Consider the following 40,673-nt stretch of genomic DNA (forward strand, 5'->3'; position numbering starts at 1 on the left):
CGGCGGGTGGCGGTCTACGACAAGGACCGCGACGGGCACTACAACCTGATTTCCGCGCTCCACAAGGCGCTGCGCGGATCGGACCCGCAGGCGGCGCTCTATTACATGGCGCGGATGCTGACGGCGGGCGAGGAGCCGCTCTACGTGCTGCGGCGGCTGGTGCGCTTCGCCAGCGAGGACATCGGCCTCGCCGATCCGCAGGCGCTGGTGCAGTGCCTGGCGGCGAAGGATGCGTATCAGTTCCTCGGATCGCCGGAGGGGGAGCTCGCCATCGTGCAGGCGTGCCTCTATCTCGCGACGGCGCCCAAATCGAACGCGGCCTATGCGGCACAGAAGGCGGCGTTTGCGAGCGCGCGGGAAACCGGATCGCTGCCGCCCCCGGCGCATATCCTCAATGCTCCGACCAAGCTGATGAAGGAGATCGGCTACGGCGAAGGCTATGCCTATGACCATGAGGCCGAGGACGGCTTTTCCGGCGCGGATTACTGGCCCGAGGGAATGCGGGCGCAGCAGTTCTACAAGCCGGTCGAGCGCGGGTTCGAGCGCGAGATCGTGAAGCGGCTGGAATGGTGGGACAAGAAGCGGCGCGAGCGGCGCGGGGAATGATGTCTTACTATGCCGATCTTGACTGCAAACCTCGCGCAGCTTCAATCGCTGCCTCGCTGATTGCCCGGATTGCAAGGCGGGCTTCGTCTCTGGTCGCGAAGTGGTCGTGTGCGGTCGCAAGCACGCTACCTTGCGCGGATACAAGGACCACCTGAAACGATCCGCTCTTCAACTCTCGAAGCTCATAGCGCGCAGGACTGTTTCCAAGCGCCGCAAGCTCCGCATCGACAAGTGCAAACGAGTCATCATCCGCAGCAATTGCAGCGTCGATCTGCGCATCGGTGAGACTGCGCAGCCGATCCCAATCGGTTTGTCCCTTACCGGCCTTCGCCAAAGACACGCGTGTAAGCTGCTCGTTCATTTCGCCTCGCTCGCCGCGCGCTGATAATACGTCGCGCATCGGGCCGCTCTGTATATATCACCGCAATGATCAATTTATCACCCCCAATGACGCCCAGCGCAGCATGGCGCGTTTCCGTCCCAACTTGCCGGGTCTCGGCGGGGTCGATAGCCGATGGCGCCCAAATCTGTATGGCGTCGAGAAAATCGATACCGTGCTTGGCAAGATTTGCCGCGCGCTTCACCTCGTCCCACTCGAACACCATCCTTGCAGCCTAACGTGATAGCAAAACGCTTCAAGCACTTCGCCGCTATCGACTGGTCCGGTGCGGCCGGGGAGCGGCACCGGGGGATCGCAGTGGCGATCTGCGGCGAAGGCGAAGCCGCGCCCAAGCTGGTGCGGCCGGGGCATCGCTGGTCGCGCACCGAAGTGCTCGAATGGCTGCGGGAGGACCTGCCGGCGGATACTGTGGTGGGGATGGATCTGGGCATCTCCCTCGCCTTTGTGGACAGGGGCGCATTCTTTCCGGGCTGGGCGGAAAGCCCCGCCGATGCCAAGGCCTTGTGGGCGCTGATTGATGCGATCTGCGAAGATGAGCCGCACTTGTCGGTCGGCGCGTTTGTCGATCATCCCGAGGCTTCGGCTCATTTCCGGCGGCATGGCGGGCGCGAGGGGATGCAGTTTGGAGGTGGACGCGGAAGGTTTCGCGTTACCGAACTGGCGCAGCAGGCCATGGGCTGCACGCCTTATTCGAACTTCAATCTGGTCGGCGCGGCGCAAGTGGGCAAATCGAGCCTTTCGGGGATGCGGCTGCTGCACCGATTGCAAGGGGCGCTGCCGGTCTGGCCGATCGATCCGCTGCCGGAGGCGGGCTCGGTAGTCTGCGAGATCTATACGACGATTGCGGCGATGGCGGCGGGGCGGAGTGCCAGCCGGTCGAAGATCCGCGTCGGGGCGGAGCTCGATACGGCACTCGCGCGGCTGGGCAGCGCGCCGGTGGGGCTGGCGGGAGCGGTCGACGACCATACGAGCGATGCGCTGGTAACCGCCGCATGGCTGCGCACGGTGGCGCATGATCCGGCGCTGTGGGCGCCTGCGGGGCTGACAGCAGAGATTGCTGCAACCGAAGGCTGGACCTTCGGGGCGGTGTGACGCTATGGACGCCCGAGCGCCGGCTTAGCTCAGTTGGTAGAGCACCTGATTTGTAATCAGGGGGCCACGGGTTCGAATCCTGTAGCCGGCACCACTCCCGCAGCGATCCCCGCCGCTTCAGCGAAGAGGGCAAGCCTAACCAAGCACCAGCACGTTGTTGTGGCGGACGATTGGCCGCTCGAGGCCGATCTGCAGCGCCTCAAGCCCGCCTGTGCGCGCCAGCAGTGCGTGCCATTCGGCTGCCTCCTCTGCGCCCAGCGCGGCTGCTGCGGCCTGGGCACGTGCCAGATGCCACAGCGACTGCGGCTGGCTTTCCCGGCGAAACGTGCAGCCCTCTCGCGTATACTCGATTCGGCCAAGGCGTGCGTGGACGTGCCGCTGCGCTTCGGATGAAACCAGCGTTCCGGGGGCGGGATCGGCAAGCGACCTGCACCAGGCGTTGAACTGAGCCGCATCTGCCAGCAGGCCGGGCGACCAGATCCTGAACGCGACTTCGAGAATGCCATCCAAGGTGGCTGGCAAGGCCGCTGTTCCGGATGTGTCCGCGTCGGGAAACTCGGGATCGGCAAGGCCGCAGGTGTTCATCCGCTCGGTCCAGCGGGCGACGGCGGGCGCCTTGGTCTTCATGATGAAGCCGGGGACCGGATCGCGCGCCAGATGGGCATATAGCGGTGCCATCAGGCCGAAATCGGCCATGCTGGGCGCACGGCCCAGCGCATAGGGCTCATTCTGGAAATGGACTTCGAGGGCGGCGAGGAGATCCAGATAGTCCTGCTCGATGATCGGCCTTACTTCAGGCGTTACACCGAGCCCGCCCAGAAATCCGGCAAACTTGTCCATGATCTTTGCGGTGAAGACCGCCTTTTGTGGAGCGGAAAGGCCGTTCGACGGGATGGCCCGCCCGAATTCGGCAATCAGGAATTGTTCCTGCTGCGCCCGGTACGTCCAGCGATAATGCATGGCCATTGGCAGCAGCGCATTGCAGCCGAAGGCATCAAGGAGATGCGCAAGGGCGCCGCGCAGTCCCTTGCCGGATGCCGTCAATCGGGGTGATCGCTGCTCGAGACGGTCGATGATGTCCGTGCTGTCCTGCCACAATTCACCATCGCCCGTTTCGAGCACCGGCACCACCTGCAGCCCGATGGCAGGGACTATCGCGGCGGCAAATCGCGGATCGGCGGGGGTTCGCTCCACGAAGGGAATACCATGCTTGAGCAGATAGCTGCGCACCTTGCCGGTGAACAAGGAATGCGGTGTTCCCCACAGGACGAAACTGTTCGTTGGCATGATCGTGCCCCTTTCCGATTTCCCGGATTCGGATGGAGCGAGCGCTTGGCTACAGCCAGACCGAAAAATCGGGAAACCGGCCCGTTCTTCAGAACAGTGTCGTCAACACATAGAACAAGGCACCCACTGCCGCCGAAGCGGGGATCGTGATGATCCACGCGACAACCACGCTCTGCGCGACACCCCAGCGCACGGCGGAGGCGCGGCGGGCGGTGCCCGCGCCGATGATCGCGCCGGTGACGGTGTGGGTGGTCGAGACGGGAATACCGAGCGCCGAAGCGCCGAACAGCACGACCGAGCCGGCGAGCGAGGCGCTGAAGCCCTGGTGCTGCGAGAGCTTGGTGATGCGCCCGCCCATCGTCTCGATGATCTTCCACCCGCCCGTCAGCGTGCCGAGGCCGATGGCGAGATAGCAGGAGATCGCGACCCAGTGCGGCACTTCGAATGGCCCCGTCAGGCGCCCGGTCGAATAAAGCAGGACGGTGATGATCCCCATCGTCTTCTGGGCGTCGTTCAGGCCGTGGCTGAGCGAATAGGCGGCGGACGAGAGGAGGTGCAGAAAGCGGAAACGCGTCTCCGCCTCGCGCGCGGTGGCGCGGCGGAGCAGCCAGCTGGTGACGAGCATGACGAGCATTGCCAGCAGCATGCCGATGGTGGGCGAGAGGACAATGGCGATCAGCGTCTTGTTGAGGCCGCTCCACTGGATGCCCGAAAGGCCCGCATGGGCGAGGCCCGAGCCGATAAGGCCGCCGACGAGCGCATGGCTGCTTGAGGAAGGGATGCCCTTGAGCCAGGTGAGGATGTTCCACACCGATGCCCCGATCAGCGCGCCGAAGACGACGGCAGGTGTCACGAGATCCTTGTCGATCAGGCCCTTGCCGATGGTGGTCGCCACGGCCTGCAGGCTGGGGAAGGTGATCGTCAGGAAATAGGCGCCTGCATTGAACACCGCAGCAAAGATGACCGCCTGCACCGGCGTGAGCAGGCGGGTGGCGACGACCGTGGCGATGGAGTTCGCCGCATCGTGCAGCCCGTTGAGATAATCGAACGCCAGCGCGATTGCGATCAGCCCGACGAGCAGCGGGAAGGCAAGCTCATGCATGGATCAGCCCCCGGCCCCGATCAGGAATGGTCGATGACGATGCCGTCGATCTCGTTGGCGGCGTCTTCAAAGGCATCGACGATACGCTCGAGGTGCTTGTAGACCTCGCGCTCAACCACGAAGCGCAGCGTATCGGTGGCACCGTGATCCTGCAGCGCGCGGCGCAGGCCGGCGGCGTGGATTTCGTCGGAATGCGCTTCCATGCGCACCAGTCGCTCGGTGAGCTCGTGGAGACGCGGACCATTGCGAGCGACATCGCGGAGCAAGGGCACCGCTTCGGCCATCACGCGCGCGGCATCGACGATGATCGCGGCCATATCGCGCATTTCCGGCGCGAAGGTCCTGACCTCGTAGATGCTGATGGCGTTTGCGGCGGCGTGCATCTCGTCGATGGTATCGTCCATCGCGCCGATCAGGCTGGTGATCGCGCCGCGGTCGAACGGGGTGAGAAAGGTCTTGCGCACGGTCTGCAGCACGGTGCGGGTGATCTCGTCCGCGTCATTCTCGCGCTCGACGATCTCACGGATGTGGTCGGCGCTGGAAGCGCCTTCCTCGAACAGCCGCGCCATCGCATCGGAAGCGGCAAGGACGGTGGTGGCATGGGCTTCGAACATGTCGAAGAAATTGCCCGTGCGGGGCAGGAGACGCTGAAACCAGGCGAACATCGATCCGATCCGTGTGTGATGCGCGACCGCTCCTAGCACACTCGTGCGCTGTGTCGCCGCCCTGAATTCGGATGCAGCGAAGGATCTGATCAAATCCCTGAGGTCCGGCTCGTCGACAGCATCAGCGGCTTCGGCCAGCGTGAACCAGCGCCGCTCGCGCTGGTGCTGTTCCTTCCAAGCAGGGAGTTCGCGCGTGACGGCAAGCGGGAAGACATCGACATCGACCATCAGCGAAGCGCCGTTGCCGCGCTTCTTGCGGTAACGGAAGCTGCCCAGCGGCGTGGGGCAGACCGCGCCCGCGACGCCGGCTTCCTCTTCCGCCTCGCGCGCGGCGGCAAGGTGCGGGAGCATCGAGGCGCTGAGGTTGCCCTTGGGGATGACCCAGCGCCTGGTCTCGCGCGAGGTCACCAGCATCAGCCGCACCTGCGTATCCGTCGCCACATCCTCGAAGCGGTATGGCAAGGCGGCGATCTGGCGGATGGCAGGGACTCCCGTTGAAACCGGGGGTCTCTAGACCATCGGTTGCGCGACAACGCCAGTTTCTTGACCGATTTTTGACAAGATATCGTCAGAATTCATGGGCGGTATCGCGCCTGCTTACACAATCCCCGCGCCGAGACCCACCGCTTTGCGCTGCTGCGCCTTGCGCGCGCGGTACTGGCTGAGGCGGTAGGCTTCGAGCACGTCGATCGCGCCGCCCGCTTCCATGCGCGCCATGGCGAGGATGGGCGCGACATCGGTGTTGTAGGCGCGGCGGAGGGACTGGAAGGCCATCATGGTGTCGTTGGCCTCTTGCGCGGCGTGAAGCGCGGCGCGGTCCACCAACGCGGCCTTGGCGAAGCACTGGGTGATGGTTTCCGCCGAAGAGAGCATCGATTCAATCGGATCGGTGACGTTGTGCGACTGATCGATCATGTAGCTGGGGTTGAAGCCCTCACGCGGATTGGCCTCCGCCTCGGCCAGCTCGTTGAACACGAGGAAGAGCTGGTGCGGGTTGATCGAGCCGGAATCGAGGTCGTCGTCGCCGTATTTGCTGTCGTTGAAATGGAAGCCGCCCAATTTGCCGAAGCGGTGGAGGCGGGCGACGATCTGCTCGATGTTCACGTTCGGCGCGTGGTGGCCGAGATCAACGAGGCACTTGGCCTTGGGGCCGAGTTCCTGCGCCGCGAGGATCGAGGAACCCCAGTCCGAAATGACGGTGGAGTAGAACGCGGGTTCGAACATTTTGTGTTCGAGCAGCATGCGCCAGTCGTCCGGCAGCGCGGCGTAAATCTGTGATGCGGCTTCGAGATAGCGATCGAGGCTGCGGCCAAGATCCTGCTGGCCGGGGAAATTGGTGCCATCGCCGACCCAGACGGTGATGTCCTTCGAGCCCAGCTGGCGGCCGATTTCGATGCATTCGATGTTGTGTTCGACCGCCTGTGCGCGGGTGGCGGCATCCTGCGCAGCGAGCGAGCCGTTGGCATAAGTGTGTGGCTGGCCGGGCTGGTCCTGGAATGTGTTCGAATTGACGGCATCGAAGCCGAGCCCCAGCGCGGCGGCTTCCTCGCGCAGGGCCTTGTAATCGCTCACCTTGTCCCACGGGAAGTGGGGCGAGACGCGCGGCGTGGTGCGGCCGAGCTGCTGGATGACGGCGCAGTCCTCCAGCTTTTCGTGGATATTGGTGGGTTCGCCGGGAATCGGGAACTTGGCGAAGCGCGTGCCACCGCGGCCTGCGCCCCATGAGGGGACAGCGACGGAGAACTCGGCGACTTTGGCCTTCACCGCATCGATATCGATCCCGGCACGGGCGAGCTTGCGGCCGAGCGCGGCGTAGTCGTCCTCGAGCGCTTCGAGATGAGCGGCGTTGCGGTCCGCGATGAGGTCGGACGAGATGGGCAGCTGTGTCATTCTTGTTCCTCTCCCCTTCCCGCCTAGCGGGTGAACGCCTGGACGTTGCCCGCGTCAACATTGATCATGTTGCCGGTGGACTTGGCGGAGAGATCGGAGGCGAGCCAGGCGGCGGCCTCGGCGATGTCTTCGGGGAGCACGTCGCGCTTGAGCATCGAGCGGTTGCGGTAGTGGGCTTCGAGTTCCTCGCCCGCATCGACCTTGTTGGCGGCGGCGCGCTCCTTGCGCCAGTCGCCGTCCCAGATGCGGCTGCCGCGGATGACGGCGTCCGGGTTCACGATGTTGACGCGGATGCCATCGGGCGCGCCTTCCAAGGCGAGGCAGCGCGCGAGGTGGTTCGCGGCGGCCTTGGCCGAGGCATAGGCAGAGGCCCCGGCGGCGGCGGCGACGGCGTTCTTCGAGCCGATGAACACGACCGAGGTGCCGCCCTGATCCTTCATGCGCTTCAAGAGCGGCCATGCGGCGCGGGCGGTGAGGAAATAGCCCTGCGCCAGCACATCATGGTTGCGGTGCCAGAGGCTTAGCGTGGTTTCCTCGATGGTTGCGGAGCTTGCGATCCCGGCGTTGGCGACGAGCATGTCGAGCCCGCCGAATTCGCGCGCGCAGGTGGCGAAGGCGGCGGCGACCATGGCTTCATCGGTGACGTCGCAAGTGGCGGCGCGGATGACATCCTTGCCGAACTGCTGCGCGAGGCCGGCGCGGGTTGCTTCGAGCGCTTCGCCATCACGGTCCGCGAGGAGGACGCAGGCGCCTTCCTTGAGCAGGCGGACCGCTGTGGCGGCGCCGATGCCCCCTGCCCCGCCAGTGACCAGCGCGATGCGACCGACCATGGGTTTGGGCGCGGGCATGCGCTGGAGCTTGGCTTCCTCGAGCAGCCAGTACTCGATGTCGAAGGCTTCCTGCTCGTCGAGCGCGATATAGTCGCCAATGGCTTCGGCGCCGCGCATCACGTTGATGGCGTTGCCGTAGAATTCACCGGCGAGGCGGGCAGTGATCTTGTCGGTGGCGAAGGTGATGCGGCCCACACCCGGCACCAGCACGACGACGGGGTTGGGATCGCGCATGGCGGGCGAATTGGCGCGTTTGCAGCGCTCGTAATAGGCGGCGTAGAGCGCGCGGTAATCGGCGAGTTGCTGCGCGAGATAGGCGTCATCCGTCAGGCGCGCAGGGTCGAGCGTGAGGGGCGCGATCTTGGTGCGCAGGAAGTGATCGGGGCACGAGGTGCCGAGCGCGGCGAGGCGCTGGAACTGCGCGCTGCCGGTGAATTCGAGCGCTTCGGGATCGTCCGAGTAGTGGCCGAGCTTGCGCCGGGTACCGGTCATCAGCCCGCGCAGGCGGGGCATGAGATCGGCGGCGATGGCGTGGCGATCCGGGTTCGGGGCGACGATCTGGCCACCGAATGCGGGCTTTCCGGCCATTGCGGCGTTGAGATGGCGCGCGGCATCGGCGATCAGGCTGATGGTGTGCTCGTAGGCGGCCTTGGCGCTGTCTGCCCAGCAGATGATCCCGTGGCCGGCGAGCATGACGCCCCGCACGTGCGGATTGGCGCGCACATAATCGCGCAGCATGAGGCCAAGCGTGTAGCCGGGGCGCTTCCAGGGGAGCCAGCCGATCTTGCCGCCCCAGATCGTCTGCGTCGACGCCTCGCCGCCGGAGCTCGCCGCGAGCGCAATGATCGCATCAGGGTGGACATGATCGACATGCGCGAAAGGCAGCAGCGAATGCAGCGGCGTATCGATGCTGGCGGCGCGGGCATTGAGATTGAAGGTGCAGTGGGGGAGGAAGCCGACCATCTTGTCGTCGTCGTCCGGTCCGCCATAGTGCGCTTCGAGGGCGAGCAGCTTGTCCTGATAGAGCGTTGAAAAGCCATCGAGCTTCATCGAACCGATATCGCCGCCCGAGCCTTTGACCCAGAGGACGGGAACTTCTTCGCCGGTGAGCGGATCGGTGCCTGTGAGCTTCGCAGAGGTGTTGCCGCCGCCGAAGTTGGTCACGGTGAGATCGCTGCCGAGAAGGTTGGAGCGGTAGAGCAGCAATTCCGCCGGGCTGAGCGTGGCGGCATGCGCATCGTCCCAGCGGCTGGTGGGCACAGCGAAGGGAATCGCGGAAGCTACTGGCGTATGGGCGTTCATGGCATCCTTCCGGCGGCAACAAGGGCACCGCGCTTGAAGGCCTTGCTAACATTTCTACTGGAAACGATCAATATTGATTGATAATGATCGTTTTGGATAAAGGGAGACGGGCGCTGAAGCACGGCGCGTTCATCGTGATCGATATGGGCAAGACGCTGGCCAAGGTATCCCTGTGGGACCGCGCCGGGCGGCGGCTTGACGCGCGGGCGCGGGCCAATGTGGCCGCCGGGGGCGTGCTCGACGTTCACGGGATAGCGGGCTGGCTGATCGAGGCACTGGCAGCCTTTGCGGCGCATCCGATCGAGGCCATCGTGCCGGTGGGGCACGGCGCGGGGGTGGCAGCGCTGCGGGATGGCGCGCTGGCTTTTGCGCCGCTGGATTATGAGGCCGAGATTCCGGCCGAGGTGATGGGCCGCTACCGCGCGGTCCGCGATCCTTTTGCGGCGACGGGCTCCCCTGCCCTGCCCCATGGGCTGAACCTGGGCGCGCAGCTGTGGTGGCTGCAGGAACAAGGCGCGCTGGAGGGGACGACGCTGCAGCCCTGGGCGCAATACTGGGCGTGGTTTCTGAGCGGTGTGGCGGTGAGCGAGGTGAGTTCGCTGGGGTGCCATACCGACCTGTGGGCACCAGCGTTGGGCGATTTCTCACCACTGGCAAAGCGCATCGGCTGGGCAGAGCGGTTTGCGCCCCGCGCGCATGCCGGGGATGTGGTGGGCACCTTGAAGCCGGAGATTGCGGTGGCGACCGGGCTGTCGCCCGAGGTGCGCGTGCTGGCAGGCGTCCACGATTCCAACGCGGCGCTGCATGGGGCGCGCGGGTTTGCCGAGGTGGCGGACCGCGAGGCGACGGTACTTTCGACGGGGACGTGGTTTGTCGCGATGCGGCGGGCGCAGGGGCAAGCGCCTGTGCTGCCGGAGGGCCGCGATTGTCTGGTGAACGTGGACGTTGAGGGCCGCGCGGTGCCTTCGGCGCGCTTTATGGGCGGGCGGGAGATCGAGATCGCCACTGGCGGCGCGGCGGTGGATGATCCGGCGGCGCAGGCCGCGCTGGTGGCGCAGGTGCCGGGGCTGCTGGCCGAGGGCGCGATGCTGCTGCCGACCCTCGCCCCGGGCTGCGGGCCATTTCCGGATCGCGCGGCGCGGTGGATCGGGGAGCCGGAGGACAAACGCGCGGCGCCGTGTCTCTATGCCGCGCTGATGGCCGATGCCATGCTCGATCTGATCGGCGCAAAAGACACGCTGCTGGTCGAGGGGCGGTTTGCCGGGGCAGCAGTTTTCGTGCGGGCGCTGGCGGCACTGCGGCCCGAGACGCGCGTGGTCGTGGCAGATGGACCGTGCGATGCGGCCTTTGGCGCACTGCGGCTGATTGATCCTGCACTGGCGCCTTCCGCGCAGTTGCGGCAGGTGGAGCCGCTGGCCGGCAATTGGGACGCCTATCGCGCGCGCTGGCTGCTGGAGGCCGCCCTGTGATCATTGCCAATATCGCCGATTTCCGCGAGGCCGCGCGCCGCCGTCTGCCGCATTTCCTGTTCGAATATCTGGATGGCGGCTCCTATGCCGAAGAGACGCTGCGGCGGAATGTGGCGGACCTTGCGGGGATCGCGCTGCGCCAGCGGGTGCTCGCCGATGTGGCGGATATCGATCTATCGGCGGAGCTGTTTGGCCAGAAGCTGGCGATGCCGGTGGCGCTTGCCCCCATCGGCCTTGCCGGAATGAATGCACGGCGGGGCGAGACGCAGGCGGTGCGCGCGGCGGAGAAGGCCGGGGTGCCGTTCACGCTCTCCACGGTCTCGGTCTGCCCCTTGAGCGAAGTGCGAGGAGCGGCCTCCAAGCCCTTCTGGTTCCAGCTCTACATGATCCGCGACCGGGGCCATATGCGCGACTTGCTGGCCGAGGCCCGCGCGGCGCAATGCTCGGCGCTGATCTTCACCGTGGACATGCCGGTGCCGGGGAGCCGCTACCGCGATGTGCGTTCGGGGCTGGCGGGGGCTTCGGGGCTGGTGGGCGATCTGCGCCGCACCGCGCAAGCCGCGATGCGGCCCGGCTGGGCGTGGGATGTGGGGCTCTGGGGCCGCCCGCACCACCTCGGCAATATCGCGCCGGTGCTTAAGGGGCGGACGGGGCTGGAGGATTTCTTTGCGTGGATGCGGGCGAACTTCGATTCCTCCATCCACTGGCGCGACCTCGACTTCATCCGAAGTGAATGGTCCGGCCCGCTGATCCTGAAGGGCATTCTCGATCCGGAGGACGCCAAGGCGGCGGCGGATGTGGGGGCGGACGGGATCGTCGTTTCCAACCATGGCGGGCGGCAGCTGGACGGCGTGCTCTCCACCGCGCGCGCCTTGCCGTCGATTGCCGATGCGGTGGGCGACCGGCTGACCGTGCTGGCGGATGGCGGCGTGCGTTCGGGCCTCGATGTGGTGCGCATGCTGGCATTGGGCGCGAAGGGCGTGCTGCTCGGGCGGGCATGGGCCTTTGCGCTGGCGGCGGGCGGCGAGGCCGGCGTGGCGAAGATGCTGGCGCTGATCGACGCGGAAATGCGTGTGGCCATGGCGCTGACGGGCGTGACGCGGGTGAGCCAGATCAGCCGCGACAATCTGGTGAGGGGATAGGGTTTGAGGGAGGCAGCGCAGGGGAAAACCGCATGGCGTGACACGATCCTGGCGGGGCTCGCCAACTATATCGATGCGGGCTCGATCGTGGCGGGATCGGTGGCGCTGGCGCTGTGGCAGGAACAGTATCAGCTCTCACCGGGCTTCCTCGGGCTGCTCGGCGCGTTCGGGCCGAATGCCATCGGTGCGGGCGTGGGGGCGCTGGTCGGCGGGATCCTGTGCGACCGGCTGGGGCGCAAGACGATCTACCAGTGGGATATGCTGATCTATGCGGCGGGCATGGCGCTGCTGGTGTTTGCGGTGGCGCCGTGGATGATCGTGGCGGGGTTCCTCATCGTGGGGCTGGCGGTGGGCGCGGATATCCCCGCCTCTTGGTCGCTGATCGCGGAAGGCGCACCGGACGGGCAGCGCGCGCGGCATTCGGGCGCGGCGCAAGTGCTGTGGTATCTGGGGCCGGTCGTCGTGCTCTTGATGAGCCTTGCGCTGACCAGTCTTGGCGTGCTCGGAGCGCGGATCGTGTTTGCGCATCTGCTGGTGATTGCGCTGGGCCTCACGTTTCTGCGGTCGCGCATGGCGGAATCGGTGCGGTGGTCCGAGGCGCAGGCATCCGGCGAAAAGCGGCCGCCGATTTCCTCGCTGTTTCGCGGCAAGCACCTCGGCTCGATCCTCGGCCTTGTCGGCATGTATGGCTTCTGGAACCTGTGGGCGGGCACCAACGGATTCTTCTTCCCCTATATCCTGCGCACGGTGGGCGCGGCGACGCAGGCGCAGGCGGTGGGCATTCAGGCGCTGAGCTTTGCCATCGGCATGGCCTCCATCGGCCTCGTGTTCATGCAACTGGCCGACCGGGTGAACCAGCGGACCCTGTTTGCGATTTCGGCGGTGGTGCAGGTGATCGGCATGGGGCTGCTGGCGGTGTTCCCGCTGACGATCCCGGTGGCGCTGCTCTATGTGTTCCTGCTGCAGTTTGGCGGCGGGTTCGGCGCGCAGAGCTTTTTTCAGCTGTGGAGCGCGGAAATGTTTCCGACCATGCTGCGCTCAACCGCGCAGGGGGTTTGCTTTGCCATCGTGCGGGTGAGCCTGGGCGTGTTCAGTTTCTTCGTGCCGCTGCTGACGGCGACGGGCTTTACCACGCTGGCGCTGATCCTGACCGGGTTCCTCGTCGTCTCGGGCGTGATCGGCTATGCCTGGGCACCGCGCAACGAGGGCAAAAGCCTTGAACAACTCGAGGCCGAGCGGCATGACGGCTTCTGATTGGAAATAATCAGGGGGCGAGAGTGCACGCAGCCGAACGCGAGAAGGTGATTGTCGAGGCGCTGCAGGGCACCGGCTTTGTCACCTACCGCGAGCTTGAGACGCTGCTCGATGCCTCGCCCGCGACGATCCGGCGCGATCTGGCGCGGCTGGAGGAGGCGGGGACCATCGTGCGCGTGCACGGCGGGGCGAAGCAGGCTGAAGGGACCCAGCGCCCAGCGCCAGTGCTGCAGCTGGCCGGCACGCCGTTCGACCAATCGATCAACCGCAACATGGCCGCCAAGCGCGCCATCGGCGCGGCGGCAGCGGCGCGGTGCGAGCCGGGCGAAGGCGTGATGATCGACGGCGGCACGACGACCTTGCAGATGTGCCCGCATCTGGCGGGGCTGGGGCTGCAGGTGCTGACCAATTCGCTCCACATCGTGAACGCGCTGCTGAGCCAGGCGGGGACGCGCATTCTGGTGCCTTCGGGCACGGTGTTTCGCGAACAGAACATCATTCTGGCGGCGGCAGGCGAGGAATCGATGCCGCGCTTCCACGCGCCCAAGCTGTTCATGGGCGCGGCCTCGGTAGGCCCGCAAGGCGTGATGCAGCAGGACGTGGTGCTGGTGGCCGCGGAGCGGCGCTTGATCGACCGGGCCGAGCAGGTGATCCTGCTGGTGGATTCGGCGAAGTTTGCTTCGGGCTCCGGCACCATCGTCTGCGGGCTGGACGAAGTGGACGTGCTGGTGACGGACGCGGGGATTACGCCCGAGCATGCGGCGATGGTGAAGGCGGCGGGGGTGGAGCTGGTGGTAGCCTAGTCCTGGAGTTTGTGTTTGCCGCTCTGGATTGCTTCGCTCGCAATGACGAAGTTTGGGGGAAGGCCGTTGGGGCGGGAGATGCTTCGAGTTTGGTTTCACCCCATGTTCGTCATTGCGAGGAGCGCAGCGACGAAGCAATCCAGAGCAATGCAGCGCCACTTCCAGCCGGCGGTCTACATCATGGCCTCGCAGCGCAACGGGACGACCTATGTGGGCGTCACCAGCAATCTGCCGCAGCGGGTTTTTCAGCACCGCGAGGGTCTGGTGGCGGGCTTCACCAAACGACATGGCTGCAAGACACTGGTCTGGTTTGAACTGCATGCGACGATGGAACACGCTATTGCCCGCGAAAAGCAGCTCAAGGGCGGGTCGCGGCGGAAGAAGCTGGCGCTGATCGAGGCGGGCAATCCGACGTGGCGGGATTTGTTTGCGGAGATTTGCGCTTAGGGTTGGCGTTGCGCTTATCGGCTCTGGATTGCTTCGTCGCTGCGCTCCTCGCAATGACGAAGGTGGGGTGTAGTGGCATAATCATACCTTCGTCATTGCGAGCGCAGCGAAGCAATCCAGAGCGTCACGCAAACCCTTCTGAATTACTTGGCCACGCAAGCGATGACGAGGTTGGCCAATCAATCCGGCGTCAGCACCATTTTCAGCGCGCCGGCCTCCCGCGCTTCGAACAAGCGGTAGGCCTCCGCGCCTGCGCTCAGCGGCAGGCGGTGGGTGATCGTGCGTTCGGGTTTCAGGCGGCCGGACTGGACGAGCGGGAACAGCGCGGGCAGTTCCTCGGGCACCGAGCAGGTGCCGATGCGGAAGGTGAGGCCGGCGGCGAAAGCGCGTTCCAGCGGAAAGGCGAACCGGCGCGATTGCTGGACGCCGATGACCGAGACGGTGCCGCGCGGGCGGACCAGCCGCAGCGCGAAGTCGACGGTGGCGTCGCTGCCGACGACTTCGACGACGCAATCGAGCTTGCGGCCCTTGGTGTCAGCCTTGATGCGTTCGAGCGCTTCGTCCGGGTGGAGCGTGATGGCGCCGGACTGCTCGGCCATGGCGCGGCGTTCGGCAACGGGATCGATAGCGTAGACCACGTGCGCGCCCATGACATAGGCGCTTTCGACCGCCATCAGGCCAATGGGGCCGAGGCCGATCACCGCGACCGACGCGCCGGGGCGGATATCGGCCTGCCGCGCGCCGAACCATGCGGTCGCCAGCGCATCGGTCATCATCAGCGCTTGTTCTTCGCTCACGCCTTCGGGGATGGGGACGGCGTTCATGTCGGCCGCGGGGACGCGCACGGCTTCGGCTTGCGAGCCCTGCAGGCGGGCGGATAGGCCATAGCAGGCGAGCGCGCCGTTTTCGCAGGTGTGGACGAGGCCGGCGAGGCAAGAGCGGCAGCGGCCGCAGCCTACCGCAGCGGGGAGCATCACAAGATCGCCGACCTTCACGCGCTGGACCGCGCTGCCGACTTCGACCACTTCGCCCACCGCTTCGTGGCCGACGCAGAAGCCCACATCCTCGGAGAAGCCGTGGCCGTGGTAGATATGGAGGTCCGACCCGCAGATCGAGCAGGCGGTGACTCGCACGACGGCATCTGCGAGCGACTGGGGCACGGGATCGTCCATGCTTTCATAGCGGACGTCGCGCGCGCCGTAGTAGCGGAGAGCCTTCACAGCGAGAGCCCTCCATCGACGATCAGCGTCTGCCCGGTGACGTAGCTGGCGAGCGGGCTGGCGAGGAACAACACCGCGCCGGCCATGTCCTCCGGCGTGCCGAGGCGGCCTTGCGGGATGCGGGCGATCGAGCCGGCGAGGCGTTCGGGGTGCTGGGTGGTGACTTTGGTGAGCTTGGTATCGACAAGGCCGGGGGCGATGCCGTTGACGCGGATGCCCTCGCCCGCAAAGGCATTGCCAAGCGTGCGCGTGAGGCTGACCGCGCCCGCCTTCGATGCGGCATAGGCGGGGTTGCCGATATTGGCGCCGAACGCGGCAACCGAGCTGACGGTGACGATACCGCCCTTGGCCTCCGCCAGCACGGCGCGGAACTTCATGGCGCAGTGCATCAGGCTGTCGAGATTGACCGCCATGACCTTGTCCCACCCGGGGCGCTGAAACTCGCCGCGCTTGTAGACGACGGTGCCCTGGCAGAGGACGAGAACGTCGAGCGTATCGAACGGCATGGGCGCGGCTTCGATGGCATCGGGATCGCCGACATCGACTGAGGTATAGCCGAGCCCGGTGAGGTCCGAACCTTCGGCGGGATCGTAGTCCTCCGCCCGCGCCCGCGTGCCCCAGACATGGACCGCCGCGCCGCGCAGGCGGAAGGCGTGCGCAATGCCGTTGCCGATGCCGCTCGATCCGCCGACGACGAGGACCTTTCGGCCGGTGAAATCGGTATCGCCATTCATGGGTCTTGCTCTCTCCCTCGGGGCCATTTGCCCTCTTGCCGGTCCTTTTCGGCAGGGAGCGCGGGGTGCGCAAGAGGCCGCGCTATCCGTTCATAAAAATCGCACTCTACATGAACAGAAGCCAACAGCGCATTCAGCCTCATGCCACGACGAATCAGGCACCTTCGCTGCATCGGCACCAGTGAAGGAGGATGACGATGAAGACGATGACCAACGTTCTTGCCACCGCGCTCGCACTCGGCAGCGCAGTGGTCATGAGTGGATCGGCGAGCGCGCACGACGGACGCTGGAACGGCAACGGCTGGGGCTATGACCAGCACTGGGGCGGCGGTTGGCAGGGTGGCAACGGCGGTTTCGGCGGCGCCTGTTCGGGCCAGCGCGCCTTCGGGCTGGAGCGCGAACTTCGCTTCAAGACCAGCCGCGGCCTGATCGATTTCCGCACCGCGCGGCGCATCCAGCGCGATATCGACCGGCTGCAGTGGCGCGAACAGCACGAATGCGCCGAAGGCGATTGGCGCGCGGTGGGCCGGATCAACCGCGACTATGCGCGGATCGACCGCTGGATCGACCGGGAAGCCCGGCGCAATCGCGGCGATTACTGGGATCATTGAACCCGCAACCGCCGCCCCGGCTTCACCCCCGGCCGCGATAGGAGGCCACCCCCTGATCGGGCACCCACAGCCCGGCAGGGGGCGCGTCCGACTGCCAGAACACATCGATCGGGATGCCGCCGCGCGGATACCAGTAGCCGCCGATGCGCAGCCAGCGCGGGTTCATTTCGGTGAACAGACGCTGGCCGATGCCGACGGTCACATCCTCGTGGAAGCCCGCATGGTTGCGGAACGCGCCGAGGAACAGCTTCAAGGACTTCGATTCGACGATGGTCTCGCCCGGCGCATAATCGATCACCAGATGCGCGAAATCGGGCTGGCCGGTGACCGGGCAGAGCGAGGTGAACTCGGGTGCGGCAAAGCGCACGAGGAACAGCGAGCCGGCGCGCGGATTGGGCACGTAATCGAGCACGGCCTCTTCGGGCGAGGCGGGCAGGCTGCTCGTCTGGCCGAGGTGGAGGGGGGTGGCGCCGATATCGGTCATGCGAGGTCCTTTCTTCAGGGCGCCTTTGCACCGGCGGGGGCAGCGGGGCAAGCGGGCGCGTGGGGCAGACGCCCCTTCGTCCTTGCCGCAGCGCAGCAAGAGGGTTAATCTCGATATCAAGGACCCGCACAGACGGGCCGCATGCAGGACGGAGCTGACCCATGGAATCCCTGGTCTCGACCCAGTGGCTCGCCAGCGAGCTGGGCGCGAGCGATCTGCGCATCGTTGATGCCAGCGCTTTCTTGCCCGAGCACGGACGCGATCCGGTGCTGGAATACGAGGCGTGCCATATCCCCGGCGCGGTGTTCATGAACCTTGCCGAACTGGCCGATCCGGCGCGGCCAGGGCTCAACATGCTGCCAAGCGCCGAGCGGTTTGCCAGCAAGATGCAGAGCCTCGGGCTCGGCGACGGCAGCCGCATCGTGCTTTATGACGACAGCCCGGTGAAGACCGCCGCGCGCGCGTGGTTCATGCTGACGATGTTCGGCGCGGCCAATGTGGCGCTGCTCGATGGCGGGATCGCCAAGTGGAAGGCCGAGGGGCGCAAATGCGCACAAGGCAAGGAAACGCTGCGGCACCGGCACTTCACCGTTTGGAGCGACGACCGGCAAGTGCGCAGCAAGGCCGAAGTGCTTGCGAACCTCGAGAACGGGCGCGAACTCGTCGTCGATGCGCGCGGGGCAGGTCGGTTTACCGGCGAAGTGGCAGAAGTGAAGCCAGGGCTGGCGAGCGGACATATCCCCGGCGCACGCAATGTCTACTACGCCAGCCTGTTCCAGCCCGACGGGACGTGGAAGAGCCCTGATGCGATCCGCGCCGTCTTCGAGGCGGCGGGGGTGGACTTGTCGCGCCCGCTGATCACGAGCTGCGGTTCAGGCGTAACGGCGAGCGCGCTGCTCTTCGCGCTGCACCTGATCGGCAAGACCGACGCGGCGCTCTATGATGGCAGCTGGAGCGAATGGGGCGCGGACCCGGCCACGCCGAAGGAGACGGGGGCGGCGCGGTAGATTTACATCGTCCCGCATGCAGCCCCCTCCCCCGCTCGGGGGAGGCCGGGTGGGGGTGCGCGGCGTCGCCAGGTTAGCGCTCTGTTACCCCTCCCCAACCCCTCCCCGTCCGGGGAGGGGCCAAGCGGCGATTCCCTTCCACGCAAAATACGCCTAAGACCCACCCCATGGCAGAGCATGACAACGAGACCCACGGCACCGGCACGCGGCTGGTCGGCGCAGGTCGGCGAGCCGAGTGGACCGGCAGCGCGGACCATCCCGGCGCGGTGGTCAATCCGCCGGTCTACCGGGCGAGCACGCATCTCTATCCCGATATGGCCGCGCTGCGGGCGCATCCCGCCAACGAGGACGGCAAGTTCTACTATGGCCGCCGCGGCGCGCCGACGCAGTGGGCGCTCTCCGACGCGCTGACGGCGCTGGAGCCGGGGGCGGAAGGCACGGTGCTGTACCCTTCCGGCGTAGCGGCGATCATGGGTGCGCTGCTGACGGTGCTGCGGCCGGGCGATGTGCTGCTGATGATCGACAACGCCTATGAGCCGAGCCGCGCGATGGGGCGCGGGCTGCTGAAGGACTTCGGCGTGGAGACGCGCTGGTTCGATGCGAGCGATCCGGCGGCCTTCGAAGCGGCGATCTGCGCGCGGACCAAGGCCGTGCTGCTGGAAGTGCCGGGCAGCCTCACCATCGAAGTCTGCGATGTGCCCGCACTTTCCGCCATCGCCAAGGCGCATGGGCTGACCGTTGTGCTCGACAACACCTGGGCCTCGCCGCTGGGCTTTCCGGCGCTGGAGCGCGGCGTCGATATCGCGGTGATGAGCCTGACCAAGCATGTCGGCGGACATTCGGACGCGATGATGGGCAGCGCCAGTGCCGGGCCGGAATGGTACCGCAAGCTGCGCCTGCGCGCGCAGGGGCTGGGCAATGTCGTCTCGCCCGATGATGCCGCGCTGATGCTGCGGGGGCTCAGGACCATGGGCCTGCGGCTGGCGCAGGAGACCGCTTCAGCCCTCGCGATTGCGCAGTGGCTGGAGCGGCGGCCGGAAGTGGCCAAAGTGCTTTGCCCGATGCTGCCGGGATCGCCCGGGCATGATGTGTGGAGCCGCGATTTCACCGGCGGCTGCGGCTTGTTCAGCTTCGTGCTGAAGGGCGGCACATCGGCGGCGCGCGATGCCTTGATCGATGCGCTGGCGCTGTTCGGCATCGGCTTTTCGTGGGGCGGGTTCGAGAGCCTCGCCACGCCTGTCGATCCTGCGCCGATCCGCACCGCGAGCCCCTGGCCGCTGCCGGGGCTGGATGACGGCGACCGCTTCGGCGTGCGGCTCTCGATCGGCCTGGAGGACACGGCCGACCTGATCGCCGACCTCGAACGCGCGCTCGGCGTGTGGCGCGCTTCGGCATGAGCGAGTGGACCAAGCTGCAGCGCGCCGTCACGCAGTGGGCCCGGTCGCTCGATGATCTGGGCTTCGATGTCGGCCGCACGCATATCTCGCTGTTCAACGCGGTGTGGATGATCTTTGTCGTCATCGCGGTGCTGGTGTTCGGCCGTCTTGTGAGCCGGATCGGGCGGCGCGCGGTGCGCAGCATGCGCGGGCTCGACGGGACGCAGCGGGCGCTCGGCGAGAAGCTGATGACGGTGACCGTGTGGACCGTGGCGGTCCTTGTCGGCATCGATGCTGTGGGCATCAACCTCACCACGCTGACGGTGTTTTCGGGCGCCTTCGGCCTCGCGGTCGGCTTTGGTTTGCAGAAGACTTTCGGCAACCTGATCGCGGGCGTGATCCTGCTGATGGACCGCTCGATCAAGCCGGGCGACGTGATCGCGGTGAACGACACCAAGGGCAGCACCTTCGGCGTCGTCGAGCGGATCGGCGTGCGCGCGGTATCGGTGACGACGCGCGACAACCGCGAGATCCTGATCCCGAACGAGATCCTGATGACCACGCAAGTGGAGAACTGGTCGTATTCATCGCGGCTGGTGGGGATCACGATACCGGTCGGGATTTCCTATGAAAGCGATCTGGAACTGGCCGAAAAGCTGCTGCTGGAAGCCACACTGACGGTGCCGCGCGTGCTGAAGGACCCGGAGCCCTCGATCCTGCTGAGCGCCTTCGGCCCGAGCGCGATCGAGCTTTCGATCTATATCTCGATCGACGACCCGGAAAGCGGCGTGGGCAACGTGCGGTCTGATGTGCTGAAGGCGGTGTGGCACGCGCTGAAGGGCAGCGGGGTGAGCATTCCCCTGCCCCAGCACGATGTGGCACTTAGGGATTCGGACGGGCTGCGGCGGGTGGCGGAGGCGCTGAGGAGGCGCGAAAACCCGAAATGAGACCTCTTCCTGCCCCTCCCCCGGTCGCGGGAGGCTGGGTGGGGGTGAGCGGCGCTTGAATGGCGAGCGCCGTGCCCCTCCCCCATCCCCTCCCCGCCGGGGAGGGGGGCTTTGAAGGCTGGTTCTAGCCAGCGGCGCCCCTTGCCGGGCGGTAGACGCGGTATTCGATGCCGAGACCGGGCAGCACGCGGCCTTCGCCGACGAAGAAGGTGGTGTTGACCCAGCTGTAGCGCGGGTCGCCGGTTTCCATCCGCGGGTTGGTGCAGAAGTATTGGTCGGCGAACTCGGTGCCGGTGCCGTTTTCGATCGCGCCCATGACCGCGGCATTCATTTCCAGCAGGCCGAAATACTGGACGTAGATAAAGGCGCCGTCGCTGGTTTCGACCTGGGCACGCACGTCGACCCGGAGGAAGCCGTCAGGCCCGATCAGCGCCCATTCGCCGCCGCCGCGGATCGTGCCGCTGAGGCGATCACCGACCACTTCGCCGCCGTCGATCTCGTAATACATGCGCGTGCCGATAGGGCCTGCGCCGATCGGGAGCGGCGGCTTAAGGCCGGCCCTGAACGTGAATTCGTGCACCAGTTCCATTCGGCTTCTCCCCCTGTTTTATCGTGTGCCGACAGTATCACCTGTTCGGGCAGCGAACACAGGAAAACGTCGGTGATGGCGGAGGTGTGCTGAGGGCTAAAGCTTACCTAGCCCTGCCCCTAGCTTTCCTCGCTGGCGATTGCGCATGGGAGCGACCATCTGGCGCCCATGGACAATGCGCCCCACAGGATCGGAACCGTGTATCTCGTGGGCGCAGGCCCCGGTGATCCGGAGCTTTTGACGCTGCGCGCGGCGCGGTTGCTCTCTGCGGCGGAGCTGATCGTGCATGACGGGCTGGTCGATCCTGCGATCATGGCAATGGTTCCCGCTGGTGCACGGCTGGTCTCGGTGGCGAAAAGCCGCGCGCGGCACACCATGCAGCAGGACGATATCAACGCGCTCCTGGTGCGCGAGGCGCTGGCCGGGCACGATGTGGTGCGGCTGAAGGGCGGCGATCCGTTTGTGTTCGGGCGCGGCGGCGAGGAAGCGGAGGCCTGCTATGCGGCGGGGGTTCCGGTCGAAGTCGTGCCGGGCGTGAGCGCGGCGATGGGCGCGGCGGCGGCAGCGCAGATTCCGCTCACCCACCGCGAGAACGCCTCGATCGTGAGTTTCGTGGCCGGGCAGTGCAAGGGGCTGGCGGACCAGAACTGGGCGGGGCTGGCCGGGGTCGGCCGCACGCTGGTGATCTACATGGGCGTCGCCACCAGCGATGCGATTGCCGAGAAGCTGATGGCGGACGGCCTTGCGCCCGATATGCCGGTGGCGATTATCGAGAACGCGGCGCGGCCCACGATGCGCGTGCTGCGCGGGGCGCTGGCGGGGCTCGGCGCGCTGGTCGAAGAGCACAAGGTGAAGAGCCCTGCCCTCATCGTGATCGGCGAAGTGACCGCGCGTGAGCGCACCCAGGACCTTTTGAAGATAGCGGAGACCGCTGCGTGAAGATTTTGACGGGGAATGATCTGGCATCCGGCGATGTCGTCTGGTGGGACGGCAAGGGCTGGTCGCGCGATGTGAACGATGCGGTGGACGCGGGCGATTCTGCCGATGCGATCCTCGCCGCCGAGGAAGCCGCGCAGCGCGTCAACGCGGGCTATGCGATTGCCGCGACCAAGACCGCCGAGGGCGTCCGCCCCGCGCATATCAAGGACCGCATCCGGGCGCTTGGCCCCACGGTACGGCTCGACCTTTCCCTCCGTCCCGGCGATCCCGACGCCGCCAGCCGAGTGATCTGAACATGTACCAGTATGACGAATACGATCAGGCGATGGTCGATGCGCGCGTGGAGGAATTCCGCGGCCAGGTGGCGCGGCGCATGGCGGGCGAGATCACCGAGGACCAGTTCAAGCCGCTGCGGCTGAAGAACGGGCTCTACCTGCAGCTTCACGCCTATATGCTGCGCGTCGCCATTCCCTATGGCACGCTCAATGGGCGGCAGATGCGGCTGCTGGGCGATATCGCCGACAAGTATGACCGCGGCTACGGCCACTTCACCACGCGCCAGAACATCCAGTACAACTGGATCAAGCTGGAAGATGCGCCGCAGATCCTCGCCGATCTCGCGACCGTCGAGATGCATGCGATCCAGACCAGCGGGAATTGCATCCGCAACATCAGCTCGGATCACTTTGCCGGGGCGGCAGCGGACGAGCTGGTCGATCCGCGCCCCTATGCCGAGCTGCTGCGCCAGTGGTCGAGTTTCCATCCGGAGTTCGATTACCTGCCACGCAAGTTCAAGATCGCGGTGATCGCGAGCGATACCGACCGCGCGGCGATGCGGCTGCACGATATCGGCATCCAGATCGTGAAGAACGATGCAGGTGAAATCGGCGCGCGGTTCTACGTCGGCGGCGGCATGGGCCGCACCCCGATGATCGCGCCGGTGATCCGCGATTTCGTGCCTGCGCTGCAAATGGTGAGCTACGCCGAGGCCTGCCTGCGCGTCTACAACCGCTATGGCCGCCGCGACAACAAGTACAAGGCGCGGATCAAGATCCTCGTCCACGAGATCGGCGCGGACGAATACCGCCGGCAGGTGGAGGAAGAATTCGCGCATATCCTCACCCTGGGGCTGGAGCCGCCGCAGGCCGAGTTTGAGCGGATTGCCGCGTTCTTCGCCGATCCGGGCCTCGAGAGCGGGCTGGCCGATGGCTATGACCGCTCCGATCCGGACTTCGCGGTGTGGGCGGACCAGAACACCGCGCCGCACAAGCAGGCAGGCTACAAGGCGGTCGTCATCAGCCTCAAGCCGGCGGGCGGCATTCCGGGCGATGCCAGCGCGGACCAGATCCGTCTGATGGCCGAGCTCGCCGAAGCCTACAGCCTCGACGAACTGCGCGTGACGCACACGCAGAACATCGTGCTGCCGCATGTGAAGCAGAGCGATCTCTACGCGCTGTGGCAGAAGCTCGATGCGGCGGGGCTGGCCACCGCCAACCTTGATCTCATCGGCGATATCATCGCCTGCCCGGGGCTCGACTATTGCAGCCTTGCCAATGCGCGTTCGATCCCGCTCGCGCAGAAGATTTCGGCGCGGTTCGCCTCGCCCGAGCGGCAGCGCACGCTGGGCGAGCTCAAGCTCAAGATTTCGGGCTGCATCAACGCCTGCGGGCACCACCACGCGGGCCATATCGGCATCCTCGGCGTCGACAAGAAGGGCACCGAAAACTACCAGCTGCTCTTCGGCGGCTCGGAAGCGGCGGATACCTCGCTGGCGCAGATCGTGGGCCCCGGCTTCAACGAGGACGGCATCGTCGATGCGATCGAGACCGCGACCGAAGTCTATCTGAAGGCGCGTGCCGAGGGCGAGCGCTTCATCGATACCTACCGCCGCATCGGCGCCGCGCCGTTCAAGGAGGCGATCTATGGCTGAGACACTTCTGCGCCTGCGCGTCGATACGGCATCGGGCGCGCCCGTGCTGTCGCTGACGGACTTCCTCGCTTCCGACAACGCCGCCGCCGTGCGCATCGAGCCGGGCGAGGATGCCCGCGCGCTGCTGCCACACCTTTCGCGCATCGCGCTCGTGGAAGTGAGCTTTCCGGCCTATGGCGACGGGCGCGGCTATTCCTCGGCCCGCATCCTGCGCGAGCATGGCTACAAGGGCGAGCTGCGTGCGACCGGCGATGTGCTGCTGGATCAGCTGAGCCACATGAAGCGCTGCGGGTTCGACGGGTTTGCGCCCGCCAAGCCGATTGCGGCTGAAGCGGCGCAGCAGGCCTTCGCAACCTGGCCCGATGTCTATCAGAAGACGGTGGACGGCCGCTCGCCCATCTGGGCCAAGCGCCATGGCCTCTGAACAGACCAGAGCCGTAGACCGGATCGCAACCGGGCCGCGCTTCACCGAGAGTGACGCGATCCGGCTGAACAACCTGTTCCGCGGCACCGATACGCCGGACATGCTGCGCAGCGTCCTCAAGGACAAGCTGATCGGCGAAGTCGCGGTTGTCTCCAGCTTCGGCGCGGAAAGCGCGGTGCTGCTGCACCTGATTGCGCAGGTCGACAAGGCGATCCCGGTGATCTTCCTCGAAACGCACAAGCATTTCCCGGAAACCATCGCCTATCGCGACCAGTTGGTGGCGCACCTTGGCCTGACGAACCTGCTGATCGTCGAACCGGACATGGAGCTGGTAGCAAAGAAGGACGAGAACGGGCTGCGCTGGTCGTGGGACCCGGATGGCTGCTGCGATATCCGCAAGGTGCAGCCGCTGGCACGTGCGCTGCTTTCATTCGATGCCTCGATCAGCGGGCGCAAGGGCTTCCAGTCCGCCACGCGCAGCGGCCTGCCGCGCTTCGAGATCGACCGCACCGATGCGGAAGGGCGGCTGAAGTTCAATCCGCTCGCTTCGTGGACGTCCGAGGATCTGGAAGCCTACATGGTCGCGCACGATCTGCCGCGCCATCCGCTGGTGGCGCAGGGCTACCCCTCGATCGGCTGCGCCCCCTGCACCAGCAAGGTTGCGCCGGGCGAGGACCCGCGTTCGGGCCGCTGGAAGGGCTGGGACAAGGTGGAATGCGGCATCCATGTGCCCGGTTCGCCCGACAGCACCGCGACCGATGGCGAGCTGCCGCCGGGGTATGATCCGGCGTTCTGATTTCCCCGCGCTGCCCGCCTGCCATCGCCGCCTGCGCGCGCGGGTGACGAACGAACGGGTATTTGTCCTCACCCTCGCGCCTCCGCTCTGCTAGAGCCGCGTCATGACCGCCCCCCAACTGCCGCTTCTGCCGCTCGCGATCAGCCTCGGCGATCCTGCCGGCATCGGCCCCGAGCTGATCGCAGCCGCGTGGGACCAGCGCGAGGCGCACGCGCTTCCGCCCTTCTTCGCCGTCGGCAACCGCGATCTCATCGAAGCGGCCGCCCGCAGCCGCGGCCTCGGTATCCCGGTGGTCGCCATTGCCGCGCCCGATGAGGCCGCCGCCGTGTTCCCCCATGCGCTTCCTGTGCTCGATGTCGGCACCGCGCCGTGGTCTCCCGGCCAGCCCGACGATGCCGGCGCCGCGCTGGCCCTGCGCGCGCTTGAGGTTGCGACCAGCCTCGTCAAGCAGGGCGCCGCCGCCGCGCTTGTCACCGGCCCGATCGCCAAGAGCCGCCTTGCCCGCATCGGCTTCAACCAGCCGGGCCAGACCGAATTTGTCGCCGAAGCCTGCGGGATCACGCCGGAAAACGCCGTGATGATGCTGGCCGGGCCGAACCTGCGCGTGGTTCCCATCACCGTCCACGTCGCGCTGCGCGATGTGCCGTTCCTCCTCACCACCGAGCTGATCCGCAGCCGGTCCGCCATTGCTGCAGCCGCGCTCGCGCGCGATTTCGGCGTGGCACACCCCCGCCTTGCCGTAGCCGCGCTCAATCCCCACGCCGGGGAAGATGGCCGCATGGGCACCGAGGACCGCGACGTGATCGTGCCCGCCATCGCCGCGCTGCAAGCCGCCGGGATTGACGCACGCGGGCCGCTCCCCGCCGATACGATGTTCCATGCCGAAGCCCGCGCGACTTATGATGCGGCCATCTGCATGTACCACGATCAGGCGCTGATCCCGATCAAGGTGCTCGATTTTGACGAAGGCGTGAACGTCACGCTGGGCCTCCCCATCATCCGCACCTCGCCCGATCACGGCACCGCATTTGCCATCGCCGGCACCGGCACCGCCCGCCCCGGCGCGACCATCGCGGCCATCCGCATGGCCGGCTAATGCGCCGCGGGGAGAGCCGCCGCCGTATTACAAATCGTCCGTATTTCCTTCCCCTCCCCGGTTGGGGGGTGGCGGGGTGGGGGTGCGCCGCGCTGAGAAACGCAAGCGCCGTTCCCCCTCCCCCAACCCCTCCCCGCCGGGGAGGGGAGCTATGAGTGACGCCCCCGGCGTGAGCCTCCCCCCCTTGCGCGAGGTCGTCCAGCGCCACGGCCTGATCGCCACCAAGGCGCTGGGCCAGAACTTCCTGTTCGACGAGCAGCTCCTTGCCCGCATCGCCGCCGTGCCCGGCGATCTCAAGGGCCAGAACGTCCTCGAAGTCGGCCCCGGCCCCGGCGGCCTCACCCGCGCGCTTCTGCGTCGGGGCGCGAATGTCACCGCGATCGAGATGGACCGCCGCTGCCTGCCTGCCCTCGCAGAACTTGCCGAAGCCTTCCCCGGCCAGCTCCGCGTGATCGAGGGCGATGCGATGAAGATCGCGCCCGGCGAACTGTTCGAAGCGCCGTGGCATGTCGTCGCCAACTTGCCCTACAACGTCGGCACGGCGCTGTTCACCGGCTGGCTCTCCGGGCAGGACTGGCCGCCACCGTGGCGCAGCCTCACACTGATGTTCCAGCAGGAAGTGGCCGAGCGCATCATCGCGGCGCCCAGCAGCGATGCCTACGGCCGCCTCGCCGTCCTTGCGCAGTGGCGCGCTGCGCCGCGCATCGCCATGCGCGTCCACCGCAGCGCTTTCACCCCGCCGCCCAAAGTTATGTCGGCGATCATCCATGTCGAACCCGCCGCGATGCCGGAAGGCGTCTCGGCCCGCATGCTCGAACGCGTGACAGAAGCCGCCTTCGGCCAGCGCCGCAAGATGTTGCGCCAGAGCCTCAAGGGCCTCCCCGGCGCGCTTGAAGCTCTCGAAACGCGGGGGATCGATGCCCAGCGCCGGGCGGAGACGCTGAGCGTGGCGGAATTCGTGGCAATCGCCCGCGCTCTCACCCGCTAGGGCGCCATTGCATCATAAAGCATCGTCGGCCCGGACTTGATCCGGGCCTTGGCTTTCTCTTTCGACGCCGCGCCAGAAGAAAAGCCCAACCCCGTGGCAAGCACGGGGTGACGGGAGTGGTTCAGTACAGCGTCGTCACACGCTAGTTCGGCGCTGCCTTCTTCCGCTGCGCCAGATACCCCTTGCGCTGCGTGTCGATCAGATAGGCGTGGATCGCGTCGACATCGTACCTGCTCACCATATCCCCCATCGGTGCCATGCCGTTCCCCGCCAGCGCACCGCCCAGCACGATCTGGTTGAACATGCCGTGGATATCGCGAGGCAGGCGCGAAAGGTCCGGTGTCACGCCCGGTCCGAACATGTGGCAGCGCGAGCAGAACTCGGTGAACTTCGCCTCGCCATGCGCGATCTTCGCCGCTGTCGCACGGCTTGGCGGCGGGGCGGGATAGGTGAAGGGATCGGGCCGCAATTCGGGCTGCGGCACCGGCCCGCCGCCCAGCTTGAACACAAGGATGCGGTTGGTGTTGCGGTTCCTGTAGGCAATGTCCGCCGGGGTGATCGGATAGCTGATCCCCACCCCGCCATAGCCCACCTGCACCGCGATATACTGCACCCCGCCGATCCGGTAGGTCATGGGCGCGGCCATGATATGCGATCCGGTCTGGATCGAGGCCAGCTGTGCGCCGGTCGTGGCGTTGTAGACCCGCAAGGTGCCATCCCCGCGACCCTGCACCACGATATTGCCCGCAGTCGAAAGCACGCCGCCGTCATAGCCGCGGTTGCGGTCCGAGGTGACCTGCTCCCACACCACCTTGCGCGCCACCGGGTCCCACGCCTTCAGCACCTCGCGCACGAGGCTGGTCTTGCCGCGCTCCTTCTGCAGCTCTGCCTTGGTCGGCAGCGGGCCGAAGAGGCGGCTGAGCGTGGCCTCGTCATAAGTATCGTCGGGAATGATCCCGTTGGCGTTGAAGAAGCCCTCGAGGTGCTGCAGCTTGCCCTTGTTGGTGGCCAGATTGACCATGACATTGGGCTGATCGACCGTGGGGATATAGACGAGCCCCGTCTGCGGGCTGAACGACATCGGGTTCCATGTGTGCGCCCCGGCCCATGACGGGTAGACGTTCTTGGGGCTAGCCGAATAGTCGGCCACTTCGGTGAAGACCGGGCGCCCGGTGGCAAGGTCCACGCCCTTGGCCCAGTTCACATAGGCAAAGGCATCGGCGGCCAGCAGCTTCCCGGTCTTGAGATCGAGCGTGTAGAAGAACCCGTTCTTCGAGGCCTGCATCACCACGCGGCGCGGCGCGCCCCCGCCCACCGGCAGGTTGGCGAAGATGAACTTCTGCACCGCGTCATAGTCCCAGGCATCGCCCGGCGTTTCCTGATAAAACCAGGTCATCCGCCCGGTCTTGGCGTTCACCGCGACGATCGAGGCGTTGAACAAGTCATCGCGCCGCTCGGCCGCGCTCTTCACGCGCGAATAGGGCGAGGCATTGGCCGTGCCGAACACGATCTGGTCGGTCTCGGCATCATAGGAAAGCCCGTCCCACACCGTACCGCCGTTCTGATAGCGGCCATCGTGATCCGGCCCCCACGACTTTGCCGCCATTTCCAGCTCGGGATGCTCGAAGGGCTGGCCGGGCGGCGGCGGCACCGTGAAGAAGCGCCACTTGAACGCGCCGGTCTTGATGTCCCACGCAGAGATATAGCCGCGCGTCGATCCGTCGCCCAGATCGGCGCCCGAATTGCCGATCACCACGGAATCGCTCGTCAGCAGCACCGCTCCGGTCGAGGCGTATGTATAGGTCGATTTGCCCCGCCCGATGATCGTATCCGCGGTCCACTTCTCCGCTCCGGTCTTCGCATCGAGCGCATGGAGCCGCCCGTCCTCGCTGGCGACGAACACCACGCCGCCCCGCACCGCCACGCCGCGGTTCACCGTATCGCAGCAGGCATTCCTTGCCGAAGCCGGATCGATGCCGGGGTGGAAGGTCCACAGCACCTCGCCCGTCGCGGCATTCAGCGCATAGACGATGCCCCACACGCCCGAGGTGTACATGACCCCGTCGATGACGAGCGGCGTCGCTTCCTGCCCGCGCTCGGTGCCCATGTCATAGGCCCAGGCAAAGCCCAGCTGATGCGCATTGCTGTCATTGATATCAGCGAGCGAGGAAAACCAGGTGCCTGCCTCGTCGCCGCCCACATAGTGCCACTCGTCCCCCGCGACCGGATGGGTGGCAGACGGAAACGCCGGCAAGCCCGCCTGCAGCGAAGACGCGGCAAGGCCGCAAGCACAGAGCAGACCGAGCATGGGCCGGCGGAGGGAGACAGAGATCATGGGAAGAGTGTCATCCCGAACGCTCGTCCTGACAAGCGCCGATCGCACGCCACTCGTCATTCCCGCGCAGGCGGGAATCCAGGGCCGCCCGCGCTGTGGTTGCCGCTAGGGGTTCACCCCGGCACGCGGGCAGGCTAGAGCACCCCCATGGCCACGCTTGCCCCCTCCGAAGCAGCCCTCATCGAGGGGATCGACGCGCCTGCCATGCTGCAGCAGGTCGAGGGTTGGTGTGCAATCAACACCGGTACGCGTAATACAGCAGGCCTCGCCCGGCAGGCCGCGCTGCTGGCTGATGCGTTCTCGGCGCTCCCCGGCGAAGTCCGTCTCGTGCCCCCCGCCCCGGTCGAAGCGGTTGCCGCCGATGGCCGCGTGGTGGAGCTCGAACATGGCGCGCACATGGTCCTTGTCGTCCGCCCCCACGCCCCGCGCCGCTATCTGCTTACCGGCCACATGGACACCGTCTACCCGGCGGACCACCCGTTCCAGACATTGACCTGGCTCGATGCGGAAACGCTCGGCGGCCCCGGCACGGCGGACATGAAAGGCGGCATCGCGGTGATCCTTGCCGCGCTCAAGGCGTTCGAGAAGGACAGCCTGGTCTCGCCCTATGTGGGCTATGACGTGTTGATCAATTCGGACGAGGAGACCGGCAGCCTCGCCTCCGCCCCGCTCATCGCCGAGCTGGCGCGCGGCAGGGCAGCGGCGCTGACCTACGAGCCTTCCGCCCTGCCCGATGGCACGCTGGCCGGTGCGCGTGGGGGCAGCGGGAATTACAGCGCGATCGTCACAGGCCGTTCCGCCCACGCCGGCCGCAACCCGCAGGATGGCCGCAACGCCGTGGTCGCCGCCGCCGATCTCGCACTGGGCTTGAAGGCGCTTTCCGGCGACGGCCTCGCCATCAATCCTGCCCGCATCGATGGCGGTTCGGCCAACAATGTCGTGCCCGATCATGCGGTGCTGCGCTTCAATATCCGCCCCCGGAGCGAGGAGGACGCCGCGCGCTTCACCGCCGCCATCGGCCCTCTGCTGCGCGAAGTGGAACTGGCGCATGAGGTGAGCATCCACCTGCATGGCGGGATCAGCCGGCCACCCAAGCCGCTGACGCCGGAGGCGGAAAAGCTGTTCGAACTCGTCCAGCGCTGCGGCGCGGCGCTCGGCCAATCGATCCGCTGGCAGAGCTCGGGCGGGGTCTGCGATGGCAACAATATCGCCGCGCTTGGCGTGCCCGTCGTCGACACCATGGGCGTGCGCGGGGGCGCGATCCACTCACCGCAGGAATACATGATCGTGCCATCGCTGGCCGAGCGCGCCGCACTCTCGGCGCTCGTGCTGCACCGGCTTTCCGGAGGGGAATAACAACCGTGACCCACGTCATCCGCGCGGCCCGCGCCGCGGATCTCGAACATCTGTACGAGATGGCCAAGCTGACCGGCGGCGGCTTCACCAACCTGCCGCCGGATCGCCGCGCACTCACCGCCAAGCTGGAGCGCGCCGCCGCCGCTTTCGCCAACACCGAGGAAGGCGATTCCGAAACGCAGCGCGACGAGCTGTTCGTGCTGATTCTGGAGGACCTTGCCACGCGCGAAGTGCGCGGCACCTGCCAGATCTTCACTCGCGTCGGGCAGACTTGGCCGTTCTATTCCTACCGCATGGCGACACTGACCCAGCATTCCAAGGAACTGGGCCGCACCTTCCGCGCCGAGATGCTCAACCTCGTCACCGATCTCGAAGGTTCGAGCGAAGTCGGCGGCCTGTTCCTCCACCCCGGCGAGCGCGCCGGCGGGCTCGGCATGCTGCTGGCGCGCAGCCGCTATCTGTTCATCGCGATGCACCGCAAACGCTTCGCCGATCGCATCCTCGCCGAACTGCGCGGCGTGATCGACGAGCGCGGCGGCTCGCCGTTCTGGGACGGTGTGGCGGGCCGCTTCTTCGGCATGAGCTTTCAGGAAGCCGACTATTTCAACGCGATCAACGGCAACCAGTTCATCGCCGATTTGATGCCCAAGCATCCGGTCTATATCGCGATGTTGCCCGAAACCGCGCGCTCCGCCATCGGCCTGCCGCACCCCAGCGGCCGCGCGGCCATGCGCATGCTGGAGACCGAAGGTTTTGCGGCGGAAGGCTATTTCGACATCTTCGATGGCGGCCCGACGATGACCGCACGCACCGACCGCGTCCACTCGATCGCGGACGCGAAGATGGTGCCCGTCACCGAAGTCCGCACGGCGGACGAAACCGCCACCCGCGCGCTTGTCGCCACCGGCCGCCTCGCCGATTTCCGCTGCTGCTTCGCCCGCATCATGGCGGACGGAGCGGGCGTCGCGCTTGATCCCGATGCCGCTGCGGCGCTGGGCGTCGGGGTTGGCGATACTGTCTGGCACGTGGCGCGCTGAAGGAACCCGAAATGAGCACTCTGGTCGAGATCAACTTCGACGGCCTCGTCGGGCCGAGCCACAACTACGCCGGGCTCAGCCTCGGCAACCTTGCCTCGGCCAAGCACGGCGGCAACGTGTCCTACCCGCGTGCCGCTGCACTGCAGGGCGTGGCCAAGATGCGCCACAACATGGCGCTGGGGCTGACGCAGGGCCTTCTGTGCCCGCTGCCGCGCCCCAACCATGGCTTCCTCGGCGCGCTCGGTATTGGCGAACCGGCAGACGAGGCCGAACGCCGTCTGCGCGCCGCCGCGTGGTCCGCAAGCTCGATGTGGACGGCCAACGCCGCCACCGTCTCGCCCGCACCGGATACGGCGGACGGGCGCTGCCATCTGACTGCGGCGAACCTCGTCACCATGCCGCACCGCTCGCAGGAATGGCCCGATACCGTGCGCCAGCTGCGCGTGGCTTTCGCAGACAGCGCGCACTTTGCCGTTCACGATGCCGTCCCCGCCTGCTTCGGCGACGAAGGCGCGGCCAACCACATGCGCATGGGCACGAGCCACGCCGCGCCGGGCCTCGAAATCTTCGTCTATGGCAAACCCGGCGGCGCTTTCCCCGCCCGCCAGCACGAGCAGGCCAGCCGCGCCGTCGCGCGCCTCCATGGGCTTGATCCGGCGCGCTGCCTCTTTGTCGAGCAGTCTGCCGAAGCCATCGCAGCAGGCGCCTTCCACAACGATGTCGTCGCGGTCGCCAACGAGCGCGTGCTGTTCACCCACGAACTGGCCTTTGCCGATCCCGAAGGCACTTATGCCGCGATTCGCTCCGCGCTGCCCGAGGCCGAGATCGTTATTGTGCCAGCGAGCGCCGTCAGTCTGGCCGATGCGATCGCCAGCTATCTGTTCAACGCGCAGCTCCTCACCCTGCCCGGCGGCGAGATGGGCCTCGTCATTCCGCTCGAAGCCTGGGAGCACCCTGCCGTCCGCGCCTGGCTCGATGGCATGCTGGCCTCCAACGGCCCGATCCGCCGCGTTCTCCCGGTCGATGTGCGCCAGTCGATGGCCAACGGCGGCGGCCCTGCCTGCCTGCGCCTGCGGGTTGTCGCCGATCCTGCCACCGTCGATCCGCGCTTCCTCCTCGACGAAGCGCGCGCAGACATGCTGGAAACGCTGATTGCCAAGGCCTGGCCCGAGCAGATCGATCCCGCCGATATCGGCAGCGACTCGCTGGCTTCCAGCGTGATCGCCGCCCGCGCTGCCCTGCTCGAAGCGCTGGGTCTTTCCGCACTGGCCTGAAACGGTACGCCCCGCCTCGCGGGGGTTAAGCGCGGCTTTACCATGGCATGTCGCCGTGCTTTACAAGGCATAGGCTATCCCATGCGTGAGAGCCCCGTGATTGCTGATCTGGCACGAAGGTTGCGGAAGAGGTTTGGTGATGCAGAAGAAGCCCTCTTTGCTACGCAAGTTCAGCCGCCTGTTCGTGATCAAGAACCGGTTCGAGGCGAGTGCGATCATTTATGCGCTGGCGCTGGGATCGGCGCAGCGGGGGCAGATCTATCTTTCGCAGTATCCGGGCTTCGGCGGCAAGCTGCTGTTCCTTGCCAGCTGCCTTGCGGTGTTCATGGCCGGCGCCAAGATCATGGACGCGATGAAGTACGAGCGCGAGGCCAAGGCGGCCGCGGTTGAGGTCGAGGGCTGAGGCGCCCACCCCGCTGCGACTAGCTTCGCTTCGCTCAGCAAGTCTCGTGGCCCTCCCGCAAGCGGGAAGGCGCACTTAATCCTTCAGAAAACGCCACACCTCCCCTCCCGCTTGCGGGAGGGGCCGGGGGTGGGCTGGCCCGGCACTGGTGTGAAGGTGGGGAGGTTCTGTTGCCCGGCCCTCCCCGAGCCGCTGAATTCCCTTCTGTTGCCCGGTGGGTTCAACCGCGCTTTAGCTTTGTAAGATCAGGCCGTTAAGCCGTCAGATTACGCCGCGAGAGCGAGTGCTTCGTTGTCGTTGGCACTTGTGGGTTTTGAGCCTTTAACGGGTTACTCAGCCCGGACGAAAACACCGCTTTTCAACACACGTCGATCCTAGTTCGGCCCCATCAACACCTCTGCGACAACAGAGCTCGGCCCTTTAGCCGATGGTGATGGTGGAGCCGCCGGGTACCGCCCCCGGGTCCGCTGCGCCTATTGTACGGTACACTTTATCGTCATAGCCGGTCGAAACCGGCAGGGCCGATATAGGGACGCAGAGGCGGAAAGGGAAGAGGCGCACCTCTCCCCCGCAATCAGCCCTTCTTCAGCGCATCGCGGATTTCGATCAGCAGATCGACTTCGCTCGGGCCGGCCGGCGCAGCAGGCGCTTCCGGGGCCTTGGGCATCATCGAGTTGGCCGCGCGCACGATCTGGAAGATGACGAAGGCCATCAACAGAAAGCCGATCACCGCGGTGATGAAGGCGCCGTAGCCCAGCATCGGCACGCCCGCTGCCTTCAAGGCGGCGTAATCTGTCAGCGAGCCCTTGTAGCTTTCCGGGATGGCGCCCAGCACGAGGAACTTGTTGGTGAAGTCCACCCCGCCTGTCACCACGCCGATCACCGGCATGATCAGGTCCTCGGTCAGCGAAGTGACGATCTTGCCGAAAGCCGCGCCGATGATCACACCGACCGCGAGGTCGAGCACATTGCCGCGCGCGACGAACGCCTTGAATTCTCCCATCATGCCCATGCCGTTATTCTCCTGTTAGGCATATTCACCCAAGCGCTTCCTGCCAGCCGCCACCCGCGACTGCAATCCATTGTAACAACAGGGAGCTTGCACCGAAGCGGACCAGCCCTTGAACCGGGATCGGGACCCGCTACATTCCAGAGCGAGTATTCCCGCCGCGTCCGCGCCGGGACTCTTGAGGGAACACATTTCCATGGCCGCTTCGCTGCTTGCCCGCTTTTCCCGTTTCGCTTTCGTCGCCCTTGCGGCGGCCGGCCTCGCCGGCTGCGGTGTGAACGCGATCCCCACGGCCGAGGAAGCCGCCAAGGCACGGTGGGCTGACGTGCAGAACCAGTACCAGCGCCGCGCCGACCTTATCCCCAATCTGGTCGCGACGGTGAAGGGTTATGCCAAGCAGGAACAGGATACCCTGACCAAGGTGACCGAAGCGCGCGCCAAGGCGACCTCGATCCAGATTTCGGCGGCCGACGTGACCGACCCGGACAAGATCGCCGCCTATCAGGCTGCCCAAGGCCAGCTCTCGCAGGGTCTTGGCCGCCTGCTGGCCTCGGTCGAGGCCTATCCGGACCTCAAGTCGAACCAGAACTTCCTCGCGCTGCAGAGCCAGCTGGAAGGCACCGAAAACCGGATCGCCGTCGCGCGCCGCGATTACAACGAGGCGGTGCAGGCCTATAACACCACGATCCGCACCTTCCCCGCGATCATCGCGGCCAAGGTCGTCTACGGCGCCAAACCGATGGTGCCCTTCGCGGCAACCACCCCGGGCGCGGATACGGCGCCGGCGGTGAGCTTCGATGGGCCGGCTGCTCCGGCAGCGGCACCGGCGGCGAATGACAACGCAGCGGCTCCGGCCAGCAAGGCGGCAACGAACTGAGCCGGGGCCCCTGGAGCCCCGCCGATGAAACGCCTCCTCCTCATCCTGCTCGCAGCGCTGGCCCTCCTCGCCGGGCCAGCCGCTGCACAGACTTTCCCCAAGCTCACCGGCCGCGTGGTCGATGAGGCGCATCTGCTGCAGCCCGACCAGATCGCCGCGCTCGATGCCAAGCTGTCGGCGCTGGAGACGCAATCGCAGCGCCAGATGGTGATCGCGACGATCCCCAGCCTCGAAGGCTATGAAGTCGAGGATTATGCCAACCGCCTGCTGCGCACATGGGGCATCGGTGACAAGCAGCGCAACGACGGCCTGGTGTTCTTGATCGCGCCGAATGAACACAAGGTGCGGATCGAGGTCGGCTACGGGCTCGAAGGGATCATCACCGATGCACTGAGCAGCGTGATCATCCAGCGCGAGGTCGTGCCCCGCTTCAAGCAGGGCGACTATCCCGGCGGTATCGCGGCGGCGACCGACCAGCTGATCGCACAGCTGCAACTGCCGGAGGATGAAGCACGCAAGGTGGCGGCCAATGCCGGCGCACGGGCGAAGAAGGCGAAGGAGCCGCGTTTCGATTTCGGCACGGTGGTGTTTCTCGTCATCTTCTTCTTTTTCTTCGTCCTCCCCTTCCTGCGCGCGATGCGCGGCGGCGGACGGCGCTATGGCGCGCCTGGCGTGATGATCTTCCCCTCGGGCGGCTGGGGCGGGGGCGGCTGGGGCGGCGGCGGATCGGACTGGGGTGGCGGATCCGACTGGGGCGGTGGCGGCGGCTTTTCGGGCGGCGGTGGCAGCTCGGGCGGCGGCGGTGCGTCGGGGAGCTGGTGATATGTTGACGGAAGCAGACCGCAAGCAGATCGCTGAGGCCGTGGCAGCCGCCGAAGCGCAGAGCGCGGGCGAGATCGTGGCCATCGTCACCCCGCAGTCCGATCCTTACCGCGATGTCGCGCTGGCGTGGAGCATCTCGATCGCCTTCCTCGCGCTTGTCGTGCTGGAGCTTGCGCCGGGCTTCACCCTTGGCCTGATCGAACGCGGGCTGGGCCTCTGGGCGCACGAATGGACGCCGCGGCAGGTGCTGGGGATCGCGCTTACCGCAGCGGTGCTCAAGTTCCTCGGCATGCTGCTGCTGATGGCATGGCGGCCCTTGCGGCTGGCCTTGACGCCTGCGCCGATCAAGTCCGCCCGCGTCCATGCCCGCGCCCTCACCTGTTTCCGCATCGGGGCAGAGGGGAGAACTACGGGGCGCACCGGCATTCTGATCTACCTCTCGATGGCCGAGCACCGCGCCGAGATCATCGCCGACGAAGCCATCGCCAGCAAAGTCGCGCCGGAAGTCTGGGGCGATGCCATGCACGCGCTGCTCGAGCAGATCCGCGCCGGGCGGGTCGGCGAGGGCATGGTCGCCGCCATCGGCAAAGTGGGCGCGGTGCTTGCCGAACATCTGCCGCGCGCGGCGGATGACCAGAACGAACTGCCGGACCGGGTGATCGAAGTATGAGCCTTGAAGACGAATTCCGCGATGAGCCCGAAGACATCCGCTGGCAGGGCCGTTTCATCACCGCCAAGACGCGCGGCCGCTGGGAGTACGTCTCCCGCGCGCGGGGCATCAAGGCGGCTGTCATCCTCGCGGTCACGCCGGATGATGAAGTCGTGCTGGTCGAACAGTTCCGCGTGCCGCTGGGCCGCCCCTGCGTCGAACTGCCCGCCGGGCTGATCGGCGATGATGCGGGCGGCGAAGGCGAGGCAGCGGCGACGGCCGCGATGCGCGAGCTGGAGGAGGAAACCGGCTACCGCGCCGGCCGCATGGAAGACCTCGGCGAGTACTTTTCGAGCCCCGGCATGGTCACCGAAGCCTTCACGTTGTTTCGCGCCTATGATCTGGAACGGGTCGGCCCGGGTGGCGGCGTGGAGGGCGAAGGGATCACCGTGCTCCACGTCCCGCGCGCCCATCTCCCGCAGTTTCTCGAAGCGAAGCGCGCCGCCGGTTATGCCATCGACGTACGCATGCTCATGCTGCTAAGCCCGCTCTGGTTCAAGGAATAAACGAGAGGAAACAGGGCTGATGGGCAGAGTATCGGGCAAGCTGGCACTGGTAACCGGCGCGGCGCAGGGCTTGGGCGCAGCGCATGCGGCGCTCCTTGCGCGCGAGGGCGCCAAGGTCCTGCTGACCGACATCAACGGCGAAGGCGCGGCTGCACAGGCTGAGGCGATCAACGCCGAACTCGGCGCCGGAACCGCCTTTGCCATGCGTCATGATGTGACCAGCGCCGACGACTGGGACGCGGCCATCGCCATGGCGGCAGACAAGCTCGGCGGGCTCTCCGTGCTCGTCAACAACGCCGGTGTCGGCGTGCGCGGGGATATCGAGACCTGCACGCTGGAGGAATGGCACCGCGGCTTTGCGATCAACGTCGATTCGGTGTTCCTCGGCTGCCAGAAGGCGCTGCCGCTGCTGAAGGACAACCAGCCCGGCTCGATCGTCAATATCAGCTCGATCGCGGGCCTGATCGCCTCGCACACCATGCCCGGCTACAATGCCAGCAAGGCGGCGGTGTGGATGCTGACGAAGTCGGTCGCGCTCTACTGCGCCAAGCGCGGGTGGGATATCCGCTGCAATTCGGTCCACCCGACCTTCGTCGATACGCCGATCCTCGATGGCATCAGCAAGAACGCCGGGATCGAGAAAGACGTCGTGATGGGCAAGCTCGCCCGCCAGATCCCGCTCGGCCGGGTGGGCGAGCCGAACGAGATTGCGAACGGCGTGCTCTACCTCGCCAGCGACGAAAGCCGCTTCATGACGGGCGCGGAACTGAAACTGGACGGCGGCATATCGGCGATGTGAGCGGGCCTTCATCGGCCCCACGCCCATGATAGATTGGCCGGTCTTCGCACTCATCCTGTTCGCGGCTTCACTGCATGCGAGCTGGAACGCGTTCCTCAAGGGGAGCGGCGATACGCTGCTCTCCACCACGCTGGTGATGGGCGGCGCGGCGGTGATCGCGCTGTTGGCGCTGCCGTTCCTGCCCATGCCTGCGCCGGCGAGCTGGCCGTACCTCGCCGCATCGACGCTGCTGCAGGTGGGGTATCTCGCCCTGCTGGTGCGGGTCTATCGCACGGTGGACATGAGCCTTGCCTATCCGCTGATGCGCGGCTGTGCCCCGCTGACGGTGGCGCTGATCAGCCATTTCTGGCTGGGCGAGGCGGTCCCGTTCCTCGCCTGGATCGGCGTCGGCACCATCTGCTTCGGCATTCTGGCGATGACGCTCGGCGCACGGGGATCGCTGAAGCCGGCGGGGCTTGCCGCGGCGCTGACCAATGCCGCGATCATCGCCGGCTACACGCTGCTCGATGGCACAGGCGCGCGCGCCTCGGGCACGCCGACCGCCTATACGCTGTGGCTTTCGCTGCTGACCGGCCTTGCCATGGCCCTATGGACTTTCCGTGCGCGCGGCAGTGCAGCGATTGGCTACTTCCGCAAGAACTGGCCGATTGGCCTCTTCGGCGGACTCGGCACAATCGTGTCCTATTCCATCGCGCTCTGGGCGATGACGATGGCGCCCATCGCGATGGTCGCGGCGCTGCGCGAGACTTCGATCCTGTTCGCCACCGCGATCTCGGCATTGATTTTGCGCGAGCGGGTAGGCCCCGCACGCATTGCCGCCGCAGTAATCATCGCCTGCGGGGCGATGCTGCTGCGGCTGGCCTGAGGTCCCCGCCAGCGCGGCAGGGACCTCGGTTCAGAGTTCAGGGGTTCGGGTTCGGCGCGAAGGCGCAGATCTTGTTGCCGTCCGTGTCGCGCAGATAGGCGCCATAGGCCTTGCCCGGCGCGTTTTCACGCACGCCCGGAGGGCCTTCGCAGGTGCCGCCATTGGCAAGACCGGCCGCGTGGAACGCATCGACTTCGGCAAAGGTCTTCGCCGCAAAGCCTTGCGTGAAGCCGTTGGACGCGGTGTGCGGCTCGCCGTTCAGGGGCGTGCGGATCATCAGCGCACCGGCGGCGGAGGGGAACACCGTGCCAATCGGCAGCGGCATGCCCTGGTGGCCAAGCGCGCCCATCACGGCGGTGTAGAAGGCGCGCGACTTCTCGATATCGTTGGTGCCGAGAACGGTATGGGTAAACATGTTTCTGGTTCCTTGGCTTAGAACACGACGACCGAACGGATCGACTTGCCTGCGTGCATCAGATCGAACGCGGTGTTGATTTCCTCAAGGCCCATGACGTGCGTGATCATGGGATCGATCTCGATCTTGCCCTGCATGTACATGTCGACGATCTTGGGCACATCGGTGCGGCCCTTGGCGCCGCCGAACGCGGTGCCGCGCCAGTTGCGGCCCGTGACCAGCTGGAACGGGCGGGTGCTGATTTCCTTGCCCGCTTCCGCCACGCCGATGATGATCGAGGTGCCCCAGCCGCGGTGGCAGGCTTCAAGCGCGGTGCGCATCACTTCGGTGTTGCCGGTGGCGTCGAAGGTGTAGTCCGCGCCGCCGTCGGTCAGCGCGACGATCGCCGCCACGGTTTCCTCGCGGCTCATGCCCTTGGTGTTGAGGAAGTCGGTCATGCCGAACTTGCGGCCCCATTCCTCGCGGTCGGGGTTGATGTCGACGCCGACGATCTTGTTCGCCCCGGCAAGCCGCGCGCCCTGGATCACGTTGAGCCCGATGCCGCCGAGGCCGAAGACCACGACATTGTCGCCGACCTGGACCTTGGCAGTGTTGATCACGGCGCCCACGCCCGTCGTCACGCCGCAGCCGATGTAGCACGAGGACTGGAACGGCGCGTCCTCACGGATCTTGGCGACCGCGATTTCCGGCAGGACAGTGAAGTTGGAGAAGGTGCTGCAGCCCATGTAGTGATAGATGGTCTGGCCCTTGTAGCTGAACCGGCTGGTGCCGTCCGGCATCAGGCCCTTGCCCTGCGTGGCGCGGATCGCGGTGCACAGGTTGGTCTTGCCCGAGAG

At 66.5% G+C, this 40,673-nt stretch carries 42 protein-coding genes, 1 tRNA gene, 1 other RNA gene and 1 pseudogene; 29 read left to right on the top strand and 16 right to left on the bottom strand.

Annotation, left to right across the window (positions count from 1 at the left end):
• Positions 1-606, top strand: a pseudogene (locus K5Q19_RS15990) (replication-associated recombination protein A); the annotation flags it as partial.
• Between the two features lie 7 nt (positions 607-613).
• Here the strand turns inward: K5Q19_RS15990 and K5Q19_RS15995 are convergent.
• Positions 614-967 carry a hypothetical protein gene (locus tag K5Q19_RS15995; protein WP_292947258.1) on the bottom strand — a complete coding sequence of 118 codons (354 nt, stop codon included), beginning with the start codon at positions 965-967 and terminating at the stop codon, positions 614-616.
• Positions 924-1,211, bottom strand: a complete 288-nt coding sequence (locus K5Q19_RS21965) for a BrnT family toxin (protein ID WP_365759865.1) — start codon at positions 1,209-1,211, stop codon at positions 924-926. Before K5Q19_RS21965 ends, K5Q19_RS15995 begins: the two co-directional genes overlap by 44 nt.
• A gap of 14 nt (positions 1,212-1,225) precedes the next feature.
• Here K5Q19_RS21965 and K5Q19_RS16000 point away from each other — a divergent pair, with 14 nt between their 5' ends.
• Positions 1,226-2,098 carry a hypothetical protein gene (locus tag K5Q19_RS16000; RefSeq protein ID WP_292947261.1) on the top strand — a complete coding sequence of 291 codons (873 nt, stop codon included), beginning with the start codon at positions 1,226-1,228 and terminating at the stop codon, positions 2,096-2,098.
• An 18-nt stretch (positions 2,099-2,116) separates the two neighbouring features.
• Positions 2,117-2,192: transfer RNA gene (locus tag K5Q19_RS16005), tRNA-Thr, on the top strand.
• Between the two features lie 41 nt (positions 2,193-2,233).
• Here K5Q19_RS16005 and K5Q19_RS16010 read toward each other — a convergent pair.
• The 5 genes from K5Q19_RS16010 to K5Q19_RS16030 all read right to left on the bottom strand — a co-directional run bounded on the left by K5Q19_RS16010 (position 2,234) and on the right by K5Q19_RS16030 (position 9,174).
• Positions 2,234-3,385 (bottom strand): glutathione S-transferase family protein, encoded by a 1,152-nt coding sequence (locus K5Q19_RS16010; RefSeq protein ID WP_292947264.1) that lies wholly within the window; start codon positions 3,383-3,385, stop codon positions 2,234-2,236.
• Positions 3,386-3,473: 88 nt separating this feature from the next.
• Complete coding sequence (locus tag K5Q19_RS16015; RefSeq protein WP_292947267.1) at positions 3,474-4,487, bottom strand: inorganic phosphate transporter; 1,014 nt, start codon at positions 4,485-4,487, stop codon at positions 3,474-3,476.
• A 20-nt stretch (positions 4,488-4,507) separates the two neighbouring features.
• Positions 4,508-5,614 (bottom strand): DUF47 family protein, encoded by a 1,107-nt coding sequence (locus K5Q19_RS16020; RefSeq protein WP_292947270.1) that lies wholly within the window; start codon positions 5,612-5,614, stop codon positions 4,508-4,510.
• A 135-nt stretch (positions 5,615-5,749) separates the two neighbouring features.
• Positions 5,750-7,042, bottom strand: a complete 1,293-nt coding sequence (rhaI, locus tag K5Q19_RS16025) for an L-rhamnose catabolism isomerase (RefSeq protein ID WP_292947273.1) — start codon at positions 7,040-7,042, stop codon at positions 5,750-5,752.
• Positions 7,043-7,065: 23 nt separating this feature from the next.
• Positions 7,066-9,174 (bottom strand): bifunctional rhamnulose-1-phosphate aldolase/short-chain dehydrogenase, encoded by a 2,109-nt coding sequence (locus K5Q19_RS16030; protein ID WP_292947276.1) that lies wholly within the window; start codon positions 9,172-9,174, stop codon positions 7,066-7,068.
• Positions 9,175-9,257: 83 nt separating this feature from the next.
• Here K5Q19_RS16030 and K5Q19_RS16035 point away from each other — a divergent pair, with 83 nt between their 5' ends.
• The 5 genes from K5Q19_RS16035 (at position 9,258) to K5Q19_RS16055 (ending at position 14,289) form a co-directional block, all read left to right on the top strand.
• A complete protein-coding gene (locus tag K5Q19_RS16035) occupies positions 9,258-10,643 on the top strand; it encodes a carbohydrate kinase (RefSeq protein WP_292947279.1) in 1,386 nt (461 codons plus the stop codon).
• Positions 10,640-11,785, top strand: coding sequence for an FMN-dependent L-lactate dehydrogenase LldD (gene lldD, locus K5Q19_RS16040; RefSeq protein WP_292947282.1), 1,146 nt, complete (start codon positions 10,640-10,642; stop codon positions 11,783-11,785). Before K5Q19_RS16035 ends, lldD begins: the two co-directional genes overlap by 4 nt.
• A 3-nt stretch (positions 11,786-11,788) precedes the next feature.
• Positions 11,789-13,039: an MFS transporter gene (locus K5Q19_RS16045; RefSeq protein WP_292947284.1), complete on the top strand. Its 1,251-nt coding sequence runs from the start codon at positions 11,789-11,791 to the stop codon at positions 13,037-13,039.
• 23 nt (positions 13,040-13,062) lie between these two features.
• The gene (locus tag K5Q19_RS16050; RefSeq protein ID WP_292947287.1) at positions 13,063-13,842 is read left to right on the top strand and encodes a DeoR/GlpR family DNA-binding transcription regulator; all 780 of its coding nucleotides are present in this window, start codon (positions 13,063-13,065) and stop codon (positions 13,840-13,842) included.
• 147 nt (positions 13,843-13,989) lie between these two features.
• Entirely contained in the window at positions 13,990-14,289 is a 300-nt protein-coding gene (locus K5Q19_RS16055) for a GIY-YIG nuclease family protein (RefSeq protein WP_292947367.1), read from the top strand.
• A 179-nt stretch (positions 14,290-14,468) separates the two neighbouring features.
• On the opposite strand, the gene K5Q19_RS16060 is transcribed toward K5Q19_RS16055, so the two are convergent.
• Complete coding sequence (locus K5Q19_RS16060; protein WP_292947289.1) at positions 14,469-15,509, bottom strand: alcohol dehydrogenase family protein; 1,041 nt, start codon at positions 15,507-15,509, stop codon at positions 14,469-14,471.
• A complete protein-coding gene (locus K5Q19_RS16065) occupies positions 15,506-16,243 on the bottom strand; it encodes an SDR family oxidoreductase (RefSeq protein WP_292947293.1) in 738 nt (245 codons plus the stop codon). The genes K5Q19_RS16060 and K5Q19_RS16065 overlap by 4 nt, the downstream gene beginning before the upstream one ends.
• Before the next feature lie 197 nt (positions 16,244-16,440).
• Here K5Q19_RS16065 and K5Q19_RS16070 point away from each other — a divergent pair, with 197 nt between their 5' ends.
• Positions 16,441-16,854 carry a histidine kinase gene (locus tag K5Q19_RS16070; protein WP_292947296.1) on the top strand — a complete coding sequence of 138 codons (414 nt, stop codon included), beginning with the start codon at positions 16,441-16,443 and terminating at the stop codon, positions 16,852-16,854.
• Positions 16,855-16,876: 22 nt separating this feature from the next.
• On the opposite strand, the gene queF is transcribed toward K5Q19_RS16070, so the two are convergent.
• Complete coding sequence (gene queF, locus K5Q19_RS16075; RefSeq protein WP_292947299.1) at positions 16,877-17,338, bottom strand: preQ(1) synthase; 462 nt, start codon at positions 17,336-17,338, stop codon at positions 16,877-16,879.
• 161 nt (positions 17,339-17,499) lie between these two features.
• On the opposite strand from queF, the gene sseA reads away from it, so the two are divergent.
• The 3 genes from sseA (at position 17,500) to K5Q19_RS16090 (ending at position 20,668) form a co-directional block, all read left to right on the top strand.
• Complete coding sequence (gene sseA / locus K5Q19_RS16080; RefSeq protein ID WP_292947302.1) at positions 17,500-18,345, top strand: 3-mercaptopyruvate sulfurtransferase; 846 nt, start codon at positions 17,500-17,502, stop codon at positions 18,343-18,345.
• A gap of 167 nt (positions 18,346-18,512) precedes the next feature.
• Complete coding sequence (gene metC, locus K5Q19_RS16085) at positions 18,513-19,742, top strand: cystathionine beta-lyase (RefSeq protein WP_292947305.1); 1,230 nt, start codon at positions 18,513-18,515, stop codon at positions 19,740-19,742.
• Positions 19,739-20,668: a mechanosensitive ion channel domain-containing protein gene (locus K5Q19_RS16090; RefSeq protein WP_292947308.1), complete on the top strand. Its 930-nt coding sequence runs from the start codon at positions 19,739-19,741 to the stop codon at positions 20,666-20,668. Before metC ends, K5Q19_RS16090 begins: the two co-directional genes overlap by 4 nt.
• Positions 20,669-20,792: 124 nt before the next feature.
• Here the strand turns inward: K5Q19_RS16090 and K5Q19_RS16095 are convergent, their stop codons facing one another.
• Positions 20,793-21,257 (bottom strand): DUF3237 domain-containing protein, encoded by a 465-nt coding sequence (locus K5Q19_RS16095; protein ID WP_292947311.1) that lies wholly within the window; start codon positions 21,255-21,257, stop codon positions 20,793-20,795.
• Positions 21,258-21,425: 168 nt separating this feature from the next.
• Here K5Q19_RS16095 and cobA point away from each other — a divergent pair, with 168 nt between their 5' ends.
• From cobA to rsmA, 7 genes are all read left to right on the top strand, one after another.
• On the top strand, positions 21,426-22,196 hold the full coding sequence (gene cobA / locus K5Q19_RS16100) for a uroporphyrinogen-III C-methyltransferase (RefSeq protein WP_292947313.1): 771 nt from the start codon (positions 21,426-21,428) through the stop codon (positions 22,194-22,196).
• Entirely contained in the window at positions 22,193-22,489 is a 297-nt protein-coding gene (locus K5Q19_RS16105; protein WP_292947316.1) for a DUF2849 domain-containing protein, read from the top strand. Before cobA ends, K5Q19_RS16105 begins: the two co-directional genes overlap by 4 nt.
• Positions 22,490-22,491: 2 nt before the next feature.
• Entirely contained in the window at positions 22,492-24,126 is a 1,635-nt protein-coding gene (locus K5Q19_RS16110) for a nitrite/sulfite reductase (RefSeq protein WP_292947319.1), read from the top strand.
• Positions 24,119-24,550, top strand: a complete 432-nt coding sequence (locus K5Q19_RS16115) for a DUF934 domain-containing protein (protein WP_292947322.1) — start codon at positions 24,119-24,121, stop codon at positions 24,548-24,550. The genes K5Q19_RS16110 and K5Q19_RS16115 overlap by 8 nt, the downstream gene beginning before the upstream one ends.
• A complete protein-coding gene (locus tag K5Q19_RS16120) occupies positions 24,540-25,346 on the top strand; it encodes a phosphoadenylyl-sulfate reductase (RefSeq protein WP_292947325.1) in 807 nt (268 codons plus the stop codon). The genes K5Q19_RS16115 and K5Q19_RS16120 overlap by 11 nt, the downstream gene beginning before the upstream one ends.
• A 103-nt stretch (positions 25,347-25,449) precedes the next feature.
• Positions 25,450-26,442, top strand: a complete 993-nt coding sequence (pdxA, locus tag K5Q19_RS16125) for a 4-hydroxythreonine-4-phosphate dehydrogenase PdxA (protein ID WP_292947329.1) — start codon at positions 25,450-25,452, stop codon at positions 26,440-26,442.
• A 151-nt stretch (positions 26,443-26,593) separates the two neighbouring features.
• Positions 26,594-27,430, top strand: coding sequence for a 16S rRNA (adenine(1518)-N(6)/adenine(1519)-N(6))-dimethyltransferase RsmA (gene rsmA / locus K5Q19_RS16130; protein ID WP_292947332.1), 837 nt, complete (start codon positions 26,594-26,596; stop codon positions 27,428-27,430).
• Between the two features lie 142 nt (positions 27,431-27,572).
• Here rsmA and K5Q19_RS16135 read toward each other — a convergent pair whose 3' ends face one another.
• A complete protein-coding gene (locus K5Q19_RS16135; RefSeq protein ID WP_292947335.1) occupies positions 27,573-29,765 on the bottom strand; it encodes a PQQ-dependent dehydrogenase, methanol/ethanol family in 2,193 nt (730 codons plus the stop codon).
• Positions 29,766-29,912: 147 nt separating this feature from the next.
• Here K5Q19_RS16135 and K5Q19_RS16140 point away from each other — a divergent pair, with 147 nt between their 5' ends.
• The 4 genes from K5Q19_RS16140 (at position 29,913) to K5Q19_RS16155 (ending at position 33,835) form a co-directional block, all read left to right on the top strand.
• Positions 29,913-31,121 carry a hydrolase gene (locus K5Q19_RS16140; RefSeq protein WP_292947338.1) on the top strand — a complete coding sequence of 403 codons (1,209 nt, stop codon included), beginning with the start codon at positions 29,913-29,915 and terminating at the stop codon, positions 31,119-31,121.
• A 5-nt stretch (positions 31,122-31,126) separates the two neighbouring features.
• Entirely contained in the window at positions 31,127-32,158 is a 1,032-nt protein-coding gene (locus tag K5Q19_RS16145; protein ID WP_292947340.1) for an arginine N-succinyltransferase, read from the top strand.
• 11 nt (positions 32,159-32,169) lie between these two features.
• Complete coding sequence (locus K5Q19_RS16150; RefSeq protein WP_292947342.1) at positions 32,170-33,432, top strand: N-succinylarginine dihydrolase; 1,263 nt, start codon at positions 32,170-32,172, stop codon at positions 33,430-33,432.
• A 157-nt stretch (positions 33,433-33,589) separates the two neighbouring features.
• Positions 33,590-33,835, top strand: coding sequence for a hypothetical protein (locus K5Q19_RS16155; RefSeq protein WP_292947370.1), 246 nt, complete (start codon positions 33,590-33,592; stop codon positions 33,833-33,835).
• Between the two features lie 155 nt (positions 33,836-33,990).
• On the opposite strand, the gene ssrA is transcribed toward K5Q19_RS16155, so the two are convergent.
• Together ssrA and mscL are read right to left on the bottom strand one after the other, a co-directional pair.
• Positions 33,991-34,391, bottom strand: a transfer-messenger RNA (tmRNA) gene (ssrA, locus tag K5Q19_RS16160).
• A gap of 18 nt (positions 34,392-34,409) precedes the next feature.
• Positions 34,410-34,841 carry a large conductance mechanosensitive channel protein MscL gene (gene mscL, locus K5Q19_RS16165; RefSeq protein ID WP_292947373.1) on the bottom strand — a complete coding sequence of 144 codons (432 nt, stop codon included), beginning with the start codon at positions 34,839-34,841 and terminating at the stop codon, positions 34,410-34,412.
• 199 nt (positions 34,842-35,040) lie between these two features.
• Here mscL and K5Q19_RS16170 point away from each other — a divergent pair, with 199 nt between their 5' ends.
• The 6 genes from K5Q19_RS16170 to K5Q19_RS16195 are packed head-to-tail and all read left to right on the top strand — an operon-like array spanning position 35,041 to position 39,422.
• Positions 35,041-35,721: a LemA family protein gene (locus K5Q19_RS16170; RefSeq protein WP_292947344.1), complete on the top strand. Its 681-nt coding sequence runs from the start codon at positions 35,041-35,043 to the stop codon at positions 35,719-35,721.
• 24 nt (positions 35,722-35,745) lie between these two features.
• A complete protein-coding gene (locus K5Q19_RS16175; RefSeq protein WP_292947347.1) occupies positions 35,746-36,543 on the top strand; it encodes a TPM domain-containing protein in 798 nt (265 codons plus the stop codon).
• Between the two features lies 1 nt (position 36,544).
• Positions 36,545-37,213, top strand: a complete 669-nt coding sequence (locus K5Q19_RS16180; RefSeq protein WP_292947350.1) for a hypothetical protein — start codon at positions 36,545-36,547, stop codon at positions 37,211-37,213.
• Positions 37,210-37,758 carry an NUDIX hydrolase gene (locus K5Q19_RS16185; RefSeq protein WP_292947353.1) on the top strand — a complete coding sequence of 183 codons (549 nt, stop codon included), beginning with the start codon at positions 37,210-37,212 and terminating at the stop codon, positions 37,756-37,758. The genes K5Q19_RS16180 and K5Q19_RS16185 overlap by 4 nt, the downstream gene beginning before the upstream one ends.
• A 19-nt stretch (positions 37,759-37,777) precedes the next feature.
• Positions 37,778-38,557: an SDR family oxidoreductase gene (locus K5Q19_RS16190; RefSeq protein ID WP_292947356.1), complete on the top strand. Its 780-nt coding sequence runs from the start codon at positions 37,778-37,780 to the stop codon at positions 38,555-38,557.
• Positions 38,558-38,582: 25 nt separating this feature from the next.
• Positions 38,583-39,422 (top strand): DMT family transporter, encoded by an 840-nt coding sequence (locus K5Q19_RS16195; RefSeq protein WP_292947359.1) that lies wholly within the window; start codon positions 38,583-38,585, stop codon positions 39,420-39,422.
• 37 nt (positions 39,423-39,459) lie between these two features.
• Here the strand turns inward: K5Q19_RS16195 and K5Q19_RS16200 are convergent, their stop codons facing one another.
• Together K5Q19_RS16200 and K5Q19_RS16205 are read right to left on the bottom strand one after the other, a co-directional pair.
• Positions 39,460-39,837 (bottom strand): VOC family protein, encoded by a 378-nt coding sequence (locus K5Q19_RS16200; protein WP_292947362.1) that lies wholly within the window; start codon positions 39,835-39,837, stop codon positions 39,460-39,462.
• 17 nt (positions 39,838-39,854) lie between these two features.
• A partial coding sequence (locus K5Q19_RS16205) for a zinc-binding dehydrogenase (RefSeq protein WP_292947364.1) occupies positions 39,855-40,673 on the bottom strand: 819 nt, incomplete at its 5' end.

This window comes from Novosphingobium sp., assembly GCF_019748365.1.
Classification (GTDB): Bacteria; Pseudomonadota; Alphaproteobacteria; order Sphingomonadales; family Sphingomonadaceae; genus Novosphingobium.

What these genes read in the sequence shown, in the direction of transcription:
- K5Q19_RS16055 (WP_292947367.1), top strand. Translation starts at nt 13,990, where the DNA reads ATGCAGCGCCACTTCCAGCCGGCGGTCTACATCATGGCCTCGCAGCGC.
- K5Q19_RS16180 (WP_292947350.1), top strand. Translation starts at nt 36,545, where the DNA reads ATGTTGACGGAAGCAGACCGCAAGCAGATCGCTGAGGCCGTGGCAGCC.
- K5Q19_RS16120 (WP_292947325.1), top strand. Translation starts at nt 24,540, where the DNA reads ATGGCCTCTGAACAGACCAGAGCCGTAGACCGGATCGCAACCGGGCCG.
- pdxA (WP_292947329.1), top strand. Translation starts at nt 25,450, where the DNA reads ATGACCGCCCCCCAACTGCCGCTTCTGCCGCTCGCGATCAGCCTCGGC.
- K5Q19_RS16095 (WP_292947311.1), bottom strand. Translation starts at nt 21,257, where the DNA reads ATGGAACTGGTGCACGAATTCACGTTCAGGGCCGGCCTTAAGCCGCCG.
- K5Q19_RS16065 (WP_292947293.1), bottom strand. Translation starts at nt 16,243, where the DNA reads ATGAATGGCGATACCGATTTCACCGGCCGAAAGGTCCTCGTCGTCGGC.
- K5Q19_RS16190 (WP_292947356.1), top strand. Translation starts at nt 37,778, where the DNA reads ATGGGCAGAGTATCGGGCAAGCTGGCACTGGTAACCGGCGCGGCGCAG.
- K5Q19_RS21965 (WP_365759865.1), bottom strand. Translation starts at nt 1,211, where the DNA reads ATGGTGTTCGAGTGGGACGAGGTGAAGCGCGCGGCAAATCTTGCCAAG.
- K5Q19_RS16200 (WP_292947362.1), bottom strand. Translation starts at nt 39,837, where the DNA reads ATGTTTACCCATACCGTTCTCGGCACCAACGATATCGAGAAGTCGCGC.
- K5Q19_RS16175 (WP_292947347.1), top strand. Translation starts at nt 35,746, where the DNA reads ATGAAACGCCTCCTCCTCATCCTGCTCGCAGCGCTGGCCCTCCTCGCC.
- K5Q19_RS16115 (WP_292947322.1), top strand. Translation starts at nt 24,119, where the DNA reads ATGGCTGAGACACTTCTGCGCCTGCGCGTCGATACGGCATCGGGCGCG.
- rhaI (WP_292947273.1), bottom strand. Translation starts at nt 7,042, where the DNA reads ATGACACAGCTGCCCATCTCGTCCGACCTCATCGCGGACCGCAACGCC.
- K5Q19_RS16170 (WP_292947344.1), top strand. Translation starts at nt 35,041, where the DNA reads ATGGCCGCTTCGCTGCTTGCCCGCTTTTCCCGTTTCGCTTTCGTCGCC.
- K5Q19_RS16030 (WP_292947276.1), bottom strand. Translation starts at nt 9,174, where the DNA reads ATGAACGCCCATACGCCAGTAGCTTCCGCGATTCCCTTCGCTGTGCCC.
- K5Q19_RS16090 (WP_292947308.1), top strand. Translation starts at nt 19,739, where the DNA reads ATGAGCGAGTGGACCAAGCTGCAGCGCGCCGTCACGCAGTGGGCCCGG.
- K5Q19_RS16135 (WP_292947335.1), bottom strand. Translation starts at nt 29,765, where the DNA reads ATGATCTCTGTCTCCCTCCGCCGGCCCATGCTCGGTCTGCTCTGTGCT.
- K5Q19_RS16015 (WP_292947267.1), bottom strand. Translation starts at nt 4,487, where the DNA reads ATGCATGAGCTTGCCTTCCCGCTGCTCGTCGGGCTGATCGCAATCGCG.
- rsmA (WP_292947332.1), top strand. Translation starts at nt 26,594, where the DNA reads ATGAGTGACGCCCCCGGCGTGAGCCTCCCCCCCTTGCGCGAGGTCGTC.
- metC (WP_292947305.1), top strand. Translation starts at nt 18,513, where the DNA reads ATGGCAGAGCATGACAACGAGACCCACGGCACCGGCACGCGGCTGGTC.
- sseA (WP_292947302.1), top strand. Translation starts at nt 17,500, where the DNA reads ATGGAATCCCTGGTCTCGACCCAGTGGCTCGCCAGCGAGCTGGGCGCG.
- K5Q19_RS16140 (WP_292947338.1), top strand. Translation starts at nt 29,913, where the DNA reads ATGGCCACGCTTGCCCCCTCCGAAGCAGCCCTCATCGAGGGGATCGAC.
- queF (WP_292947299.1), bottom strand. Translation starts at nt 17,338, where the DNA reads ATGACCGATATCGGCGCCACCCCCCTCCACCTCGGCCAGACGAGCAGC.
- mscL (WP_292947373.1), bottom strand. Translation starts at nt 34,841, where the DNA reads ATGATGGGAGAATTCAAGGCGTTCGTCGCGCGCGGCAATGTGCTCGAC.
- K5Q19_RS15995 (WP_292947258.1), bottom strand. Translation starts at nt 967, where the DNA reads ATGAACGAGCAGCTTACACGCGTGTCTTTGGCGAAGGCCGGTAAGGGA.
- K5Q19_RS16010 (WP_292947264.1), bottom strand. Translation starts at nt 3,385, where the DNA reads ATGCCAACGAACAGTTTCGTCCTGTGGGGAACACCGCATTCCTTGTTC.
- K5Q19_RS16110 (WP_292947319.1), top strand. Translation starts at nt 22,492, where the DNA reads ATGTACCAGTATGACGAATACGATCAGGCGATGGTCGATGCGCGCGTG.
- cobA (WP_292947313.1), top strand. Translation starts at nt 21,426, where the DNA reads ATGGACAATGCGCCCCACAGGATCGGAACCGTGTATCTCGTGGGCGCA.
- K5Q19_RS16035 (WP_292947279.1), top strand. Translation starts at nt 9,258, where the DNA reads ATGATCGTTTTGGATAAAGGGAGACGGGCGCTGAAGCACGGCGCGTTC.
- K5Q19_RS16150 (WP_292947342.1), top strand. Translation starts at nt 32,170, where the DNA reads ATGAGCACTCTGGTCGAGATCAACTTCGACGGCCTCGTCGGGCCGAGC.
- K5Q19_RS16195 (WP_292947359.1), top strand. Translation starts at nt 38,583, where the DNA reads ATGATAGATTGGCCGGTCTTCGCACTCATCCTGTTCGCGGCTTCACTG.
- K5Q19_RS16185 (WP_292947353.1), top strand. Translation starts at nt 37,210, where the DNA reads ATGAGCCTTGAAGACGAATTCCGCGATGAGCCCGAAGACATCCGCTGG.
- K5Q19_RS16070 (WP_292947296.1), top strand. Translation starts at nt 16,441, where the DNA reads ATGAAGACGATGACCAACGTTCTTGCCACCGCGCTCGCACTCGGCAGC.